This is a genomic window from Lactobacillus sp. PV037 (genome assembly GCF_014522345.1).
Taxonomy (GTDB): domain Bacteria; phylum Bacillota; class Bacilli; order Lactobacillales; family Lactobacillaceae; genus Lactobacillus.
In genome coordinates this window covers 1,153,429-1,211,099 of the sequence record NZ_CP041987.1, presented here as the reverse complement: position 1 = coordinate 1,211,099, position 57,671 = coordinate 1,153,429, and the positions used below count along the sequence as shown (strand labels likewise).

The 57,671-nt window shown below is 34.1% G+C and carries 55 protein-coding genes (2 of these 55 only partly in view); 47 read left to right on the top strand and 8 right to left on the bottom strand.

What is annotated here, in order from left to right; all coding sequences use genetic code 11:
* The 14 genes from dnaX to tsaD all read left to right on the top strand — a co-directional run.
* Positions 1-1,692, top strand: the 3' portion of a protein-coding gene (gene dnaX, locus FP435_RS06505; protein WP_265483404.1) for a DNA polymerase III subunit gamma/tau. It extends 3 nt beyond the left edge of the window; 1,692 of the gene's 1,695 nt are visible here — the last part of the coding sequence; its start codon lies off the left edge, out of view; it ends in the stop codon at positions 1,690-1,692.
* Positions 1,693-1,704: 12 nt separating this feature from the next.
* A complete protein-coding gene (locus tag FP435_RS06500; RefSeq protein ID WP_265483402.1) occupies positions 1,705-2,037 on the top strand; it encodes a YbaB/EbfC family nucleoid-associated protein in 333 nt (110 codons plus the stop codon).
* 2 nt (positions 2,038-2,039) lie between these two features.
* On the top strand, positions 2,040-2,639 hold the full coding sequence (recR, locus tag FP435_RS06495; RefSeq protein WP_265483401.1) for a recombination mediator RecR: 600 nt from the start codon (positions 2,040-2,042) through the stop codon (positions 2,637-2,639).
* Positions 2,636-2,869, top strand: coding sequence for a YaaL family protein (locus FP435_RS06490; RefSeq protein ID WP_265483399.1), 234 nt, complete (start codon positions 2,636-2,638; stop codon positions 2,867-2,869). Before recR ends, FP435_RS06490 begins: the two co-directional genes overlap by 4 nt.
* A gap of 297 nt (positions 2,870-3,166) precedes the next feature.
* A complete protein-coding gene (locus tag FP435_RS06485; RefSeq protein WP_265483397.1) occupies positions 3,167-6,898 on the top strand; it encodes a mucin-binding protein in 3,732 nt (1,243 codons plus the stop codon).
* A gap of 154 nt (positions 6,899-7,052) precedes the next feature.
* A complete protein-coding gene (tmk, locus tag FP435_RS06480) occupies positions 7,053-7,694 on the top strand; it encodes a dTMP kinase (RefSeq protein ID WP_265483395.1) in 642 nt (213 codons plus the stop codon).
* Between the two features lies 1 nt (position 7,695).
* Positions 7,696-8,556: a DNA polymerase III subunit gene (locus FP435_RS06475; RefSeq protein ID WP_265483394.1), complete on the top strand. Its 861-nt coding sequence runs from the start codon at positions 7,696-7,698 to the stop codon at positions 8,554-8,556.
* A gap of 13 nt (positions 8,557-8,569) precedes the next feature.
* Positions 8,570-8,923 (top strand): DNA replication initiation control protein YabA, encoded by a 354-nt coding sequence (gene yabA, locus FP435_RS06470; protein ID WP_265483392.1) that lies wholly within the window; start codon positions 8,570-8,572, stop codon positions 8,921-8,923.
* A 4-nt stretch (positions 8,924-8,927) separates the two neighbouring features.
* Positions 8,928-9,785 (top strand): 16S rRNA (cytidine(1402)-2'-O)-methyltransferase, encoded by an 858-nt coding sequence (rsmI, locus tag FP435_RS06465; protein ID WP_265483391.1) that lies wholly within the window; start codon positions 8,928-8,930, stop codon positions 9,783-9,785.
* Positions 9,786-9,788: 3 nt separating this feature from the next.
* Positions 9,789-10,520, top strand: a complete 732-nt coding sequence (locus FP435_RS06460; RefSeq protein WP_265483390.1) for an acyl-[acyl-carrier-protein] thioesterase — start codon at positions 9,789-9,791, stop codon at positions 10,518-10,520.
* Between the two features lie 15 nt (positions 10,521-10,535).
* Positions 10,536-11,066, top strand: a complete 531-nt coding sequence (locus tag FP435_RS06455; RefSeq protein WP_265483388.1) for a folate family ECF transporter S component — start codon at positions 10,536-10,538, stop codon at positions 11,064-11,066.
* Between the two features lie 10 nt (positions 11,067-11,076).
* Positions 11,077-11,814 carry a tRNA (adenosine(37)-N6)-threonylcarbamoyltransferase complex dimerization subunit type 1 TsaB gene (gene tsaB, locus FP435_RS06450; RefSeq protein WP_265483386.1) on the top strand — a complete coding sequence of 246 codons (738 nt, stop codon included), beginning with the start codon at positions 11,077-11,079 and terminating at the stop codon, positions 11,812-11,814.
* Positions 11,798-12,355 carry a ribosomal protein S18-alanine N-acetyltransferase gene (gene rimI, locus FP435_RS06445; RefSeq protein ID WP_265484648.1) on the top strand — a complete coding sequence of 186 codons (558 nt, stop codon included), beginning with the start codon at positions 11,798-11,800 and terminating at the stop codon, positions 12,353-12,355. Before tsaB ends, rimI begins: the two co-directional genes overlap by 17 nt.
* Positions 12,352-13,398: a tRNA (adenosine(37)-N6)-threonylcarbamoyltransferase complex transferase subunit TsaD gene (tsaD, locus tag FP435_RS06440; RefSeq protein WP_265483385.1), complete on the top strand. Its 1,047-nt coding sequence runs from the start codon at positions 12,352-12,354 to the stop codon at positions 13,396-13,398. Before rimI ends, tsaD begins: the two co-directional genes overlap by 4 nt.
* A 53-nt stretch (positions 13,399-13,451) precedes the next feature.
* On the opposite strand, the gene FP435_RS06435 is transcribed toward tsaD, so the two are convergent.
* Positions 13,452-14,630, bottom strand: a complete 1,179-nt coding sequence (locus FP435_RS06435) for an AEC family transporter (RefSeq protein ID WP_265483383.1) — start codon at positions 14,628-14,630, stop codon at positions 13,452-13,454.
* 179 nt (positions 14,631-14,809) lie between these two features.
* Here FP435_RS06435 and oxc point away from each other — a divergent pair, with 179 nt between their 5' ends.
* The 5 genes from oxc (at position 14,810) to purB (ending at position 21,650) form a co-directional block, all read left to right on the top strand.
* Positions 14,810-16,543: an oxalyl-CoA decarboxylase gene (oxc, locus tag FP435_RS06430; RefSeq protein WP_265483381.1), complete on the top strand. Its 1,734-nt coding sequence runs from the start codon at positions 14,810-14,812 to the stop codon at positions 16,541-16,543.
* Positions 16,536-17,903 carry a formyl-CoA transferase gene (gene frc, locus FP435_RS06425; RefSeq protein ID WP_265483379.1) on the top strand — a complete coding sequence of 456 codons (1,368 nt, stop codon included), beginning with the start codon at positions 16,536-16,538 and terminating at the stop codon, positions 17,901-17,903. The genes oxc and frc overlap by 8 nt, the downstream gene beginning before the upstream one ends.
* A 440-nt stretch (positions 17,904-18,343) precedes the next feature.
* Complete coding sequence (locus FP435_RS06420; protein ID WP_265483378.1) at positions 18,344-18,871, top strand: GNAT family N-acetyltransferase; 528 nt, start codon at positions 18,344-18,346, stop codon at positions 18,869-18,871.
* Positions 18,872-19,061: 190 nt separating this feature from the next.
* Complete coding sequence (locus tag FP435_RS06415) at positions 19,062-20,351, top strand: adenylosuccinate synthase (protein WP_265483377.1); 1,290 nt, start codon at positions 19,062-19,064, stop codon at positions 20,349-20,351.
* Positions 20,352-20,354: 3 nt separating this feature from the next.
* The gene (purB, locus tag FP435_RS06410; RefSeq protein WP_265483376.1) at positions 20,355-21,650 is read left to right on the top strand and encodes an adenylosuccinate lyase; all 1,296 of its coding nucleotides are present in this window, start codon (positions 20,355-20,357) and stop codon (positions 21,648-21,650) included.
* A 36-nt stretch (positions 21,651-21,686) separates the two neighbouring features.
* On the opposite strand, the gene FP435_RS06405 is transcribed toward purB, so the two are convergent.
* The gene (locus FP435_RS06405) at positions 21,687-23,237 is read right to left on the bottom strand and encodes an ABC-F family ATP-binding cassette domain-containing protein (protein ID WP_416209740.1); all 1,551 of its coding nucleotides are present in this window, start codon (positions 23,235-23,237) and stop codon (positions 21,687-21,689) included.
* Positions 23,170-23,613, bottom strand: coding sequence for an ATP-binding cassette domain-containing protein (locus FP435_RS08445; protein ID WP_416209739.1), 444 nt, complete (start codon positions 23,611-23,613; stop codon positions 23,170-23,172). The genes FP435_RS06405 and FP435_RS08445 overlap by 68 nt, the downstream gene beginning before the upstream one ends.
* A 177-nt stretch (positions 23,614-23,790) precedes the next feature.
* On the opposite strand from FP435_RS08445, the gene FP435_RS06400 reads away from it, so the two are divergent.
* The 19 genes from FP435_RS06400 to trxA all read left to right on the top strand — a co-directional run bounded on the left by FP435_RS06400 (position 23,791) and on the right by trxA (position 45,550).
* Positions 23,791-24,426, top strand: a complete 636-nt coding sequence (locus FP435_RS06400; RefSeq protein ID WP_265483375.1) for a redox-sensing transcriptional repressor Rex — start codon at positions 23,791-23,793, stop codon at positions 24,424-24,426.
* A gap of 125 nt (positions 24,427-24,551) precedes the next feature.
* Positions 24,552-24,836 carry a co-chaperone GroES gene (gene groES / locus FP435_RS06395; protein WP_265483374.1) on the top strand — a complete coding sequence of 95 codons (285 nt, stop codon included), beginning with the start codon at positions 24,552-24,554 and terminating at the stop codon, positions 24,834-24,836.
* 28 nt (positions 24,837-24,864) lie between these two features.
* Positions 24,865-26,493 carry a chaperonin GroEL gene (gene groL, locus FP435_RS06390; RefSeq protein WP_265483373.1) on the top strand — a complete coding sequence of 543 codons (1,629 nt, stop codon included), beginning with the start codon at positions 24,865-24,867 and terminating at the stop codon, positions 26,491-26,493.
* A gap of 149 nt (positions 26,494-26,642) precedes the next feature.
* The gene (gene mutS / locus FP435_RS06385; RefSeq protein ID WP_265483371.1) at positions 26,643-29,216 is read left to right on the top strand and encodes a DNA mismatch repair protein MutS; all 2,574 of its coding nucleotides are present in this window, start codon (positions 26,643-26,645) and stop codon (positions 29,214-29,216) included.
* A gap of 2 nt (positions 29,217-29,218) precedes the next feature.
* Positions 29,219-31,087 carry a DNA mismatch repair endonuclease MutL gene (gene mutL / locus FP435_RS06380; protein WP_265483369.1) on the top strand — a complete coding sequence of 623 codons (1,869 nt, stop codon included), beginning with the start codon at positions 29,219-29,221 and terminating at the stop codon, positions 31,085-31,087.
* 8 nt (positions 31,088-31,095) lie between these two features.
* On the top strand, positions 31,096-31,674 hold the full coding sequence (ruvA, locus tag FP435_RS06375) for a Holliday junction branch migration protein RuvA (protein ID WP_265483368.1): 579 nt from the start codon (positions 31,096-31,098) through the stop codon (positions 31,672-31,674).
* Positions 31,675-31,709: 35 nt separating this feature from the next.
* Positions 31,710-32,711 (top strand): Holliday junction branch migration DNA helicase RuvB, encoded by a 1,002-nt coding sequence (gene ruvB, locus FP435_RS06370; RefSeq protein WP_416202976.1) that lies wholly within the window; start codon positions 31,710-31,712, stop codon positions 32,709-32,711.
* Positions 32,712-32,779: 68 nt separating this feature from the next.
* A complete protein-coding gene (yajC, locus tag FP435_RS06365; protein WP_265483367.1) occupies positions 32,780-33,193 on the top strand; it encodes a preprotein translocase subunit YajC in 414 nt (137 codons plus the stop codon).
* Positions 33,194-33,280: 87 nt separating this feature from the next.
* A complete protein-coding gene (gene zwf / locus FP435_RS06360; protein ID WP_265483366.1) occupies positions 33,281-34,729 on the top strand; it encodes a glucose-6-phosphate dehydrogenase in 1,449 nt (482 codons plus the stop codon).
* Positions 34,729-35,835 (top strand): DNA polymerase IV, encoded by a 1,107-nt coding sequence (gene dinB, locus FP435_RS06355; protein ID WP_265483365.1) that lies wholly within the window; start codon positions 34,729-34,731, stop codon positions 35,833-35,835. Before zwf ends, dinB begins: the two co-directional genes overlap by 1 nt.
* 53 nt (positions 35,836-35,888) lie before the next feature.
* Complete coding sequence (locus FP435_RS06350) at positions 35,889-36,851, top strand: DHH family phosphoesterase (RefSeq protein WP_265483363.1); 963 nt, start codon at positions 35,889-35,891, stop codon at positions 36,849-36,851.
* The gene (locus FP435_RS06345; RefSeq protein ID WP_265483361.1) at positions 36,829-38,220 is read left to right on the top strand and encodes a DEAD/DEAH box helicase; all 1,392 of its coding nucleotides are present in this window, start codon (positions 36,829-36,831) and stop codon (positions 38,218-38,220) included. The genes FP435_RS06350 and FP435_RS06345 overlap by 23 nt, the downstream gene beginning before the upstream one ends.
* 232 nt (positions 38,221-38,452) lie before the next feature.
* Positions 38,453-41,101, top strand: coding sequence for an alanine--tRNA ligase (gene alaS / locus FP435_RS06340; RefSeq protein WP_265483359.1), 2,649 nt, complete (start codon positions 38,453-38,455; stop codon positions 41,099-41,101).
* 52 nt (positions 41,102-41,153) lie between these two features.
* The gene (locus FP435_RS06335) at positions 41,154-41,411 is read left to right on the top strand and encodes an IreB family regulatory phosphoprotein (RefSeq protein WP_265483358.1); all 258 of its coding nucleotides are present in this window, start codon (positions 41,154-41,156) and stop codon (positions 41,409-41,411) included.
* Positions 41,411-41,839 carry a Holliday junction resolvase RuvX gene (gene ruvX, locus FP435_RS06330; protein ID WP_265483357.1) on the top strand — a complete coding sequence of 143 codons (429 nt, stop codon included), beginning with the start codon at positions 41,411-41,413 and terminating at the stop codon, positions 41,837-41,839. Before FP435_RS06335 ends, ruvX begins: the two co-directional genes overlap by 1 nt.
* A gap of 1 nt (position 41,840) precedes the next feature.
* On the top strand, positions 41,841-42,152 hold the full coding sequence (locus FP435_RS06325; RefSeq protein ID WP_265483356.1) for a DUF1292 domain-containing protein: 312 nt from the start codon (positions 41,841-41,843) through the stop codon (positions 42,150-42,152).
* A 52-nt stretch (positions 42,153-42,204) separates the two neighbouring features.
* A complete protein-coding gene (locus FP435_RS06320) occupies positions 42,205-42,747 on the top strand; it encodes a CvpA family protein (RefSeq protein ID WP_265483354.1) in 543 nt (180 codons plus the stop codon).
* Positions 42,748-42,790: 43 nt separating this feature from the next.
* Positions 42,791-45,154, top strand: coding sequence for an endonuclease MutS2 (locus FP435_RS06315; RefSeq protein ID WP_265483352.1), 2,364 nt, complete (start codon positions 42,791-42,793; stop codon positions 45,152-45,154).
* Positions 45,155-45,238: 84 nt separating this feature from the next.
* Entirely contained in the window at positions 45,239-45,550 is a 312-nt protein-coding gene (trxA, locus tag FP435_RS06310) for a thioredoxin (RefSeq protein ID WP_265483351.1), read from the top strand.
* Between the two features lie 38 nt (positions 45,551-45,588).
* On the opposite strand, the gene FP435_RS06305 is transcribed toward trxA, so the two are convergent.
* The gene (locus tag FP435_RS06305; protein ID WP_265483350.1) at positions 45,589-45,990 is read right to left on the bottom strand and encodes a YslB family protein; all 402 of its coding nucleotides are present in this window, start codon (positions 45,988-45,990) and stop codon (positions 45,589-45,591) included.
* A gap of 99 nt (positions 45,991-46,089) precedes the next feature.
* Here FP435_RS06305 and murI point away from each other — a divergent pair, with 99 nt between their 5' ends.
* Genes murI through FP435_RS06290 form a run of 3 tightly spaced genes read left to right on the top strand, consistent with a single transcriptional unit; the run spans position 46,090 to position 48,077 of the window.
* A complete protein-coding gene (gene murI, locus FP435_RS06300) occupies positions 46,090-46,881 on the top strand; it encodes a glutamate racemase (RefSeq protein WP_265483349.1) in 792 nt (263 codons plus the stop codon).
* 7 nt (positions 46,882-46,888) lie between these two features.
* Positions 46,889-47,521, top strand: coding sequence for an XTP/dITP diphosphatase (locus FP435_RS06295; protein ID WP_265483347.1), 633 nt, complete (start codon positions 46,889-46,891; stop codon positions 47,519-47,521).
* A 13-nt stretch (positions 47,522-47,534) separates the two neighbouring features.
* Complete coding sequence (locus tag FP435_RS06290; RefSeq protein WP_416209738.1) at positions 47,535-48,077, top strand: hypothetical protein; 543 nt, start codon at positions 47,535-47,537, stop codon at positions 48,075-48,077.
* Positions 48,078-48,157: 80 nt separating this feature from the next.
* On the opposite strand, the gene FP435_RS06285 is transcribed toward FP435_RS06290, so the two are convergent.
* Positions 48,158-49,009: a mechanosensitive ion channel family protein gene (locus FP435_RS06285; RefSeq protein ID WP_265483346.1), complete on the bottom strand. Its 852-nt coding sequence runs from the start codon at positions 49,007-49,009 to the stop codon at positions 48,158-48,160.
* A 122-nt stretch (positions 49,010-49,131) separates the two neighbouring features.
* Here FP435_RS06285 and FP435_RS06280 point away from each other — a divergent pair, with 122 nt between their 5' ends.
* The 3 genes from FP435_RS06280 to FP435_RS06270 all read left to right on the top strand — a co-directional run bounded on the left by FP435_RS06280 (position 49,132) and on the right by FP435_RS06270 (position 50,295).
* A complete protein-coding gene (locus FP435_RS06280; RefSeq protein WP_265483344.1) occupies positions 49,132-49,563 on the top strand; it encodes a DUF948 domain-containing protein in 432 nt (143 codons plus the stop codon).
* Between the two features lie 20 nt (positions 49,564-49,583).
* Positions 49,584-49,931, top strand: coding sequence for a DUF1269 domain-containing family protein (locus tag FP435_RS06275; RefSeq protein ID WP_265483342.1), 348 nt, complete (start codon positions 49,584-49,586; stop codon positions 49,929-49,931).
* 88 nt (positions 49,932-50,019) lie between these two features.
* Entirely contained in the window at positions 50,020-50,295 is a 276-nt protein-coding gene (locus FP435_RS06270; protein WP_265483340.1) for a hypothetical protein, read from the top strand.
* 22 nt (positions 50,296-50,317) lie between these two features.
* Here the strand turns inward: FP435_RS06270 and FP435_RS06265 are convergent, their stop codons facing one another.
* Entirely contained in the window at positions 50,318-51,424 is a 1,107-nt protein-coding gene (locus tag FP435_RS06265; protein WP_265483339.1) for an aminopeptidase P family protein, read from the bottom strand.
* A gap of 129 nt (positions 51,425-51,553) precedes the next feature.
* Between FP435_RS06265 and FP435_RS06260 the strand changes: the two genes are divergently transcribed.
* Positions 51,554-52,552, top strand: a complete 999-nt coding sequence (locus FP435_RS06260) for a substrate-binding domain-containing protein (RefSeq protein ID WP_265483338.1) — start codon at positions 51,554-51,556, stop codon at positions 52,550-52,552.
* A 28-nt stretch (positions 52,553-52,580) separates the two neighbouring features.
* On the opposite strand, the gene FP435_RS06255 is transcribed toward FP435_RS06260, so the two are convergent.
* Entirely contained in the window at positions 52,581-55,217 is a 2,637-nt protein-coding gene (locus FP435_RS06255) for a transglycosylase domain-containing protein (RefSeq protein ID WP_265483336.1), read from the bottom strand.
* Between the two features lie 92 nt (positions 55,218-55,309).
* Positions 55,310-56,707 carry a dipeptidase PepV gene (gene pepV, locus FP435_RS06250; protein WP_265483335.1) on the bottom strand — a complete coding sequence of 466 codons (1,398 nt, stop codon included), beginning with the start codon at positions 56,705-56,707 and terminating at the stop codon, positions 55,310-55,312.
* A gap of 160 nt (positions 56,708-56,867) precedes the next feature.
* Between pepV and FP435_RS06245 the strand changes: the two genes are divergently transcribed.
* Together FP435_RS06245 and FP435_RS06240 are read left to right on the top strand one after the other, a co-directional pair.
* Positions 56,868-57,200: a hypothetical protein gene (locus FP435_RS06245; protein WP_265483334.1), complete on the top strand. Its 333-nt coding sequence runs from the start codon at positions 56,868-56,870 to the stop codon at positions 57,198-57,200.
* A gap of 8 nt (positions 57,201-57,208) precedes the next feature.
* On the top strand, positions 57,209-57,671 hold the 5' portion of the coding sequence (locus FP435_RS06240) for a bifunctional metallophosphatase/5'-nucleotidase (RefSeq protein ID WP_265483332.1). It continues 932 nt past the right edge of the window; 463 of the gene's 1,395 nt are visible here — the first part of the coding sequence; it begins with the start codon at positions 57,209-57,211; its stop codon lies beyond the right edge, outside the window.

Below are 57,671 nucleotides of genomic sequence, written 5' to 3'. Positions count from 1 at the left end.
GCTTATCAAGCGCTTTATCGTAAGTGGCGACCACGTTTATTTGATGATGTAGTAGGCCAAGAAGCGATAACTGATACATTAAAAAATGCAATCAAGCGTGGCAAAGTGTCGCATGCCTTTTTATTTGGCGGTCCGCGAGGAACAGGAAAAACATCTTGTGCGAAAATTTTTGCAAAAGCTCTTAATTGTACGAATTTACAAGACGGAGAACCTTGTAATGAATGCGCTAATTGTATAGCAGCTGATCAAGGAGCAATGAATGATATTATTGAAATCGATGCTGCTTCGAATAATGGAGTAGATGAAATTCGTGATATTAGAGATAAAGTAAAGTATGCTCCAACGCAAGGAAAGTATAAAGTTTACATCATTGATGAGGTTCACATGTTGTCCATGGGTGCATTTAATGCCCTTTTAAAAACTTTGGAAGAACCTCCTGAGCATGTAGTCTTTATTTTAGCAACAACAGAATTGCAAAAAGTTCCCGCAACAATTATTTCAAGAACGCAGCGTTACAACTTTAAACGTATTTCGCAAATGGACTTAATTGCCCGAATGAAAGTAATTTTAAAAGCAGAAAATGTTTCTTATGATGAAAAGGCACTAAAAGTAATTGCACAAGTTGCAGATGGTGGAATGCGGGATAGTTTGAGTATTTTAGATCAAATTTTGTCCTATGACCAAGATCAAATTAAATATGAAGATACTTTAAAAATTACTGGCTTTGCAGCTCAAGAAAAGATTGAAACATTATTCTTACAGTTGATGCAGACGCACACAGAGGATTCCTTAAGCTTGATTAAAGAATTGCTTGCCAGCGGAGCAAGTAGTAAAAATATTTTAAATGAATTGATCGAATTGAGTGTGCAAGCTCTATTAACCAAAAAGGGTGATAAAAGTCATACTTATTTTTTAAATGATTTTGCTAGCTCACTAACTGAGATTCCAGAAGAAAAGTTTTTTAAATTAACAAAGTTAGCAAATGAAGCTTTGAATGATTTAAAGTATACTAATCAGCAAGCAATTCCACTTGATGTTTTTTCAGTTAAAATGACACATCAAGTAAAAGATTCTCCTCAACCTGGTGGAGAGGTTCCTAGTGAAGAATTAAGTGAGTTGCAAAATCAAATAAATAGTTTAACTAGACAAGTACAAAGCTTACTTCATAAATCTGCATTGAATCAAACAAAAAATAAAGATGAAGCTCCTAGGAGTGAAAAAACTGTTATGCCTCAGACAAATGGTGTAGCATATGATAATAAAGAAAAAATTTACCACGTTTTGATGAATGCAACAAAAAATGATTTGGTTAATATAAAGGAAAGCTGGAGTGATGTTCTTTCGACTTTCCCTAATAATAAACAAGCAATGGTAAAAATTCTTGAACCAGTAGCAGCAAGTAATCAAGAAGTAGTTTTGTCATGCAAATATGAATTATGGTTTAAATACACTAATAATGATGTAGAATTATTAGGAGAGCTGGAAGCCCAATTAGCTAAAATGACACAGCACAATTACAAGATTGTGTTAGTGGCTGCTAGGGATTGGCAAAAGGTAAGAGCTGACTTTTTGAGTAAGCACAAAGCTGAATTATTAAATAAGAATAACTCAGAACGACAAACGCCAAAAAGTAATCCAGTTGTAGATAAGGCACAAGAATTATTTGGTGACTTGGTTAATATTAAAGATTAAAGGAGATTTAAAATGGGAAAAAGACCTAATTTTGGTGGAATGGGAAACATGGGAAACATGCAAAACCTAATTAAACAAGCCAAAAAAATGCAAAAGCAAATGGCTGAAGAACAAGCAAATTTATCTACTCAAGAATTTGTGGGTAAATCAGCTGATGATATGGTAGTGGCCACTTTTAGTGGGGATCGTAAGTTAAAAGATATCAAGATTGAAGCTGAAGCAATTGATCCTGAAGATCCAGATATGTTACAAGATTTAATTATTGATGCTGTGAATAAAGGTATTCAAGCAGTAGAAGATGCTACTCAAGCTTCAATGGGAAAATATACTAAAGGACTGATGTAGGAATGCAATATCCTTTGCCAATTACACGTTTAATTGAAAACTATATGAAATTACCAGGAATTGGTGAAAAGACAGCAACTAGACTTGCTTTTTATACATTAGATATGAATAAAAAAGATGTAGAAGATTTTTCTAAATCTTTGGAAGCTGTAAAAAAAGAAATTCATTCATGTTCAATTTGTGGCAATATTACGCAACAAGATCCTTGTGAAATTTGTACAAATGCTAATCGAGATCAATCAACAATTATGGTTGTAGAACAACCTAAAGATGTGATGGCTTTTGAAGAAATGGGCGAATATAGTGGGTTGTACCATGTTCTTCATGGGGTGCTTTCACCAATGGATGGAGTAGGACCAGAAGAAATTAATATCAAGTCTTTAATAAAGAGATTACAAAAAAATGATCAAGTTAAAGAAGTAATTTTGGCGCTCAATTCTACTCCTGAAGGTGAAGCAACTAGTATGTATATTGGAAAATTATTAAAGCCAGCAGGCATTAAAATTACTCGCTTAGCAGCAGGGTTAGCGGTAGGAAGCGATATTGAATATGCAAACTCAATAACACTAAAAAGAGCGGTTCAGGGGAGAACTATCCTATGAGAGAAAAAATTGATATCAAAAAAGTTGGGGATGGTCGATTAATTGCAACAGTTACTAGATTGCAACGACAAATTGCAATGCAAAAAACATTTGAACCGACAACCTTAGATTTGTCTACCGACAACCGGATTGCAGACAAGATTTTACATGCAAAGTATAATTTTTTATATAATGAAGCTAGAAGAAGACATACAGCTTCAAGTAATTCAGATAGTGTAATTACTCAGTAATTAGTTTTATTTAGAGAAAAATTTATACCTAGAGATGAATTGATGAGATAAACCTTAAAAGTTAGCTACTTTTGAGGTTTTTTTCATAACAAAAATTACAATATTGGAATATTATTTGTTGTCTTTTTTAATAAAAAGACAAAAATGTAAAAATTAGTGTAACTAAAAAGTCCATATTTACGGGATATAATCGAACTTTATATATTAAGTTTGTGCTAGAAGGGGTAAAAATAACAAAAAGTGATATAATAAAATAAAAAATAATGGAAAGTAGAAAAAAGAAGGAAAGTTTGGATTATGAAGCACAAGCAAGATGCTAATTTTAAAAATAAACTAAATGGGAAGCAAGAAAGTTTCAGTTTGCGTAAGTATACAGTTGGATTATGCAGCGTATTACTTGGAACCACTTTTTTTGTAATGGGGAATGGAAATATAGTTCATGCGGAAACAGTAGCACCAGATTCGTCTACTGCAGTTGTAGAAAGTAATGCAAAGCCGGTTTCTAAAGAAAGTACTAAAGAAGATCAAGATACTTCTTTAAATAGTGAAGAAACTACTTCTCAAGAAACAAATTTGAAAAGTACCGGCGAAACTAATGAAAAAGTAAATCAAGTTGCTACGCAAGAAAAAGGTGAAGAGGTTACTGAACAAAATAATCAATCTAAGACTGAAACTGGCTTGACTAGTTCACCTTTATACACTGAACAAAATCAAGTACCTGAGTTAAACCTGAATGAGTTATTTACGCAAGAACAATTAGCTCAGTATGGTGATGATGCAAGTATAGCTTGGACAGAAAAGCCGGATGTTTCTAAGATTGGGAATACAAATGGTACAGCTAAGTTAACCTATGAAGATATGGATGCTGATACTCCCATGGCTAAGGATGTCATGGTAGACGTTCCAGTTTTAGTAAGAAAAGCAGAACAAGAAGTTAAAGAAAATCAAGTAAAAAATAGTCTAAATATTATCAACACCGATAATAATTCATTAGTTGCGCATTATGAATGGGTTGGTGATAAGGCTAAGAACGAAGATGAAGAGGAATCTCTTGCAAATAGGGATGCTGTTGAAAGCAATTTTAACACTACGATTGAAGGATTAGGATTTGAGTTGGATGATGAGTCAGAGTTTCCAGAAGACTTAATGAGCTTTGGTACTGCAAACAAAGTTGCAACAGTATTCGTTCATCCAATTAGTGAAACTCCAATTATTAGTGACGCTCCCTACTTTGAAAATGGAGAGGGCGATAGCACTATTGATAATATAGATACCATCCCCAGTGCATCCAGTTATATTGGTAATTTAGGCGCTTTGCCTGTAGGTACGACCATTGAATGGAAAGTTGCTCCAACATATGATTACACCAAAGATGAAGATGGCGATTATGTCAATCCTGAACCGACAAATGATCCAAGTATTAAGGTTACTATTCCAGGCAAAGATCCAATTATTTTAGATAGTAACTTATATGGTGATTCTTTAAAAGAAATTGCAACTTTACCAGCTGATGGCAATGATACCTTACTATTAAAGTCAGATAATGAATTAAAGCTTGGTGCAAGTGTAGACAATGATCCAAGTACTTATGTGACTAATTTAGATTCATTTATTAAAAATTACCTTGAAAATTCGGGTGAAGAAGTAAACGCTGATAATATTCAAAACTTTAAAGATTCATTTAAGTGGACTATTTTACCTAACACTGAGCAAGCTGGTTATACTTTTGGTGTCTTCGATTATAATGATGGTAATGTTGGAAATTTGATTTTATTCAAAGTAAATCCAAATAAAGTGGAGAATTCTAAGAATATCACTAGAACGATTACTTTTGAAGGATTACCAAAAGATATTACTCCAAAGAGTGAATCCCAAATTGTAACTTTTACTCAAGATGGTAATCAAACTTATGTTGATGAACCTATTGCGTATAAGAGTAATAATCCTGTTTGGGAAGAATATTCTGTGCCAGAAGTAAAAGGCTATACACCAGATAAAGTTAAAGTTCCATTGAAAGCAGTAAAATTTAACGATAAAAATGATAATGTCGTTATTACCTACACTGCGAATGAACATACTAGAAAGATTAACTTTGTAGATCCAACTGATAAGACAGTTGGAACTCAAACTGTAAGTGGTAAAACAGGTACAAGTGTAACTCTTGGAAACAATAGTGGTGATACTCCATTGAATATTCCAAGTGGTTACGAAATTGTACCAAATACTGAAGTACCAACTAACGTTCCATTTAACGCAGATAATAAAGATAATGGTGATATTACTGTTCACGTACAAGCAAAGGTTGATACAGTAGATGGACGTCATGATAAGAGTAATAGTGATTACCGTCAAGTAACAAGAACTATTACTGTAAATATAGAAGGTCAAAAGCCACAAGTAGTAACGCAAACGCTTGACTTCTACAGAACTAAGTCAACTAATGAAGTAACCGGTGAAGTGACATACACTGACTGGACTTCAAATATGACTGATAATTCAATCAGTTTCCCAGAAGTAGAAATTCCAAGTGCTGGTGGATACACTAGAACCATCACTGGTGGTGAAATCACTACTAAGGATGGTAAAGACTACGTAGCTTCAGCTAATGGTTTATCTGATGGAAGTCCAGTGAATAACGTTGTAGTTACTGTCAACTACACTAAGGCAGAACAAACAGCTACAATCAAGTTTGTCAACAACGCTGATCATAATGATGTTGTAAGTACCCAAAAAGTACCAGGAGAAATTGGTGAAACTATCCCAGTAACACTTCAAGTACCAGCTAACTGGCAAGTAGTTGGTGGACAACAAGTACCAAGTTCATTCACATTTGGATCAACCCCACTTAAGGACACGATTGTTTACGTAGAACATGCAACTAAGGATCCAAGTCAAGCAGATAAAGTGAACAAGACTGTAACTAGAACTATTAATTATGTGAATCCAGTAACTAATAAGATAGAAACTTACAAGATTGAATCAGTAACACTTCATAGAACTGCTACTGAAGACTTAGTAACAGGAGAAGTAACTTACAGTGCTTGGAACACAAAAGATGCTAAGTTTGATGCAGTAACAGCCCCAGAAATTGCAGGTTACACAGTAACTAATCCAGATGCGGCTTCAGAAGTAGCAGTAACAGGAAATACTAGTGATTCAACAGTAACCTTTACTTACACTGCCAATGACCATACTCAAGTAATTAATTACGTCGATCCAGCTGGTAAGATAATTAAGACTTACAAGGTGAATGGTAAGACGAATGAGACTGTTCTTACTAATATCCAAAGTAATGTACCAGAAGGATGGGTGATTACGAATAAGACAGTTCCAGATAAAATTACATTTGGTTCAAATAATCCAGCACCAATTATTATTTACGTGGAAAAAGAGGTAAAACCGACTATAGATTCTGGTAAGAATATTCCAGCGCCTGAAGTTAACCCAGATACCTCAACTCCAGCGACTAAAGATAGTGGAAATCCAGTAACCCCACAAATTCCTCAAACTAGTCAACCAACTATTTCCACTAAACCAGTTCCTAATCCAATTGTTGTTCCTACTGGGAAACTTCCAGAAGCTTCTACTGGAATTAAGAATAAAACTGATTTTCCCAAGGGTACTAAGTACACTTGGAAGAAGACCCCAGAGACTGCCGAAGCTGGAAAAATAACAGGAACAGTGGTAGTAACTTATCCAAATGGTGAAACTCTTGAAGTGCCAGTTATTATTACTGTTGCGCCCCATGCTAAAGACACCAAAGGAGAATCAAAAGTTCATAGAACACCTGCTAAATTACGTAAAACTTATACCACCCGTCGGGAAACTTCTCGCTATCTTGGTAATTCTCTTTCTGTAAAAGAAAAGAAACGATTTGATCAGAGAAATCTTTCTAAAGGAAAAAATAACCAGGCTAAAGTTTTACCACAAACTGGTAATCAAGCAAATAAAGCAAGTGTTTTAGGGTTAATGATTGCTAGTGTAGGTGCAATTTTAGGACTAGCTGTAAGTAAGAAACAAAGAAAATAAAACTTACTGGATATAATTAAGTTCATAATATTAATGAAATTTGCTCGAAAATTTAAATTTTTTGGGCTTTTTCTTTTCTTCTTAAACTTAGTTAAAACAAACACTGTCATTAATTTAGATTTTCCAGTACAATGCAAAGTGGAGGAAATTATTCATGCAAGGATACTTAATTACAGTTGAAGGCCCTGATGGTGCCGGTAAGACTACTGTCTTAAACGAAATTATTAAAAGAATTTCGCCCAAATTAAAATACCCATATTTAGTTACAAGAGAACCAGGTGGATCTCAAATCTCAGAAAACATACGTAAAATCATTTTGGATCCTCATAATAATGAAATGGATGCAACTACCGAAGCACTTTTATATGCGGCTTCGCGTAGTCAACATGTTCACGAGGTGCTATTACCAGCTTTAAAGAAAGGAAAAATTATTTTTTCTGATCGTTTTGTAGATAGTTCTTTAGCTTATCAAGGAATGGGAAGAAAACTAGGAATTGATGAAGTGAAATTAATTAATGATTTTGCTACAGAACATTTAGAACCACAGCTAACATTATTTTTAGATATTAAGCCAGAAGATGGCTTGGCTAGGATAAAGAAAGAACGACCTGATCAAGAAGACCGATTGGAACAAGAAAAATTAAGTTTTCATGAGCAAGTGTACCAAGGTTATCAAGAGGTACTTAAAAAGTATCCGGCAAGAATGCATCGCATTGATGCCAACCAAAAGCTTGATGATGTAGTACAAAATAGCATTGAAGTAATTCAAAATAACTTACCAGAAATTTTTAAATAAAATGATTAATTTAAAAAATATTGGAAAACAAGAAGCAGAGTTTTTAAAAAAAGCTTTTGAACATAATAAGGTTGCCCATGCTTATCTTTTTGAAGATACAATTCAAACGCAAGCTCTTGAAACAGCTTATTGGTTCGCATGCTTGTTTAATTGTGAAGCCGTCCAAAAACCAGATGGAACTTGTGATGAATGTCGAAGAATTTTAACAGAAAACAATCCTGATATTTTTCGTGTTAAACTAGAAGGTGGAAAACAATCAATTTCTATTGATCAAATAAGACCTTTAAAAGAAGAACTGGCAAAAAGTTCTCGTAAAGGAAAGATGAGATTTTTCATAATTGAAAATGCAGAAAAAATGACTTTGGCTGCTAATAATGCTTTACTTAACTTGTTAGAAGAACCAGGTGCACCAGTAGTTACAATTTTAATAACTAATAATGCCAATGCAATTTTACCAACAGTACGTTCAAGAACCCAGATCATTAAATTTAATGATGAACAAGGTGATAGTATTCAAGCAAAGTTGCTGGAGTATGGTTTAACTAAAGAGGAAATCGAAGAAGCTGGAGATTGGAGTAAAGTAGCACAAGAAGTAAAATATTTGTATCAAGAGTTAATGGAAAAAAATGATTTGGCTTTTGTAAGGGCACAGAGACTTAGTTCTGGTGCATCTAAGATAAGCATTCAAAAAATTATTCTCTATCAATTAAAGCAATTAGCAATTGATAATTTAGAAAAATCTGTTAATCTAGTTAAAAATGCTGAATTATTAGATGCATTAGTAGAAATTGATAAAATGAGAGCAAGTAATGTTAGTTTTACAAATGCTCTTAGTTATTTGGCAATAAAGTTTGAAGCATAGGGGTACGAAAAAATTGGATCCTTTTTCACAATTATCACAATTACATGACAAGTTAGATGAAATGTCTGAGACTGTTACTGGTTTAAAGGGTGATATCCTAGATATTTTAAAAGAAAATACAGAGTTAAGAGTTGAGAACCAACTTTTAAGAGAAAAATTAGATAAGTTAAATAAAAATAAACCTGAACCAGCTGAAGTCCATTCTCAAGAAGGACTAGCAGCAGTGCGCAATATTTATAAATCTGGTTATCATATTTGTAATACATACTATGGATTACATCATGATGAAAATGAAGATTGTATGCTTTGTCTAAGTATCTTAGATGGCGGTAGCGGGACTAGTAACTCAAAGACGCAGAAAGGATAGTTAGATGCAAAAGCAAAGTAGCTTTAAAAACAATAAAGTGGGTACCTTATTCTTAGTACCGACTCCAATTGGTAACCTAGAAGATATTACTTTACGTGCTAAAAGAATTCTTGCAGAAAGTGATTACATAGCTGCTGAAGACACAAGAACAAGCGGAATTTTGCTTGAAAAGATTGGTGTTCATAATCATATGATTTCTTTTCATAAGTTTAATTCCAAAAGTCGAGCACCTGAATTAATTGCGTTGCTTAAAGAAGGAAAAAATATTGCAGAAATTTCAGATGCAGGAATGCCGGTAATTTCTGATCCTGGATATTATTTGGTGCAAGAATGTATCAAGAATGATATCCCAGTTGTTTCATTACCTGGCCCATCTGCATTTGCGACTGCTTTAATTGCTTCTGGTTTTGATGCTCAACCATTTACCTATTGGGGGTTTATGCCACGCAAGGCTAGTGAACAAGTACCATTTTTTGAAAAAATGAAGGAGTTCAGAGGGACTTCAATTTTTTATGAAGCTCCACACAGACTTAAGAAGACCTTAAAAACTTTAGCAACTGTCTTAGAACCAAGTAGAGAAATTGCTTTAGCGCGTGAATTAACTAAAATTCATGAAGAATATCTTCGCGGAACTATTCAAGAGATTAATGAATACTTTGAAGAAAATGATCCTCGGGGTGAGTATGTAGTACTTGTTTCTCCGAATTCTGAAAAAGAAGAGACATTGTCATGGGATGAGTTAATTCAGAAGGTTAAAGATTTAGTAGCTGATAGTATTTCTAAAAAAGATGCTATTAAGCAAGTGGCTAAACAGTACCATGTTTCAAAAAATGAATTGTATGACAAATATCATCAAGGATAACTTATGGATACATTTGATTTAGAAAAGACGATTAGTTTTAGTAATTGTGATGAGCAAGGTCGCTTAAAATTAACGGCCTTGGTAGATTATATGATGGAAACTTCTAACACCCAATTAAATTTAAAAAGAGCTGGTGTAGAAGACTTAGGAGAAAAAGGCCTAGGTTGGGTAGTATTAGATTATGATTTTAATATTAAATCTTTGCCCAAAGCTGATGAAAAAGTGATCTTTTCAACACAAGCAAGTGGATATAACCGCTTCTTTGTTTACCGTGACTTTAGTGTCAAAAACATGAAGGGTGAAACTTTGCTTAATGTTAAAAGTCAGTGGATAATGTTTGATTTAAAGAAAAGAAAAATGGTTCCACCTGACAAAGATATTATTGATCGTTTTGATGGCTTAGAAGAAAAGACTGTCCGTTTCAAAAGAGCTCGTTCTCTAAAAGAAGTTAGCACTAAGGACACTTATCAAGTAAAATACTATGATCTTGATACCAATCATCATGTAACAAATAGTAAGTATTTTGAGTGGTTGATTGATAGTTTAGAAAGAGATTTTTTAAATACTCACTTACCAAGTCACTTAAATATTACTTTTAAAAGAGAAATTTATGATGATGAAGTAGTAGAGATAGAGAAATTTATTGATCGCGAAAAATTAGAGACACATCATGAAATTAAAGTTGGCGATGAAGTGGCAGCCTTAGCCAAAATAAGCTGGAAGAATTTAAAATAATTTAAAAGGAATGTGATGCCTGTGAAAATAAAAAATAAAAAGATTAATTTACAATCTTTAGTATTTTTAGCATTATTAGTAGCAATCAATATCGTCTTACAAAAAATTTCTTTTGGACCAGCTACCTTAAAGGTAGGATTAGGGTTTATTGGAAATATAATGCTAGGATACTATTTTGGGCCAATTTGGGGCGGCTTTGGTGCTTTGATAAGTGATTTACTTTCATCTGCTATTTTTGGAGTTGAAGGTGGCTTTTTTCCAGGGTTCACTTTATCGGCAGTTTTAGCAGTGGTGATTTATGGGTTATTTTTATACCATCAGCCTGTTAAATTATGGCGAATTGCAATTGCCACCATTTTAGTAACCATCATTGTAAATATTTTGTTAAACACATATTGGCTCCATCTTTTATATGGAATTAATTTGAAACTAGCATTTTTGCAACGAATTGCGAAGGAATTAATCGTCCCTTGGCTTCAGATTGCAATTGGATATATTATTTTACAAGCATTACAACGAGTAAAAATTAATAGATACTTTAAATAAGGAAAACTTAATGAAAATTTTGAGTATAACTACTGCTACTAATCATTTAAGTGTTGCATTAGTGGTAGATGGAAAATTAATAGCTGAAAAAAATGAAGAAGATAATCGAAATCATAGTGAACATTTGGATCCGTTAATTTCTGAATTATTAAAAGAAAATAACCTTTCATTAAAAGATATTGATCGGTTTGCAGTTGCTCAAGGCCCAGGCTCATATACTGGTCTTAGGATTGGAATTACAACTGCGAAGATGTTTGCGACAATTTTAAATAAAGAACTTGTAGGGGTTTCAACTTTAGCAGCTTTGGCTAACGGAATTGATGAAGAAAATGTGATTATTGTTCCTGAAATAGATGCGCGAAATAATAATTTCTTTGCAGGTGCTTATCTAAAAAGTGGAGGGACATTAAAGAATGTTGTTCCAGATGGACATTATTCTTTAGAGGATTTAATAAAACAGCTTAAGAAGCTGAAGTTGACTAAGAAAGTTATTTTTGTGGGCAGTAATATTGAGACCTATTTAGATAAAATAATGCAAGTCTGGAAAGAAATTGAACCAGTTCAATTAGCTGGAGATTTAAATCAAGTTCATGCAGCTCAAGTGGGTTTTCTTGGACAAACAGCTAGTCTTGTTGATCCAGATAAGATGATTCCCAAGTATTTAAGAAGAACTCAAGCTGAAATGCAATGGCATGAGAAAACTGGACAAGATTATGGGTTAGATAGTGATTATGTGGAAGAAGTTTAATAAGTTTTTTCATGCTCCAACTTTGGATTTATCATTTGCCCCCTTTGCTTTTACTTGTAATCAAAAGGTAATGCAAGTAATGCCAGCAAAATTAACTGATATTTCAGAATTAATTAAATTAGAAAAAGAAATTTACACCGGAAAAACTCCGTGGAATAAAGAGTCGTTTGAGTCAGAGTTAAAAAAAGAGACAAATACTTTATATATTGTTGTTTATTATCAGGCAATGTTAGTTGCTTTTATCGGGATGCGTCTGCAAGGGCAAGAAGGGCACATTACAAATATTGGAGTTAAGCCGGCTTTTCAAAGGTTAGGAATTGGTAGTTTATTATTACGAGTAATGACACAAATTGCTTGTAAAAATCATGCTGTTCAAATGACTTTGGAAGTGCGGACAGATAATTTAAAAGCTCAGCAAATGTATCGTAGATTTGGATTTGTACCAAATTTTATTAGAAAAAATTATTATCTCCAAGAGAAAAAAGATGCGTTGAGCATGATAAAGCAATTGAGAATACAAGAACAGGAAAAAGTAAATTGACAAAAAAAGATGTACGAATTTTAGCTTTTGAAAGTTCATGTGATGAAACTTCAACAGCAGTAATAAAAAATGGACGTGAAATTGAAAGTTTAGTAACTGCTACTCAGATTAAGAGTCATCAGCGTTTTGGGGGAGTAGTTCCTGAAGTGGCAAGTCGCCATCATATTGAAGTAATTACCCAGATTACTAAAGAAGCCATGCAAAAGGCTAATGCTGACTGGAAAGATATTGATGCAATTGCTGTAACATATGGCCCAGGATTAGTAGGAGCTTTATTAATTGGGGTTAGCGCTGCAAAGGCAACCTCAATGGCTACAGGAATTCCTCTAATTGGAGTTGACCACATTATGGGCCACATTATGGCTGCACAGCTAAAGGATGAAATAGAATATCCTGCTTTAGCACTCCAAGTATCAGGTGGTCATACAGAATTGGTTTTAATGAAAAGTCCAACTGACTTCGAAATAATTGGTGATACACGTGATGATGCAGCTGGAGAAGCTTATGATAAAATTGGTCGTGTTTTAGGAGTAAATTATCCAGCAGGTAAAACAATTGATAAATGGGCACATCAAGGAAAAGATACATTTAATTTTCCGCGTGCCATGATGGAAGAAGATAATTATGATTTTTCTTTTTCTGGGTTAAAGAGTGCCTTTATTAATACGACTCACCATGCAGAACAAATTGGCCAAGAATTAGATAAATATGATTTGGCTGCAAGTTTTCAAGCAGCAGTGGTTGATGTATTAACAGCTAAGACAATTAGAGCGATTAAGGAATACCAACCAAAGACATTTATTTTAGGTGGTGGAGTAGCTGCCAATCAGGGGTTACGTGAACGCTTAGAGAAAGAAATTGCAAAATTTTCAGAAAAGCAAAGACCTAAAGTAATTATGCCAGATTTAAAATTATGCGGTGATAATGCGGCTATGATTGGAGCAGCTGCTTATAATTTATATCAAAATAATAAATTTAGCGATGAAACTTTAAATGCTAATCCATCACTTGAGCTACCTTATGCAAGTGAAATGTTAAATTAAAAGAGGGTTCGAAGATTAATTCTTCAAACCCTCTTTTTATACTTAAATAATTATTAATGGATTAAATGAGCAATAATTGGTAAAATCCAAATCCAAAAAATCGAACTCACTGCAAAAACTACAGTTGAAACTGCGACGGAGCTAGCACCTTCTTTAACGTAAATATTATAACGACTAGAAATAATAATTCCAGAAAATGCAGGTGGAAGTCCAGTAGCTAAGGCTAACATAGAAATTTTATTAGGTTCAAATCCCATTCCAATGATATAAGCAAAAGCTACGATGATTGCAGGTGTTAAAAACAGACGAAAGAAAGTATTCCAAATAACTTCTTTGTTAACTGAAAATTTAACCGTAGATAAGGCTAATCCAGCTGCTAAAACAGCAACTCCCGCATTAGCCTTAGCAATCAAATCGAAAGTCGGAGCCCAAGAGTCCGGAATCCGGATACCAATTAAGACTAAGATAACAGCAAGTAGTGGTGCAGCAGCAACTGGCTTTTTTACTGCATTGATGACAGCTCTAAGAGTTGGATTTAAAGAGTGCTTTTCAGGCTTTTTACTATTGCTATCAGCTTTTGCAATATCAATTTCGTGTTCATTTGCTTTGGGGCCAAGAGCTTTTGCTTCAGCTGGAGTAATTGGAGCATCTTTAGCAATTGTTCTTATTTCTTCTTTGTAAGTAGTATTTTTTCCTTTTCCAATTGGAACCTTAATTTTAACAGTTGTTGCGGGCGTATTTTCGGTCTTGATTTTCTTTTTGGTTAAAGCTTGCCCTTTGTTAATTAAAGCAAGTCCTAAAGGAATGGTAACGGCATTAACTACAATTGAAACAATTCCAATTACTAAGTTAGTAGTTACATCATTTCCATAAATAGGATCAAGTACGGCAAATCCTAAAAAACCAATTGTTGGTGAGCCTGCAATTAGAGCACAAACAGCAGCTTGTTGAATGGTGCGGTGAAAAAGTAAGCGATCTAGATAATAACTGAGCATGAATAACCCAACTACGCCAACAATTGAGACAATTGTTAAACGAATATCTTGAACGAACATTGAGCGGGTAGCTTTTACAATTGAAATAAATAAGGCAGCAGGTAAAGCAATATCTAAGACTAATTTGTTTAACCCTTGTCGTTGGTCATTATCAAAAAAGTAAAATTTTCCGCAAATATACCCTAAAATCATAATAATTAGAATAGGTACAATATCATCAATTAAGATTTTTGTCATAATATAACCTCTACAATTAAACTACTTCTAAAACTAAGAATAAAATTTTAAAAAATCAAGTTCAAATAAAAAGAATTATTTTAGAAAAATTAAAATTTGAAGTTTTATTATTTGAAAAAATTTTTGAAAAAAATTATAACATAATTAAACTAGATAGATTGCAGTATGGAGGTAAAGAGATGACTGAGAGTTCTCTTAATAGGACTGGTGCCAATATTTTAGTAAAAGCACTTCAAGCTAATGGCATAAACAATGTTTATGGAATTGTTGGGATTCCAGTAACAGATTTGGCTCGTTTAATGGAATTACGAGGAATGAAGTACTTTGGCTTTAGACGTGAAGATTCTGCAGTTGATGCCGCAGCGGCAGCTGGTTTTTTAACTAAAAAACCTGGCGTAGCTTTAACAGTATCTGCTCCTGGATTCTTAAATGGTTTGACGGCTTTAGCTCAAGCAACTAAGAACTGTTTTCCATTAATTATGATTTCAGGATCTTCTGAAAGACATATTATTGATTTATCTCAAGGAGATTATGAAGGATTAGATCAATATAATGCCGCTAAACCATTTTGTAAAAAGGCATACCGAGTAGATCGTGCGCAAGATGTTGGTTTAGCCGTTGCTCGTGCAGTTCGAACAGCCGTATCCGGTCGCCCTGGTGGTGTTTATTTAGATTTACCTGCTGACACTATTACTCAATTAAATAATGCTCCAGATCAAGTAGACATGGGGATTTTTACTCCAGTTGATCCCGCTCCCTTGCAAGAACCAAGTGATGCTGCCGTGCAAAGAGCAGTAGATTTAATTAAATCTGCTAAAAGGCCATTAATGATTATTGGTAAGGGTGCTGCTTATGATCGGGCTGAAAAGCAATTGCAAGAATTAGTAGCTGCAACTGATATTCCATTTTTGCCAATGTCAATGGCAAAAGGTGTAATTCCAGATGATAGTAAGCATTCAGCTGCCGCAGCTCGTTCACTTTCATTAAAGAACGCTGATGTAGTTATCTTAGTAGGTGCACGTTTGAATTGGATGCTTTCATATGGTGATGCACCAGAATTTAATCCAGATGCTAAGTTTATTCAGTTGGATATTGATGCAACTCAATTTGATTCATCGCAAAAAATTGATGCCCCATTGCAAGGGGATATTCAGTCAATTTTAAATAAGTTAGTACCAGCAGTTAAAGCAACCAACTATAAGGTGGATTCAGCTTGGCTTGATGCTATTGCAGCCGATACTGCTAAAAATGATAAAAAGTTTGCTACTCGAATTGCTAATGGTAAGGTAAAACCAGAATTTGGTTATTATGCTGCCATTGATCCAATTAAAGAATATTTTGAGGCGCATCCCGATACTTATCTTGTAAGTGAAGGTGCCAATACTTTAGATATAGGTCGTGACATGATTGGCATGCAACTTCCTCGTCACCGTTTAGATACTGGTACTTGGGGTGTAATGGGCGTTGGTATGGGTTATGCTATTGCCGCTGCAATTGAAACTGGAAAGCCAGTCGTCGCTCTTGAAGGTGATAGTGCTTTTGGTTTTGATGGTATGGAAATAGAAACGATTTGTCGTTATAAGCTCCCAATTACTGTCGTCATTCTTAATAATGGGGGGATATATAATGGGATTGGTCAAGTTGTACCAAATCAATTAGGTCCAACTACTCTTGATCCCAAAGGTAGATATGACTTATTAGCAAAGGCTTTTGGCGGAGATAACTACTTTGTAGAAAACTATCAACAAATGAAAGATACTTTTGCTAAAGCAGTCGAATCAGGGAAACCAAATATTATTAATGCCCAACTTGATCCAGCGATGGGTAAAGAATCTGGCCATATTGGTAATTTAAATCCTAAGTTAGATTTAGCTCCACTTGAAGCAGCAGAAAAGGAGAAGGAAAATGACTAACGAACCAAATAACAAAAATATTGAAAATGAAACTAATGAATATGCACCCTTAAAAGGAATTAAAGTTGTTGATTGGACACAAGTTCAATCAGGTCCTTCATGTACACAATTATTGGCCTGGCTTGGTGCAGAAGTTATTAAGATTGAACGTACTAATACTGGTGATCCAACTAGAAATGAATTGCTAGACATTGCGGATTCTTGGAGTGTTTACTTCTTACAATTAAATGCTAATAAGAAGTCATTAACTTTGGATATTAAAGCACCAGAAGGAAAGAAGATTATGTATGATCTTTTAAAGGATGCTGATATCTTTGTTGAAAATATTAAACCAGGTGCTGCTGAAAAAGCGGGTTATGGTTGGGAAAAGCTTCATAAATTGAATCCAAGATTAATTTATGCTTCCTTGAAAGGTTTTAATCAAGGTTCACGTTTTGCTAATGTAAAAGCTTTTGAACCTGTTGCTCAATCTGCTGGTGGTTCAGCTACTTCAACTGGTTGGAATACTGGTAAATATAATGTTCCTACTCAATCAGCCGCTGCTCTCGGGGACTCAAACTCAGGGATGCATTTAACAATTGGTATTTTGGCAGCCTTACTTCAAAGAGAACATACTGGTGAAGGTACCTTTGTTTACCAATCAATGCAAGATGCAGTTTTGAATTTGACTCGGATTAAGTTACGTGATCAAATTATGCTTGATAATTTAGGTGCGCTTCCTCACTACGCTGTTTATCCAAATTGGAAGTGGGGAAAGGCTATTCCTCGTTCTGAAAATACTGAAGGTGGACAGGTTATCGGTTGGACTTATAAAGCTAAAGGTTGGGAAACTGATCCAAATGCTTATGTTTACATCGTGGTTCAAAATAGCAATAAGAGTTGGGAAACTATCGCAAAGACCATGGGACACCCAGAATGGATTACTGACCCAAGATTCAGTGATTGGGAGCATCGACAATTACACAAGCAAGAATTGTATCCATTAATTGAATCTTACACTAAGAATTATGATAAATTTGAATTAACCAAGAAATTGGGTGAAGTTGGTATTCCTGTTGGTCCTGTCCTTGATTGGTATGAACTTGAAAATGATCCTGACTTAAATTCAGATGGTACTATTGTAACGATTGATCAAGGTGGTAACCGTGGTAAGTTTAAGACGATTGGGATGCCATTTACCTTATCAAATTACAAGCCAGTTTATAGTGCCGCACCAAATTTAGGTGAAAATAATAAAGAAATTTTATCTTCACTTGGTTATGATCCTGACCAAATTGAAGAATTAGTAGAAAAGGGAGTAATTTCTAAAGAAAAAGCTCCATCCAACCCAAGAACTCAAGTTATTAAAGGTGAAGAATAAAATAAGTACTATGCTTGGAAAACTTATACTTATAGGAATTCCTCTAGACGACATTTAGAAGTCTATAAAATGGAGTATAAAAAATTTTATGAAAAAAAGTAGTATAAAAGTATTCTTAAGTAGTATTTTTGTTTTTTCATGTTTCTTTTTTACTAGTTGGGCAAGCTGTATGGTTATGATAGAAATTAAATCACATCTTTCAGTAACTAATCATATAATTCTAGGAATTTTTAGTTTAATTTGGGGGATAATAGGTCTCTATAAGCTTATAAAAGAAAATTAAGGATGGAAGTAATTTGTTCTATCTAAAGACTCAAGTTATTAAAAGTGAAGAATAAAAAGGATAGTTATATGCTAATAAATAGACTTAAACTTTTGTTTGAGTCTATTTATTTTGTTACGCTAAGAGAATTAAGCAAGATAAAAGGAGGACTTAGAAAATGAAAAAGAATTATGAAGTAAGAAGGGTAAATACTAAAGATCTTAAAGATTTACAAAAAATCTCTCGTTTAACTTTTGCGCAAACTTTTGGCGCAGATAATAGTGAAGCAGACTTAAATAAGTACTTGGATGAAGCATATGCATCAGAAAAATTAACCCATGAACTTGAAAATCCTAATAACAAATTTTATTTCATCGTAGTTAGTAATGAAGTGGCAGGATATTTAAAGGTTAATGAGTTTGATGCTCAAACAGAAGACGTAGATGCAAATGCTTTGGAAGTTGAAAGAATATATTTAGATAATAAGTTTCAACACCAGGGCTTAGGTTTAGCATTAATTCAACTAGCTGAAAAAATTGCCTATGATAAAAAGAAAAATAAGATGTGGCTTGGTGTTTGGGAAAAGAACTACAATGCTCAAAAATTTTATGAAAAGGATGGATTTGAGAGATTTAGCCAACATACTTTTGTGGTAGGGGATGATAAACAAACCGATTACATTTTAGTAAAAAACTTAAATAGCTGATTTTTGCTAATTTGGAGATTATTAATAATTTATATTTTTTAGAGGCTAAATATAAGTTAAATTAATAAAATATTGTTATAAACCATAACATTTTAAACTTAAGCTTTTTATATTGTTCGGAATTCGCTTGACGACTATTCTATAAATTGTTAAACTTAAAACAGTTTGTAAATTAGTGAGGAGAAATTCAATGACATCAGTTGCAGTTGTAGGAAGTCAATGGGGAGACGAAGGTAAAGGTAAGATTACTGACTTTTTGAGTAAAGAAGCTACGATGGCAGTTCGTTCAAATGGTGGTAACAATGCCGGTCATACAATCGAAATCGATGGTAAAGACTTTAAAATGCGTTTAATTCCTTCAGGAATTTTTGCGGCAAGTAAGGGTGCTGTGATTGGTAATGGTACTGTTATCAATCCTGAAGTTATGTTTGAAGAATTGGACAATCTTGAAAAAAACGGTATTGATACCAGTAAGTTAAGAATTTCAAATCGTGCTCACATTATTATGCCTTACCATATCAAGCAAGATGAATATCAAGAAGAAGCTAAAGGTGCAAATAAGATTGGTACTACTAAGAATGGAATTGGACCAGCTTATATGGATAAAGCTTCTCGGATTGGTATTCGAGTTTGTGATCTTTTAGAAAAAGATACTTTTGAAGAAAAATTACGTACTAATTTAAAAGAAAAGAACCAATTATTTACTAAGGTGTATGGTAAACCTGCACTTAAATTCGAAGATATTTTTGAAAAATATTTAGAATACGGGCAAAGAATGAAGAAGTATGTAACTGATACTTCTGTGTTAGTAAATGATGCTTTAGACAATAATGAAAAAGTCCTTTTTGAAGGTGCACAAGGAATTATGCTTGATATTGATGAAGGAACATATCCATTTGTTACTTCTTCAAATACAATTTCTGGAGGAATTGCTGCTGGAATTGGGGTAGGAGCTAATCGGATTGATCATGTAATTGGTGTATGTAAGGCTTATACTACACGAGTTGGTGCTGGTCCATTTCCAACTGAATTAACTAATGCAACTGGTGATAAAATTCGTGATATTGCACATGAATATGGTACAGTTACTGGCCGTCCACGTCGTGTGGGTTGGTTTGACTCAGTTGCTTTACGTCATGCTAAACGGGTGTCTGGTTTAAATGCTTTAAGTTTAAACTTACTTGATGTCTTTTCTGGTTTTGACACTGTTAAAATTTGTACTGCTTATGAACTAGATGGAGAAGAAATTGATTACTATCCTGCTAGTTTGAAAGAATTAGATCGTTGTAAGCCGGTTTATGAGGAATTACCTGCTTGGCAAGAAGATATTACGCAAGTAAAGAATTATGAAGATCTTCCTGAAAATGCTAAGAAGTTCTTGAAGCGTATTGAAGAAGTTACTGGTTTACCATTAGTGACTGTGTCAGTAGGACCAGATCGTGAACAAACTATTGTTATTAAGAATCCATGGGAAATGTAATAAATGCTTGAACGTTATACTCGCCCGGAAATGGGCAAAGTTTGGACAGATGAAAATCGCTACAATGCCTGGTTAAAGGTTGAAATTGCTGCAACGAATGCTTGGGCAGAATTAGGGGAAGTACCTGTTGAAGATGCCAAAAAAATTGCCGAAAAGGCTAGCTTCACTGCTGAAAGAGTAGCTGAATTAGAAGCAGTTACCCACCATGATGTAGTTGCTTTTACGCGTACTGTTTCTGAAAGTCTAGGTGCAGAAAAGAAATGGGTTCATTTTGGCTTAACTTCAACTGATGTTGTTGACACAGCACAAGGTGTTCTTTTAAAAGAAGCAGACGAAATTATTCGTCAGGATTTAGTAAAACTAAAAGAAACAATTGCGCAGAAAGCTCGAAAATATAAATATACTGTAATGATGGGTAGAACCCACGGAGTTCAAGCAGAACCTACTACTTTTGGATTAAAGCTTGCCCGCTGGTATGCAGAAATTGTTCGTGATATTGAACGCTTCGAACATGCAGCTAAAGGTGTAGAATCTGGTAAAATTTCAGGAGCTGTCGGAACTTTTGCTAATGTTCCACCTGCAGTAGAAACTAGTGTCTTAAAACAACTGGGTTTAACACAACAGCCAGTTACTTCTCAGGTTTTACCAAGAGATTTACATGCTGAATATATTGCAATGTTGGGCTTAATTGCAACGAGTATTGAAAACTGGGCTACAGAAATAAGATCTTTACAAAGGTCAGAAATTCATGAAGTTGAAGAACACTTTAGAGCAGGACAAAAGGGCTCTTCTGCAATGCCACATAAGCGTAATCCAATTGGTTCAGAAAACTTATCAGGGATGGCACGGGTAGTTCGTGGACATGTAATCACTGCTTACGAAGATGTAACTTTGTGGCATGAACGAGATATTTCTCATTCAAGTGCTGAAAGAGTGATTTTACCGGATACCACTATTGCAATTGATTATATGTTAAATCGTTTTAATCGGATTTTAACTAATTTAGATGTCTTTCCAGAAACAATGTTAAAAAATATGGATCGTACTTATGGCTTAATTTATTCACAACGAGTTCTACTAAAACTAATTGATGAAGCTGGACTTTCACGTGAAAAGGCCTATGATATGGTGCAAAAATTGACTGCAAAATCATGGAATGAACAAAAGCAATTCCGTCCATTAGTAGAAAATAGTGAAATTATGAATTATCTTTCTCCAGAAGATATTGCTGATGCCTTTGATTATCATTATCATTTACGGCATGTTGATGAAATTTTTGAAAAATGTGGGTTAAATTAAATAAGGTTCGTATCGAAAGTGATACGAACCTTATTTTTATTCAAATTTATCCAAAGCTTCAATTGCCTTTTCCCAGTCATTATTAGCTTGCTCAAGTTTTCCTTGGACTTCAGTTAGCTCTTCTTGCAAAGGACCTAACTTTTCAAAGGAAGCAGCAATTTCTGGATTAGCCATCTCAGTTTGAATTTCCTCTTCTCGATTTTCTAGTTCTTCGATTTGCTTTTCTGCATCTTTAATTGCACGCTCTAATTTTCTCTTTTGTGAATCACGCGCTTTTTGTTCTTGGTAAGAAAGCTTTGTCTTACTTTCAGAAGCAGGAGCAGAAGATGGAGAGGAGCTAGAGATACTTGTTTGAGCAGCAAGTTTCTCTTTTTCTCTTTCAGCAAGATAGTAAGAATAATTCCCCTCATAAAGTTTTGCATGACCATCACGTACAGAAATAATTTTATTAGCTAATTCGTTAATAAAGTAGCGGTCGTGAGAAACAAATAATAGTGTACCATCGTAATTGTTTAATGCAGATTCTAAAACTTCTTTAGCTTCAATATCTAAGTGGTTAGTTGGCTCGTCCATTAGCAAGAAATTATCATGTTCAAGTGATAATACAGTTAAAGTTAATCGAGCTTTTTGTCCTCCAGATAATTGTCCAACAGTTTTGTCAATATCTTTAGCAGTAAAAAGAAAACTAGCTAAAATAGAACGCACATCTTTTTCTGGCATTGTTTTGTGTCGATCCCAAATTGTGTCTAGCACTGTTTTAGAAGGGTCAAGTGTTTGTAATTCCTGATCGTAGTAACCCATATCTAAACTGGCTCCTAATTTAATTGAACCAGCTTTAGGCGTTAATTTGGCCACAACAGTTTTTAATAAAGTAGATTTACCAATCCCATTTGGCCCAATGATTGCTACCCGATCATTTTTATTAACTTGAAAATCAATATTTTCAACCATCGTTTTATCTGGATAGCCAATTGATAGATCTTTAGCAATTAAAACTTCTTTTCCAGATGGACGCTCACTTGAAAAATGAATTTTAACTTTATTTTTATGTTTAGGAGGAGTAATTCGTTCTAGTTTTTCTAGTTGTTTACGTCTACTTTGGGCGCGCTTAGTAGTAGAGGCTCTAACTAAATTCTTCTGGATAAACTCTTCTTCTTTTTTGATATGCTCTTGTTGTTTTTCATAAGCTGCTTCTTGCTGGGAATCCATCAATTCGCGCTCTTTAGTATATTGAGTATAGTTTCCCTTAAAAGTAGTAAGCCTGCCAAAATTTAATTCAAAAATTTCGTTGGTTAAATTATCTAAAAAGTATTGATCGTGAGATACAGTGACAATTGCACCTTGATAATTTTTTAGGAAACTTTCTAACCAATCTAGAGTGTCTAAATCCAAGTGGTTAGTTGGTTCGTCTAAAAGCAATAGAGGTGGTTTTTGTAATAGAAGTTTCACAAATGCTAATCTAGTTTTTTCACCACCAGATAAAGTCCCAATTACTTTTTCCCAGCTATTTTCTTTGAAGTTAAAACCGTTTAAAAACACTTTTAATTTCTGCTTGGTAAGTAAATCCGCCTTCTTGTTCAAAGTCATAAGCTAGTTGATCATAGCGTTTCAAAAGTTCTTGGTCTTCAGGGTGCTCAGCAATTTGAATTTGCATTTGGGTAATTTGCTTATTTTTTTGAATTAAATTTGCAAAAACAGATTCCATTTCATCCCAAATTGTATTTTTTTCGTTTAAGGCATTTTCCTGAGCAATATAACCAACTTTAATACCCTTGTTAATAGTGAAATTGCCACTGCTAGCCTCTTGCTGGCCAGTTAAAATTTTAAGTAGGGTAGTTTTTCCAGCTCCGTTAGGGCCGACAAGTCCAATCCGAGCGTTGTCAGGAATAGAAAAACTAACATTTGAAAAAATTGTATTTGCCCCAAAGCGTTGTTCGAGGTTTTGTGCTTGTCCAATAATCATATTTATCTCACTTCCTAATCAAATATTCTATCATAGTAATTCTAGAGGATTCTAGGTTTATAATCAGTAAAAATAATGCTTGTGAAAAAATCACTTGATTTTTAATTGATAAAGTGAGTATTATTAAGAAAATTAGTGAAAAATTCACATATTTTAACTGATTGAGAGGTTTATAAAATGGGAGAAATACCAAAAATTCCAAAAGCTACAGCTAGACGTTTACCACTCTATTATCGTTACTTAGTGTTTTTAGATGATGAAGGGAAAGAAAAAATTTCTTCAACTGAACTAGCTCAGGCTGTTCAAGTTGATAGTGCATCAATTCGTAGAGACTTTTCCTATTTTGGTGCACTTGGGAAAAGAGGATATGGCTATGATGTAAAAAGCTTATTGAAGTTTTTCAAGAAAATATTGAATCAAGATACGTTAACTAATGTAGCTTTGGTAGGTGTAGGTAATATGGGACATGCGCTTTTAAATTATAATTTTAAAAGAACTAATAATATCCGTATTTCTGCCGCTTTTGATATTAATCCAGAAATTACAGGTACGATCATGAGTGGGGTACCAGTTTACGATGTTAAAGAAATGAAGAAGCAACTTCGAGATCAGCAAATTGATATTGCAATTTTAGCAGTACCGCAAAATACTGCTCAAAAAACTACTGATGAGTTGGTAGAAGCTGGTATAAAAGGAATTATGAATTTTACTCCTATTCGACTTTCAGCTCCTGAAAGTGTTCGCATTCAGAATGTGGATTTAGCTACTGAGTTGCAGACCTTAATTTATTTTCTAGATGCTGAAAAAAATTAGCTTAAACATTTGGATCACATTATTTGCAATCAATTTCTAAAGAAGGTATTATTATAAATGTAAGTTAGCACTTAAGCTTTTTAAGTGCCAAAATATGATTTTTTATATAGCAGGAGGTAACTACCATGTTACAACCAATCGGTGATCGTGTAATTGTTAAAGTAAAAGAAGAAGCTGAAGAAAAAGTCGGAAAAATTGTGCTAGCTTCTAATGCAAAGCAAAAACCTCAAGAAGGTGAAGTTATTGCAGTTGGTGAAGGTAGACGTAATAGCAACGGTGATTTAATTCCAATGGAAGTTGCTAAAGGCGAAACTGTATTTTTTGATAATTATGCTGGCACTAAGTTGACTTATGATGGTGAAGAATACTTAGTACTTCACGAAGGCGACATTTTAGCAGTTATTAGATAAAAAATTAAATTAAAAGGTGGCATTTAAAATGGCAAAAGATATTAAATTTTCTGAAAAAGCAAGACGTTCACTTTTAAACGGTGTTGATAAATTAGCTGATACTGTTAAAACAACTTTAGGACCTAAGGGTAGAAATGTTGTTTTACAAAAGAGTTATGGTGCTCCAGAAATTACCAATGATGGTGTTACTATTGCTAAAAATATCGAATTAGAAAATAACTTTGAAAATATGGGTGCACAATTAGTTGCTGAAGCTGCCCAAAAGACTAATGATATTGCTGGTGATGGTACTACTACTGCAACTGTTTTAACACAAGCAATTGCTCAAGAAGGTATGAAGAATGTTACTGCAGGTGCAAACCCAGTTGGAATTAGACATGGTATTGAAATTGCTACTAAAGCTGCAGTTGATGAATTACACAAGATTAGTCACAAAGTAAGTTCAAAGGCTGAAATTGCTCAAGTTGCTTCTGTTTCTTCAGCTTCAAAAGAAGTTGGTAAGCTTATTGCTGATGCAATGGAAAAAGTTGGTAATGATGGTGTTATTACTATTGAAGAATCAAAGGGTATCAACACTGAATTATCAGTAGTTGAAGGGATGCAATTTGATCGTGGTTACTTATCACAATACATGGTAACTGATAACGATAAAATGGAAGCTGACTTAGATAACCCTTATATCTTAATTACTGATAAGAAGATTTCTAACATTCAAGACATCTTGCCATTATTACAAGAAATTGTACAACAAGGTAAGAGTTTGTTAATTATTGCAGATGATGTTGATGGGGAAGCTTTGCCAACTCTTGTTTTAAACAAGATTCGTGGTACTTTCAATGTTGTAGCAGTTAAAGCACCTGGCTTTGGTGACCGTCGTAAAGCTATGCTTGAAGATATTGCAATTTTAACTGGTGGTACTGTAATTTCTTCAGATCTTGGTCTTGAATTAAAAGATACTAAGATTGATCAATTAGGTACTGCAGGTAAAGTTACTGTTACTAAGGATACTACCACTATTGTTGAAGGTGGCGGTTCTAAGCAAGCTATCGAAGAACGTGTTGAACAAATCAAGAAGCAAATTGCTGATACAACTTCTGACTTTGATCGTGAAAAATTACAAGAACGTCTTGCAAAACTTGCTGGTGGTGTTGCAGTAATTAAAGTTGGTGCAGCTACTGAAACTGAATTGAAGGAAAAGAAATACAGAATCGAAGATGCCTTAAACGCAACCCGTGCCGCTGTTGAAGAAGGTTATGTTGCAGGTGGTGGTACTGCATTAGTTGATGTCAAGAAAGCCATCCAAGACAGTGTAAAGGGCGACAGCGAAGATGCCGAAACAGGTGTAAAGATTGTAATGCGTGCTTTAGGTGCCCCTGTTCGTCAAATTGCTGAAAACGCAGGTAAAGACGGTGCTGTTATCTTAGATCACTTAGAACATGAAAAACCAGAAATTGGTTACAATGCAGCTACTGATAAGTGGGAAAACATGGTAGAAGCTGGAATTATTGACCCAACTAAGGTTACACGTTCAGCACTCCAAAATGCTGCTTCAATCGCCGCATTAATGTTAACTACTGAAGCTGTTGTAGCTGATCTTCCAAAGAAAGATGATGATGCTCCAGCTGCTCCAGCAAACCCAGGTATGGGCATGATGTAATAAAATTTAATCAATTAAAGTTTTAAAAGAAGATCCAAAAGGGATCTTCTTTTTTAGTGTAAAATAGAGTTAGAACTACTCAAGTTTAAATTTTGGAGATTTTTCGTTATAATAGAACATAGTTTCGCTTAAAGGAAAGGCTAAAATTCATGGTCAAAAAAAGTACAACTCCAATGATGGAACAATATTATCAAATAAAAAATCAGTATCCAGACGCTTTTTTATTTTATCGTGTTGGAGATTTTTATGAACTTTTTGAAGAAGATGCAGTAAAAGGAGCACAATTATTAGAGTTGACTTTAACTCATCGTTCCAATAAAACAGAAAATCCAATTCCTATGGCTGGAGTTCCGCATATGGCAGTTGATACTTATGTTAATACTTTGGTAGAAAAAGGCTATAAAGTAGCAATTTGTGAACAATTAGAAGATCCTAAATCATCTAAAGGGACAGTAAAAAGAGGAATTATCCAATTAGTGACGCCGGGAACAATGATGGATTCGCGTCCAGATCAGGCTAAAGAAAATAATTATCTAACTTCTTTAGTTTCAACGAATTCTGGCTTTGGACTAGCCTATAGTGATTTGTCGACCGGGGAAACTTTTGCGACAAAATTAAATACTTGGGAGGAAATTGCTAACGAACTTTTATCATTACAAACTAAAGAATTAGTTTATGGTGGATCATTAACTGAAAATCAAAAAGATTTTTTGAAAAAAGCTAATATAACTATTTCACAGCCTGTAGAATTACAAGAAAACCATGCTGAAGTTTCTTATGTATTGCAGAAGTTAGAGGATGAGACAGAAATACTAGCAGTAAGGCAGCTGGTAGGATATTTATTGGCAACTCAAAAAAGAAGCCTAGCTCACTTACAAATTGCTCAAAGTTATCAACCAAATCAGTATTTACAAATGTCTCATACTGTTCAAACAAATTTAGAACTGATTAAATCTGCTAAAACAGGGAAAAAAATGGGATCTTTGTTTTGGTTATTAGATAAAACCAATACAGCAATGGGTGGTAGACTCTTAAAAACATGGATTGAACGTCCACTTTTATCAAGATCCAAAATTTTAGAGCGTCAAAATTTAGTTCAAGCACTTTTAGATAATTACTTTGCTCGGGAAGCCGTAGTAGAAGAATTAAAAGGTGTTTACGATTTAGAAAGATTAACTGGAAAAATAGCCTTTGGCTCAGTTAATGCCCGAGAAATGCTTCAACTTTCGAACTCTTTGGCAGCTGTTCCCAAAATTTTAGATGTTTTGAAAGAAACTGGTGATGAAGCATTAGAGAAATTCGCCAGTCAAGTAGATGATTTAGAGGCAGTTCAAGATTTGATCAAAAAGACGATTGTTGATACACCACCTTTATCTACGACTGAAGGTGGAATTATTCGTGCCGGCGTATCCAGCCAATTAGACCGCTATCGTGATGCAATGATCAATGGAAAAAAATGGATTGCAGATATGCAAGAACACGAGCGAGAAGTAACGGGGATTAGTAAATTAAAAGTAGGCTACAACAAGGTTTTTGGTTATTATTTAGAAGTGACAAATTCTAATAAAGATAAAGTACCAACAGATCGTTACACGCGTAAACAAACTTTAACAAATGCAGAACGCTATATTACACCAGAGCTAAAGGAACATGAAAGTTTAATATTAGAAGCAGAGGCTAAGTCAACAGATTTAGAGTATGAATTATTTGTTCACTTGCGTGATACTGTTAAAAAATATATTCCAGCTTTACAAAAACTAGCTAAGCAATTGGCAAGTTTGGATATTTTTACTGCTTTTGCAATTGTAAGTGAACAAAATAATTACGTGCGTCCATCGCTGACGCAGACAACTGATATTAAAGTAAAGGCAGGGCGACATCCCGTAGTTGAAAAGGTATTAAGTGCAGGAAGTTATATTCCTAATGATATAATTATGGATCATGAAACTAACATCTTTTTAATTACTGGCCCTAACATGTCTGGTAAGTCTACGTATATGCGACAAATGGCGTTAATTGCAATTATGGCTCAAATTGGTTGCTTTGTTCCAGCTGATGAAGCGACTTTACCAATTTTTGACCAAATATTCACAAGAATTGGAGCAGCCGATGACTTGATTTCAGGTCAAAGTACTTTTATGGTAGAGATGAGTGAAGCTAATGATGCATTACAACATGCCAGTGCTAGATCATTAGTCTTATTTGATGAAATTGGACGCGGAACGGCAACTTATGATGGAATGGCGCTTGCAGGTGCAATTGTTAAATATCTTCATGATATGGTTGGCGCAAAGACTCTTTTTGCGACTCACTACCATGAATTAACATCTTTAGAACAAAGCTTATCCCATTTAAAGAATATTCATGTAGGAGCAAGTGAAGAAAATGGTAAATTAATTTTTCTTCACAAAATTTTGTCAGGACCTGCTGATCAATCCTATGGAATTCACGTAGCTCAACTAGCAGGACTGCCAGCAGGAGTATTAAAGCAGGCAACTGTAATGCTCCGAAAACTGGAAACTCAAAGTAAGAATGAAGATTTTTCCGAAAATAATACGCAATTAGACCTGTTTGAAAAAGAGCCTGAAAATTCTCAATTAACTTCAGAAGAGCAAGAGCTTTTGGATGAGATTAAGAATACTTACTTAGCTGATAAAACTCCTCTTGAAGTAATGCAATTAGTAGCCCAATGGCAAAAAGAACTCAATAAAAAGAAGGACTAAATATGAGTATCCAAGAACTTCCACAAGAACTTACTAATCAAATTGCTGCTGGAGAAGTAATCGAGCGTCCAGCGAGTATTGTAAAAGAATTGGTAGAAAATTCATTAGATGCTGGAAGTAAAAAAGTAAGAATTGAATTTGAAAATGCAGGCTTAAAGAAAATCAGTGTGCAGGATGATGGTGTAGGAATTGCTAAAGATGAAATAGATTTAGCTTTTAAGCGTCATGCCACTAGTAAAATTAAGACAGAAAGGGACCTCTTTAATATCTCTACCTTAGGATTTCGTGGAGAAGCATTAGCTTCAATGGCTGCGGTGGCAAAAGTTGAAATTGAAACAAGCTTGAAAGATCAACCAGGTGTGAAAGCTTTATTTCAAGGCGGAAAAAAAATTAATCAGGAAACTTTTCCACCAATTTCAGGTACTAAAATCTCTGTTAAAGATCTTTTTTATAATACGCCAGCCCGCTTAAAATATTTAAAGTCAGAAAAAACTGAAGTTTTGAAAATAGTAGACATTGTCAATCGCTTAGCTTTGGGGCATCCTGAAATTAGTTTTACATTAGTTAATAATGGCAAAGTTTTATTGGCGACTTTTGGTAAAAATAATTTGCGTCAGGATGTAGCAAAGATTTACAGTCGTAATATTGCAGAAAAAATGTATGAAGTTAAAGCGCAAAGTCCAGATTTTGAAATAAGAGGCTTAGTATCGGATCCGGATCATACTAGGTCAAATCGAAGTTTTATTACTCTTTTATTAAATGGGCGTTATATTAGAAACTATCAATTAACACAAGCTATCTTAGAAGGATATAAAAATAAACTGCAAGCTGGTAGGTTTCCGATTGCAATTATTGATATTAAACTAGACCCACTTTTAGTCGATGTTAATGTTCATCCTACTAAACAAGAAGTTAGACTTTCAAAAGAACAGGAGCTAGAGCATTTAATTACTAAAGCAATTGCTAAAAAGATCACTGGTTCAAAGCAAGAAAGTTTAGGAGTAGAAAAATTATATCGTAAATCTACTCAAACTAATGTAGATCAGTTGAAAATGAACATTGGTAGGGATATTGTTAACACTGTACGACCAACACCTGTAAAGTTAGATGTAGCTAGTGAAGAGCTACAGGTGAGTGATCAACATAGTAAATTTGTTACATTAAATCAGATTCGTAATGATGATAAATATGTAGTAACTTCTAGCTGGGATGAAAATGTTATGATTCAACAAACATTATCGCCTTTTAAGCAGGAAGAAAAAGAAGCTATAGTTGTAACAGATGAAGAGGAAGTTTTAAAGCAAAACTTACCAGAGTTAAAATTTATTGGGCAAACTAAGAGTTATCTTTTAGCTAGTCAAGAAGACGATTTATATTTAATTGAGCCTTTAAATGCTTTGAGACGTTTAAGTTACGATGAAATATACCAACAATTTAAAGATAAAAAGATTAATCAACAAAGTTTATTAAAACCGGCAGTTTTAGAATTTTCAAATCTTGATTATTTAAAGATTAAGGAAAATTTGGCGAGCTTAAAAGAGTTAGGGATTGAGTTAGAAGACTTTGGGCAGAATTCTTTTTTGCTGGCCGCTTACCCAGTTTGGATTGGGGATGACTTTGAAAAACATGTTCGGACAATGATTAATATATATTTTGATTATTCTGAAAATACGACAAAGTTGTTTACGGAATTAACTTCGATGATCACAAAAGAAAAAGTTAAAAGAAGAAAAAAGCTTACTGATAGTGAAGCCAAAGAATTAGTGGACAGATTAGCTAAGAGTACTGATCCTTATCATGATGGAGATGGCGAAGTTATTATTGTCAAATTGACAAAAAATGATCTAAATAAGATGTTTAAAAGTAGGTAATTAAAAGAATGTATGAATTTTTAGAAGGAATAATTGCGCAAGTTAATCCCGCTTATATTGTGATTAATGTAAATGGAGTAGGATATAAAGTTTTTTCGCCAACGCCTTTTAATTATGAAGAAGGGGAAAAAACAAGAGTTTTTATTGAACAGATTGTAAGAGAAAATTCAATTTTGCTTTATGGATTTGCGACTGTAGCAGATAAAGATCTGTTTTTAAAATTGCTTTCAGTTTCTGGAATTGGTCCTAAATCAGCTTTAGCAATTATGGCTGCGGAAGATAGTGAATCACTGGCAAGTGCGATTGAAGATGGAGAAGTCAAATATCTAACTCGTTTTCCTGGAGTGGGGAAGAAGACGGCTTCCCAGATTGTTTTGGATCTTAAAGGTAAATTAGGCTCACACGTTAAAAAGAGTTTGCCAGCCAAAAATTTATCTCCAGAATTACAAGATGCATTGTTGGCTTTTGTAGCTTTAGGATATACTCAAAAAGAAGTAGATCGAATTACTCCAAAGCTAGCACAATTTGCTGAAAAAAGTGCGGATGAATATATCAAGAAAGGCTTAAGCTTACTTTTGAAAAAATAGATTAAATAATTAAGTGAAATAAGGAAGTGATAATTGTGCAAGATGATAGAATAATTGAACCAGAAAGTAGTTATGAAGATGATGAAGTAGAGTTATCTTTACGGCCAAAGTTTTTGCGTCAATATATTGGTCAGGAAAAGGTAAAACAAGAATTGACTGTATATATTAAAGCTGCTCAAAAGAGGGATGAAGCGTTAGATCATGTGCTTTTATACGGACCACCAGGTTTAGGTAAAACAACTTTAGCGTTTGTAATTGCTAATGAGATGGGGGTTAATTTAAAAAGTACTTCAGGACCTGCAATTGAAAAGGCAGGTGACTTAGTTGCTTTGTTATCAGAGTTGGAGCCCGGAGATGTTCTATTTATTGATGAAATTCACCGTTTAGCTAAGCAAGTTGAAGAAGTTTTGTATTCGGCTATGGAAGATTACTATGTAGATATTGTAGTTGGTGAGGGCCAAACAAGTCACCCTGTTCATATTCCTCTGCCACCTTTTACTTTAATTGGGGCTACAACCCGGGCGGGGCAGTTATCTGCACCCCTACGTGATCGTTTTGGAATTGTGGAACATATGCAGTACTACGATGTAGAAGATTTAGACCAAATTATTAGACGTTCTAGTCAAGTTTTCAATACGCACATAGATCCTGAAGCAGCAGTTGAGTTAGCAAGAAGGTCGCGGGGAACCCCTCGAATAGCTAATCGGTTACTGAAACGTGTGCGAGATTTTGCTGAAGTCAAAGAAGAAGAAAGTATTAGTTTTTCCACTACGCAACATGCTTTACTTCAACTAGAAGTTGATGATGAAGGGTTAGATCAAACTGACCGAAAAATTTTGAGTGTAATGATTAATAACTATGATGGTGGACCAGTCGGAATCAAGACCTTGGCTGCTAATATTGGAGAAGATCGGGACACAATTGAAGAAGTTTATGAACCTTATCTTTTGCAAAAAGGCTTTTTGATTAGAACACCACGGGGACGGGCAGTAACCGAAAAAGCCTATTTACAACTAGGTCTGAAACCTAGAGACTAATACTAATATTTTTTGTAATAGTAAGGTATAATAAACTATATAATTATTATTTTATGAGGTGAATTATTTTGGATACACTTTTTTTAGCACAAAAAGCTGCTGGTGGTAATAATATTTTCATGATTGTTATTTTCATCGTGTTTATTGCATTCTTTTACTTTGCCATGCTTCGTCCACAAAAGAAGCAACAACAAAAAAGAATGGAAATGATGTCAGAATTGAAAAAAGGCGATCGTGTTATTTTAGTAGATGGTCTTCATGCAAAAATTGACTCTATTAACAAGCAAGATAATACAATTGTTGTTGATGCGGATGGTATTTTGTTGACTTTTAGTAGAATGGCTATTCGTCAAGTTATGCCAAATGAGGAACAACCTGTTGATGTGGAAAAACAAGAAGCAGAAGATTCTTCCTCTTCAAATGACGATAAAGAGACTACTAAGAAATCTGATTCAAAACAAGAAGAAAAAGATGAAGATTAATAAAAAGCGTCGTTTGACGCTTTTTTTACTACTCTTTAGTGCGGTAAAATTAAAGATAAAGTAATGAATGTGGAAGGAGTTACACCGATGAAAGAAGTTTCAACTATTGTAATTTTATTTGGTGGATCAGGTGATTTAGCTCATCGAAAATTATATCCTGCTTTATATAGCTTATATCAACAAGGTTTAATAAAAAATCATTTTGCTGTAATTGGGACAGCACGGCGCCCTTGGTCTCATGAATATTTTCAAAATCAAGTGGTAAAGGCAGTTAAAGAAGCAAACGGAAATGTTGAAGAAAAAGAAGTTAAAGAATTTGCTTCCCATTTTTACTACCAATCTCATGATGTAACTGACGTAGAGCATTATATTGCTTTAAAAGAATTAGCAAGTGAACTAGATAAAAAGTATCAGGCACAAGGTAATCGTATTTTTTATATGGCAATGGCCCCTCACTTTTTTGAAACAATTGCTTCTCACATTAAGGATCAGCAATTACTTGGCAGTGGTTTTAATCGCTTAGTGATTGAAAAACCATTTGGTCATGATTTAGCAACTGCTGAAAAGTTGAATCAAGCAATTTCTGCATCCTTTCCAGAAGATACAGTTTATCGAATTGATCACTATTTAGGAAAAGAAATGGTTCAAAATATTATGCCATTTCGTTTTTCAAATTCTTTGATTGAAAAAATTTGGAATAAAAATACCATTAACAATATTCAAGTAACTTTAGCAGAAAGTCTTGGAGTTGGTACTAGAGGTGGATATTATGATGGAGCCGGGGCTTTAAGAGATATGGTTCAAAATCATATTTTCCAAATTATTACCTTACTTGCGATGGGTAGACCTTCTGACCTAACTTCAGAAGCTATTCACCAGAAAAAGCAAGAGTTACTTGCAAGTCTAGTAATCCCAACTCCAGCAGAGATAAAAAAATCTTTTGTAAGGGGTCAATATTTGGCTGGTAGCAATCATCCTGATTATCGACATGAAGATCAAGTTGATGAAAACTCAATGACAGAGACTTTTGTAGCAGGGAAAGTTCAGTTTGCGGCAGGCCCAGTGGCTCAAATTCCAATTTATTTTAGAACTGGAAAAGATATGAAAGAAAAACTTTCTCGTATTGATATAGTTTTAAATAAAGAGCAACCACTCTATGGAGAAGCCAAAGAAGATGTGATTTCAATTATTATTGATCCAGTAGCCGCAATTTCAATGATGATTAATGGAAAAAAGATTACTGGTTCGGCATTAAGATTAGAAAATATAAACTATGAATTTTCAAGCAAGGAAATGGATGAAGTGCCAGATGGTTATGTTCGCCTACTCAGAGATGTCTTTTTAGCGGATCGTACTAATTTTACTCATTGGCAAGAATTAAAACAGTATTGGAAATTCGTCGATGCGGTTGAAGAAACTTGGCAAATAGAAAATGAGTCTGGAGCAGAAATGGACTTTTATCATCCTGGTGAAATGGGGCCAAAGAAAGCAGATGATATTTTTGAAAGTTCTGATCAACACTGGATTTTTAATTAATGAAAGAATTTTTACCCCAAAATAATACTTCTCGTAAAATAATACATTTAGATATGGATGCATTCTATGCTGCAGTTGAGATGCAAGAAAACCCAACTTTAAAGAAAAAAGCATTAGTTGTCGGGCATGATCCCCGGAAGTATCATGGACATGGAGTAGTGGCTACTGCTAATTATGAAGCAAGAAAGTATGGGGTTCATTCGGCAATGCCTACAGCAAAAGCTTTAAAGCTAGTTCCTAAGGAAAAGCTAGTTTTTGTTTCTCCTAACTTTACAAAATATCGAGCTATTTCAAAACAGATTCATGCCTTAATGTATCAGGTAACTGATCAAGTTGAATCCATAGCTTTAGATGAGGCATATTTAGATGTAACAGAAAACAAATTAAAGAAACCTGCCTTGCAAGTGGCAAGTTGGCTCCAACAAAAAATCTATCAAGAAACAGGACTTACATCTTCTTTTGGTGTTACGTATAATAAATTTTTGGCAAAAATGGCTTCGGAATATGCCAAACCTTTTGGAAGAACAGTAATTTTGCCCGAAGATGCGCTTGAATTTTTAGAGCAGCAGCCAATTGAAAAATTTCCCGGAATTGGGAAAAAGACTCAGCAGCAACTTCATGATTTAAATATTTATACCGGAAAAGATTTACAGAATGCTTCAGTTTTATTTTTAATGGAAAAGTTTAAAAAGCTTGGTTATGCAATGGCCTTACATGCCCATGGCATTGATTTAACACCTGTAAAAAAAGATAGGTTAAGAAAGTCACTTGGGACTGAACGTACTTTTGATCCAATTATTTATGATAAAAATCAAGCATTAACGATTTTACGTGGATTTTGTGAAAACCTTTCAGAAAAACTTGTGGCACAAAATTTACAAGCCCAGGTAGTGGTTTTAAAAATTAGAAATAATGATTTTGAAACTCTTACCAAAAGAAGGCAACTAGCTAAACCAAGTAATAATGGAATTGAATTTTATCAAACAGTTAAAAGTTTGCTTGATAAAACTGATAATTTCTTTACTAATGGGGTTCGTTTACTAGGAGTAACCGCAGGGACCTTAGTTAATAAGAAATTTGAAGAAGTTAAATTAGATCTTTTCTAAAAAAATTGGACTTAAGTTAAAATTAAAGTAAGGAAATTAAGGAGGAATTTCAATTGAATACTTTTGATGAAATTTACGAAAAGATAAAAGAATATCCAACAATAATTATTCACCGTCATACTAGTCCTGACCCAGATGCATTAGGTTCTCAAGCTGGATTAGCGAGATCTTTAAAACTTGCTTTTCCTGATAAAAAGATTTTATGTGCTGGAGAAGAAGTAGGAGATTTGGATTGGATTAACGCTATGGATGAGGTAACAGATGCAGATTATCAAGGAGCATTGGTAATTACAGTGGATACTGCCAATACTCCAAGAGTTTCTGATCAACGTTATGATCAAGGTGATTTATTAATAAAAATAGATCACCATCCAGATGTAGATCCATATGCAGATATGAGCTATGTAGATCCAGAAAAACCAGCAGCTGCAGAGATCGTATATGACTTCTTAAAAGCTGAAAAACTTCCGCTTCCTAAGGAGGTAGCTTATCCTTTATATGCAGGAATTGTTGGGGATACTGGGAGATTCATGTACTCTGAAACAAGTCCCCATACTTTTGAAGTTGCAGCTGAATTAGCAAACACTGGAATTAATATTAATGAAATTGCTCGTAATATTTCTGATGTGTCTTTAGCACAGGCTAAACTACAAAATTCAGTAATTGATTTGATGAAAGTTGATCCAAGTGGTGCTGCATATGCGATTATTACCCAAGAACAATTAAAGAAATTAGGAATGACTTTTGAACAAGCTTCAGTTACTGTGTCTACTCCTGGAAGAATCAAAGAAATTATGGCATGGAATGTTTTTGTAGAAAATCCTGATGGAACTTACCGAGTTCATTATCGCTCTAAAGGCCCCATTATTAATCAATTAGCTGCAAAGCATGATGGAGGTGGACATGCATTAGCTAGTGGTGCTAAAGCAAAAGATCTCGATGAAGTAAAACAAGTATTTGAAGAATTAGTAGAAGTTGTGAGAGATTATAACAATGAACACAGAACAAACAAGTAATCTTTTTCAAGATGAAAAAATTAGGCCAGAATTAAGAACAGGTCTTAAAAAAATTGATTTTAAAAATCCTACGGAAGTACAAGCAGCAGTTATCCCTAAGCTTTTAATAGGTGATAATGTTGTAGTGCAAGCAGCAACAGGATCTGGAAAAACTCATGCTTATTTAATTCCAATTTTGAATATGATCGATGAGCAAGCTCCAGTAACGCAAGCTGTAGTAACTGCACCAAGTAGAGAACTAGCAAACCAACTTTATAAGGTTGCCCGTCAGCTTAGGGATGCAGCTGGTCTAGATATTTCTATTGAATATTTAGGAGGGGGTAATGACCGCTCACGTCAAATAGCTAAAGCTGAAAATAGAGCTCCTCAATTGATAATTGCTACTCCAGGACGATTACATGACTTTGTTTCTAAGAAAGTGATTAGTTTAGAAAAGGTAAAAGCCTTTGTAATAGATGAAGCAGATATGACGCTTGATATGGGCTTTTTACAAAATATGGATGAAGTAATGAGTAAATTGCCAAAAGATGCAATTTTAAGTGCATTTTCTGCTACTATTCCAGTTAAATTAGAGAACTTTTTAAGAAAGTATATGACTAAGCTGGAATTTATAGTGATTGATAATCCAGCAGTCATTGCTCCAACTATTCAAAATGATTTAATTGATGTTGGTTCTAAAGATAAAAAAGAGTTGTTGTACAAATTACTAACGATGGGTCAGCCATATTTGGCACTTGTTTTTGCTAATACTAAAAAAACAGTTGATGAATTGGCAGCCTATCTGGAAAACCAAGGTCTCAAAGTTGCTAAGATCCATGGTGGAATTACTGAAAGAGAAAGAAAAAGAATTATCCGCCAGGTGCGTGAAGGCCAGTATCAATATGTGGTAGCTAGTGATTTAGCTGCTAGAGGAATTGATGTACCTGGGGTAAGTTTGGTAATAAATTATGAAATTCCTAAAGAACTTGAATTTGTAATTCACCGGATAGGAAGAACTGGCCGTAATAATTTACCAGGTCATGCGATTACGTTAATTTATGATGATGAAATGGCTGATGTAGAAGATTTAGAAAAGCTTGGTATCCATTTTGATTTTAAAGAATTAAAAAATGGTGAATTAGTGGAGAGAACTCACCACCATCGTCGTGAAAATCGCCGTGTAAGAAATCACAAACTTGATAACCGAATGGTTGGAATGGTTAAAAAGGCTAAAAAGAAGCGTAAACCAGGCTATAAGAAGAAAATTCAAGAAGCAATAAAAAAAGATCGTCAGCAAAAGCGAAAATTAGAAGAAAGACACTTAGTTCGAAAAGCTAAGAGAAAGCGTAAGCGTGAGCGTGAACAAGCTAGAAACAACTTTGAAAACTAAGTGAATTGTAGTAAAATAAAGCATAAATAGGATATATTTTTAGAAAAGTATTTAAAAGAGAGGACTAGTTGGTGGAAATTGTCTAAATTACTTTCTAAAAATGCTCCCTAGTAATTTTGAATTTATTTTTAATAAAAGAGGTAACAAACACTGTTGCAAACAAGGTGGTACCGCGCAAGTAGATTGCGTCCTTGAAGAAGCAATGGTGTTTTTATTTATAGGAGAAATTAATATGAAGAAATTGACTAGTGCACAAGTACGTCAAATGTTCTTAGACTTTTTTAAAGAAAAGGGTCATATGGTAATGCAAAGCGCATCCCTTATTCCTCAAGATGACCCAACTTTACTCTGGATTAATTCTGGAGTTGCAACAATGAAGAAATACTTTGATGGTTCAGTTGTACCAAAGAATCATCGAATTACTTCTTCTCAAAAATCAATTAGAACAAATGATATCGAAAATGTCGGTAAAACTGCTCGTCACCAAACCTTCTTTGAAATGCTTGGTAACTTTTCAGTTGGTGATTACTTTAAAAAAGAAGTTATTCCTTGGGCATGGGAATTCTTAACTAGTCCTAAATGGTTAGGATTAGATCCAAATAAGTTATATGTTACAATTTATCCAAAAGATACCGACGCTTACCACATGTGGCATGATGTAGTAGGTTTACCAGATGACCATATTGTTAAATTAGAAGAAAATTTCTGGGATATTGGTGAAGGCCCTTGTGGTCCTGATTCAGAAATTTTTTATGACCGCGGTCAAGAAAATAATGATGTGGCTGAAGATGATCCAGAAAACTTCCCAGGTGGAGAAAATGCGCGTTACTTGGAAATCTGGAATATTGTTTTCTCACAATACAACCACTTGCCAAATGGTGAATATATAGATCAACCTCATAAAAACATTGATACCGGTATGGGATTAGAACGTGTGGTATCAATTATTCAAGATGCTCCAACTAACTTTGAAACTGACTTATTTATGCCTTTGATTCATGCCACTGAGAAGTTAAGTGATGATAAAAAATATGCTACTAATGCTGAAGATGATGTAGCATTTAAGATTATTGCCGATCATGTTCGTGCAGTAAGTTTTGCTATTGGAGATGGGGCTCTTCCATCTAACTCAGGCCGTGGTTATGTTTTACGTCGCTTAATTAGACGTGCAGATTTAAATGGTCAACGATTAGGAATTAAAGGTGCCTTTTTATATAAATTGGTTCCTGTAGTTGGCGAAATCATGAAGAGCCATTATCCAGAAATTGTTGATCAGCAAGAATTTATTCAAAAGGTAATTAAGAACGAAGAAGAGAGATTCCAAGAAACTTTATCTTCAGGATTGAACTTATTAGATAATTTAATTGCAAAAGCTAAAGCAGATGGCTCAAATAAGATCAGTGGTAAAGATGCCTTTAAGTTATTTGATACTTATGGCTTCCCATATGAATTAACTTTTGAAGCTGCTCAAGATGCAGGTTTGGAAGTAGATAAAGATGGTTTTGATAAGGAAATGCAAGCCCAAAAAGATCGTGCGCGCAATGCACGTGGTAACTTGCAATCTATGGGATCACAAGATGAGACTTTGATGAACATCAAAGATAAGAGTGAATTTGAGTATGGAACTTTACAAGAGGACCATGCTAAGTTGATCGATATTATCGTTGATGACCAATTAGTAGATAGTGCTGATGGAGATCATGCAACATTAATTTTTGATAAAACTCCATTCTATGCAGAACGTGGTGGTCAAGTTGCAGATCATGGTGAAATTTTAAATCAAAAGGGCGAATTAGTTGCTAAAGTAACTGATGTACAACATGCACCAAATGATCAAAACTTACATTTTGTTGATGTTGTTTTACCTTTAAAGAAAAATGAAGAATATATTTTAAAGGTTGATCAAAAACGTCGTCGCGGCTTAAAGCATAACCATACTGCAACTCACTTATTGCATGCTGCTTTGCGTGAAGTTTTAGGAGAACATACTCACCAAGCAGGATCTTTAGTTGAACCAGATTATTTGAGATTTGACTTTACTAGTCTAGAACCAATGACTAAAGCAGAGCTAGCTAATGTTGAAAAATTGGTGAATGAAAAGATTTGGGAAGAAATTCCGGTTCAAACAACAGTTACTGATCCAGAAACAGGACTTAAAATGGGAGCTCTTGCCTTATTTGGTGAAAAATATGGTGACAGTGTTCGCGTAGTGAAAATTGATGACTTTTCAACTGAATTTTGTGGTGGTACTCACTCCGAAAATACTGCTCAAATTGGCATGCTTAAGATTGTTTCAGAATCAGCAGTTGGTGCAGGAGTTAGAAGAATTATTGCAGTAACTGGACCAGAAGCCTATAATTATGTGACTGAACATGATGAGATCTTAAAGAAAGTCCAAGATCAAGTAAAGGCTCCAAAGGTTGAAGAAGTTCAAGCTAAAGTAACAAACTTGGAAGATGATTTAAAGGCTTCTCAAAAAGAAGTTGCTCAATTAAAGGCTAAGATTAACCAAGCAAAAGCAGGTGATATCTTTAATAATGTGAGAGAAGTTAAAGATTTGAGTATCATTGCTGAGATTGTTGATGTTGAAGGCATGGGTGATTTAAGAAACCTAGCCGATAATTGGAAAAGTTCAAATAAGTCAGATATTTTAGTTTTAGCAGCTGATGTAAATGGAAAAGCTAATATGGTAATTAGCTTAGATGATAAAGCATTGAAGGCTGGTCTAAAAGCAGGAGATTTGATTAAAGCAGCTGCTCCATTATTTGGTGGTGGCGGTGGTGGTCGCCCTAATATGGCTCAAGCAGGTGGAAAGAATCCAGCTGGGTTAAAAGATGCTATCGAAAAAGTGATTAGTGAAGTTGAAAGTAAACAAAATTAATTGAGTTCAATTAATAATTCAAGTAAAATTAAAGATGATAGGAGGAATGATTATGAGCTCGCTTGATAAGACAATGCATTTTGACTTTAGTCAAAATAAAGGCAAGAACATTTATGATACTTTGCAAGATGTTTATGGTGCTTTGGAAGAGAAGGGATATAGTCCTATCAACCAAATTGTAGGATATTTACTTTCCGGCGATCCGGCATATATTCCTCGTCATAATGATGCACGTAATTTAATTTTGAAGCATGAACGTGATGAAATTATTGAAGAATTAGTGAAAAGCTATCTAAGGAAAGATAAGTAATGCGTTTGCTAGGACTTGATATTGGGAGTAAAACCGTAGGAGTTGCTGTAAGTGATCCCTTAGGAATAACTGCCCAAGAAGTAGAAACTATTCCAATTGATGAAACTAAATTTAATTTTGGAATGCGTTCTATAAGAAAACTAGTTAGAAAATATGAAGTAGATGGTTTTGTATTAGGGTTGCCAAAAAATATGGATGGTTCAGCTGGAAAATCTGTTGAACGCAGTCAGGCATATGGAAAGCGTCTGAAAGAAAAATTTGATTTACCGATTCACTATGTTGACGAAAGATTAACAACAGTGCAGGCAAAGAGAATTTTAATTGAAGAAGCAGGCATGCATGACAGAATTGATCAAAAAAAGATTGTTGATCAAATGGCAGCCGTAATAATTTTACAAACATATTTAGAAAAGATGAGAAAGGATTAAAATGAGCGAAAAGATGAGTGCTGATCAAAGCGATCGTCAAATTACCTTAATTGATGAAAATGGTAATGAAGAATTATTTGATATTCTTTTTACCTTCACTTCAGATGATTATGGAAAATCTTACGTACTTTTATATCCAGATGCAGTCGGTGAAGACGAAGATGTAGAAGTGCAAGCATTTAGCTATGATGCAGATGAAGATGGAGAAGTAAGTAGTTCAGATTTACATGAAATTGTAGATGATGACGAATGGAATATGGTTCAAGGTGTCTTGAATACCTTTTTGTCAGATGATCGCTTAAGCGGTGAGTAAACCTTTAAAAGGGACTGACTTAGTCAGTCCCTTTTTCTGTAAAGGATGAGTTATGTTTTCTTTTTTCTTATTATTAATTTTCATTTACTGTTGCTATGTTGGTTATCGGCGTGGACTTATTTATGAAGGTGTGATGGCAGGAGGCTATTTAATCAGTTTTATACTTGCGTGTCTGCTATATCGGCCTTTTAGCAATTTTTTAACAATGTGGGTCCCATATCCTTCAGCGAATGATAATAGTACTTTTGCTTTTTTTGATAAAACCACAGGGTTAACCTTAGATAAATCATTTTACGCTTCATTGGCATTTATAATTATTTTATTAGTTTTTTATGCTATTTGGCGTTTGATAATGATAAGTTTTAAAAAGTTAGAATACATCGATATTACCCCTGCGATTAATACATGGGGAAGTATATTAATAGCGTTGGTTTTGACTTTAAGTACAGTATGTGTGTTACTTTTTATTTTGGCAACTATTCCGGGAGAAGGATTGCAAAAAATGCTCCAACATTCTTTGTTGGTAAATAGTATTTTGCGTTATACTCCAGGGTTATCAAGTTTGTACACACATTTATTTATTACAGCACTATAAAATTTCTCCTGTATGGGAGAAATTTTTTGCTAGGGAGAGAAAAATGAATCCAAAAATTATTGATAAATTAGAATATAGAATAATTACAGAAAAATTAAGTAACTTTGCCATAACTAAACCAGCAAAAAAGAAGGCTAGAGAACTATTACCAAGTAGTGACTTTAATGAGGTTAAGCAAGCTTTAGATCAAACAGAAGTATTAGCAAATATTCTTCGAGTAAAAGGTCCGTTGCCTTTAGTGGACTTTGAAGATGTAGTTCCAAGTGTGAAAAGACTAAAAATTAAGGCAGAATTAAACGGTAAGGAATTGGGGAATATCTTTTTAGTACTTTCACTAGCAAAAGATATCCAAAAATTTGCTGAAGATGTAGCTGAAAGAGAAATTGATGTTGAGCCAATTTCTATCTTATTAGATCAGTTAGAAGTAGTTCCTGATCTATTTAATAAATTAGCGAATACCATTGAATTCGATGGCTCAGTTTTAGATTCTGCTTCGCCAAAATTACAGACAATCAGACGAGCTTTACATACAAATGAAGCTGAAATTAAGAAGCAAATGGAAGGGTATGTAAAAGGGTCAAGTAATCAGTATCTTTCAGAGAATATTATTACAATTCGTGATGGTCGCTATGTAATTCCTGTTAAGCAAGAGTACAAGAACAAATTTGGTGGCGTAGTTCATGATCAAAGTGCTAGTGGCCAAACTTTATTTATAGAGCCAAAATCGGTGTTGACCTTAAATAACCAGCAACAAAATTTAGTAGCTCAAGAGCATCAAGAGGTTAGAAGAATTTTAAAGGAAGTATCTGAATTAGCAGCTCTTTATCAAAATGAAATTTTACAAAATGCTACTTCATTAACGAAATTAGATTTCTTAAGTGCAAAAAGTAAACTGGCTAAAGCTATGAAAGCTACCCATCCTCACTTAAGTAAAGACAATCAAGTTAATTTACTAAAAGCACGTCATCCGCTAATTAGTGAGGAAAAAGTTGTACCTAATGATATTAGTTTAGGAACAGAATTTGATACCATGTTGATTACTGGGCCTAACACGGGTGGTAAGACCATTAGTTTAAAAACAATTGGATTATTACAACTGATGGCGCAGTCTGGACTCTTTATTACAGCTCAAGAGGGAAGCCAAGTAGGAGTATTTAGAGAAATTTTTGCAGATATTGGTGATGAACAATCAATTGAACAATCTTTGAGTACTTTTTCATCCCATATGGACCAAATTATTAAAATTATGAACTTGGTTAATGGGAGAGACTTAGTTTTGTTGGACGAATTGGGAGCAGGAACAGATCCGGAAGAAGGAGCAAGTTTAGCAATTGCAATTTTGGATTATTTACAAAGCAAAGATCCGAAGATTATGGTAACTACCCACTACCCTGAATTAAAATTATATGGCTACAATCGCTTTCGGACCACTAATGCATCCATGGAATTTGATGTAAAGACTTTGAGTCCAACTTATAAATTAAGAATTGGAATTCCAGGACAGAGTAATGCTTTTGCAATTGTAAGGCAGCTAGGGATGCCACAAGAGGTCGTAGTCAGTGCGCAAGGGTTAGTTAAAGATGAAAATAGTGATCTCAATAAAATGATCAAACGACTAACTGAACAGACTAAAGAAGCAGAAACTTTGCGTGAAAAGATGCAACATAATCTTGTTCAAAGTGAAAAATTAAAAAGAAAACTTCAAGATGGTCTAGATTGGTATAACCAGCAAGTTGAAAAGCAATTAAAATTAGCTCAAGAAAAAAATGAAGAAATGTTAGCTAAAAAACGTGAAAAAGCGAATAAGATAATTGCTAATTTGGAAGAGCAACAGCGCGCTGGTGGGGTAGTAAGAACGAATAAGGTGATTGAAGCTAAAGGAGAATTAAACGCCTTAGAACGTGAAAATAATAATTTAGCCCGTAATAAAGTCTTACAAAGAGAAAAGCGAAGACATAATGTCAGTGTAGGCGATTCAGTTAAGGTGATTTCTTATGGACAAATGGGGACAGTAACCAAGAAACTGGGTGAGCATGATTATGAAGTTCAAATTGGGATTTTAAAGGTTAAAGTTTCAGATCGTGACATTGAAAAAACTACAGTTAAAAAAGAGAAAACAAAGAAAGTTTCTGTGCGTACAACTCGACCAATGCGTTCAGGAAATGTAAGAAGTGAGCTAGACTTAAGAGGTCAGCGTTATGAAGAAGCATTAACAAATTTGGATCGCTATCTTGATTCTTCTTTACTCGCAGGCTTAGGGACAGTGACGATTATCCATGGAATTGGAACTGGAGCAATTAGAAATGGTGTGCAGCAGTATCTGAAACGTAACAAACATGTCAAGGACTTCAGCTATGCGCCCGCAAATGAAGGTGGAACTGGAGCAACAATTGTACATTTTAAATAAGTTATTTTACTTGCAAAAAGTAAGTGAAGAGATTAAAATATGAGTATAAATATTAAAGAAATATTTTTAGTGAGGTAATGACTTATGATTGAAAATGTTACTGATCAAAATTTTGAAAAAGAAACAAGCGAAGGTGTAACTTTAACTGACTTTTGGGCAACTTGGTGTGGACCATGTAGAATGCAATCACCTGTAGTTGAACAATTAGCAGAAGAAATGGATGATGTTAAATTCACTAAGATGGATGTTGACGAAAACCAAGAAACTGCTAAAGATCTCGGCATTATGGCAATTCCAACTCTTTTAATTAAAAAAGATGGTAAAATTGTAGATCGTTTAACTGGTTTTACTCCAAAAGACAGATTAGAACAAATTTTGGAACAATACACCGATTAAAGTAAAAATAAAAGGGACCTAGTTTGCTAGGTCCTTTTTCATTTCTCAGACTGAGTAGTAATAGTTACAGAATGATCTTTTGGATGAATAGTAGCGGCTGCCTCAGTAACTTTACCAGTTTCTTTTTGAAGGCATTCTGAAATAATGCCACATTCTAAAGAAAATTCAGTACTATCACTATCTAAACGATCAGCTACAGATTGGCCCTTAAGTGAAAGCACAATGGTATTGGATTTCTTTTTTTCAATAGTGAGTTCACCAAAGTTTGCCATTTTGAAGAAGTCTTGTAAATCTTCAAAATTTGAAAGGGCGTATTGGCGACTGATTCGTTTACCTGCCCAATATAAAATGTCGGTTGTATCTTCTCCCAGAATTGTTGGAAAGAGAAAATCGCGATACAATGAGTTTAAAAAATAAATATGTTCTTGTGATTCTGTCATTATCTTTCATTCCTTTTGTCTTCTTTTGTATTTTAACCTAAAATGGGTACAGGAGAAAATATATTTTACTAAAACTATTTATTTTTAAGGAGGATTTTCATGGATAAACGTCCTATTGGAGTTTTAGACTCCGGATTAGGAGGACTAACCGTTTTAAAAAAGGTAGTTGACAAACTACCAAATGAAAATACGATTTTTATTGGGGATCAAAAAAATATGCCTTATGGGGATAAGAGTCGTCAAGAAATAATCGATTTAACGCGTAAAAGTGTGGATTTCTTATTAAGTAAAAATGTTAAAGTGATTATTTTTGGATGTAATACTGCTACAGCTTGGGCAATGGAAGAAATCCAAAAGGAAATTCCAGTACAAATAATTGGTGTAATTCATTCAGGTGCTTTAGCCGCTAGTAAAACAACCGCTGAAAATAAAGTTGTCGTGCTAGCTACCCAAGCTACTGTAAAAAGTGAGGCCTATACTAAGCAATTACATAAAAGAAATAGTCAAATTGAAGTTAAAGAACTAAGTGAACCCCGTTTAGCACCCCTAGTTGAGCAGAATCCTTCTGAAGAAATAAAAAAGCAAGTAGTTAAAGAAAGTTTAGCCCCACTTACAGATATTGATTATGATACCTTAATCTTAGGTTGCACACATTATCCGCTATTAAAGAAAGAGATCGAAGAAGTAGTAGGAGAAAATAAAAAAATAGTTGATCCGGCTGATCAAGTAGCTCAATATACTTATAATGTCCTAAAAAGAGATGAGCTTTTAAATAATGAAGAAAATGCCAAACATGAATATTACACCACAGGGGATGCAGAAAAATTTAAAGAAATTGCAAGGGTTTGGATGGATGATCCAACTCTAGATGCTGATCATATTGAAGATTGAGGGAAAAATGAAATATAACACTCTTTTATTTGCAACAAATAATATAAACAAAGCTAAAGAAGTTCAGGATGCTTTAAAAGCAGCTAATTTTCCACTGAAAGTAATTACAAATAAGGATTTAGTAGATCCCCCTCATGTTTTAGAAACAGGAACAACTTTTTTGGCAAATGCTACTTTAAAAGCAGAGAAATTGGCGACTTTTAGTAATTTACCAACTTTAGCAGATGATTCAGGACTTTGTGTTGATAAATTAAATGGTGCTCCAGGTGTCCATTCGGCTCGTTTTGGTGGTGAGGCCCATAATGATGCGAGAAATAATGCAAAGTTATTGGCTGAATTAGGTGGAGTGCCAGTTAAGGAACGTACTGCTACCTTCCATACAACGATGGTAGTTGCATGGCCAGGACATTTTGAACAAAATTTGGTAACTCAAGGAGAAATTAAAGGAGAAATTTTAAAAACTCTTCGAGGGGATGGAAACTTTGGTTATGATCCACTATTTTATGTTCCTGAAAAAAACAAAACGTTTGCAGAAATGACAGTAGAAGAAAAAAATGCTATTTCTCACCGAGGTCAGGCACTAAGAAAACTATTAAATGAATTGCCAGCCTGGTGGGAAAAGATGGAAAAAGAAAAATAAAAGTGTGTCTTAATTGATGAAGAAAAAGATACTACTAATTTTAGGAGTACTAATAATTATATGCGGGATGGGAGTCATTTATTATAAGATTACAACAAGGGTGCAGAATGAATATCCTATTTTAGAAGCGAAAACAACAATGAATGATTTTACTGCGACATCGTTTGTAAATATCTATAATAATGGAGAAGTTAAAGCAGCAAGCTTTAAAAATAAAAAGTTTGAAAAGGCAGTTAGTGTTGACCCAGATATATTTGTAGATCATACCAATAAAGACAATTCTATATCCAATACTATTAACATTAAAATGTTGAATAAAAATAAAGAATTAAATAGTGATTCGAAGTACATTGAAATTATTAACTATATTGCCAGATATAGTAATCATATGATTTTCGTATTAAATATTTTCAAGGTAAATAATCAGTACTATGTATTTCTAAAGTATAATGCAGGCGTATCGGATGATGGTACACTATATAAATTTAACAGTAGACTAACTAAAATTTGTACGTTAGATTCAAAGGTAATAGTAGGTTTGAGGAAAGCAGGTTAGTTAAAGGCAGCTGATAATAAAAAGGTCGTCAATGTATGATATTGACAACTTTATAATTTAAAACATTTAGAGCTATTTCATTAGGTAAGAGTAATATTTAATTCTTGTAAATTTTTAATATAGGCAGAAAAGTAAGCTGCTTTAATTGCAGTTTGGGAACCAGAGACAACTTGGAAATGAACTTGGTAAGTTAAACTATCGCCATTTTGTTCAATTAATCCTCGAATTTCTGGTCCTTTTTTTATTTGAGAAGGAAATTTATTTTTGAGTTCTTTATTGGCAAGATTAATTGCGTGACGAACAAGTTTAACATCGCTACTACTAGCAATTTGTAAATCGATATTAAATCCTACACCGCCACGCGTAACATTTTCAACAACAGTAATTTGACGATTAGGAATATAAATTATAGTACCGTCAGAATTTTTAAGGCGAGTTGTTCTTAACCCAAAAGCTAGCACAGTTCCTGTATATTGATTAATGTTTACAATGTCACCAACATCAAATTGTCCCTCACTTAAGATTACCAATCCATTAACTAAGTCACTTACGAATCCTTGTGCTCCCATCCCTAGTGCAAGTGAGACAATACCAGCACTAGCAAGTAAGGTACCAACTGGTAGTCCGATAATACTTAATATTTCATATAAATAAAAGAATAGTAAAATATAGCGGAAAATATTCATTGCTAATTGGGTGAAAGTCCTTTTTCGCCCAGTCATCTGTCTTTGAAAGTGTTTATTATGAAGTAAATACTTACTTAGAACTCGTGATCCTACACGCCAAAGAATTAAGAAAATAATGCTTAAGATGACTAATTGAAAGAGTTTGTTGGTTAAATTATGAGTGATATCATTCCAATCGATAGTTTGCAATTTTATTTTTTTACTAGTTGAAGTAATATTTTTAAGAATTGATGTCTGTGTATTCAAATTTTCTACCACCTATAAAACTAATTTAACTATTATAACAAAAATACAGGCACTATTCATTGTTTGAAAAAATAATTAATGCTAGACTTTATATAAGAGAGTAATTAAATGGAGGACAATACATGACTATTTCAATCGGTGCGTTAGCCGGATTAATTGCTGCTATTGCATTTTTAATTTTAGTGTTGTTTACACTACCTGTACTTGTTAATTCAAATAGAACAATGAAAGAGCTCAATAAAACAGTTTCTACAACAAATAAAAGTGTAGAATTATTAACTGAGCAGACAAATGTTTTAATGGATGAAACACAAGAATTACTTGCTAAAACTAATGTATTAATGGAAGATGTAAATGGCAAAGTTGCCGATCTTCAACCAGTTGTGACTGCAGCTGCTGATATTGGAGAAAGCATTTCAGAAATTAATGATTCTTCAAAGAAGATGGCTACACGTTTTGCAACTTTAGGAGCAACAAAAACTGGCTTTGGTATCGTAACATCATTAGCTAGTCGTTTATTTGCAAGACGTAAGCGTCGTAAGGGACAAGATTAATAGAAAAGAGAGTAATTATTATGAGTAAAGCAGGAAGTTTTATTTTTGGTACTGTATTAGGTTTAGGTGCTGGATTAGTTGCTGCATCTTTGTTAATTCCTGAAGATAAGTCAAAGGAATTAAAGCAAAAAGTAGAAGACTTGAAAAATAATGATAAACTTCAAGAATTAAAAACGAAGTACGATAAGGGTACTGAAGCTTTAAAAACACAATTATCATCATTTTCTAATCATGTTGATGACGATTCTGAACTTAAAGATTTTGATGATATCGTAATTGACGATACTAATAATGATTTAGGTTCTAACGAAAAAGAAGATAATGAAACCATTGATAATTTAAAAAATTCAGAAACTGAATTGAATTAATTTTGAAAATGGGCACTAATAAAAATCAAACGAGTTTATCGTTTGATTTTTTGCTTTGTTCTATTAATCAAAATAGGAGAGAATGAGAATGGATCTTAAGATTTTAGGGCAAATTTTACTATTGATAGTCGTAATAATCATAATTATTTCTCCCTCATACCGCAATTATCAACAATATTTAGTAAAAAAATTAGGCTTTTGGGATGTTTTAATTCCGATTGGAATTATTATTTTTTCGAATTTAGTGGGAATTTTACTAGATGGTATCTATATGGTATTTTTCTTAATTCCTTTGGATATTGTCTTTTTATGTTCGGCAATATATACATTTATTAAGGTGAAAAAAGAAAATAAAAGGAAGTAGATTAATCTATTTCCTTTTATTCTTAAGCTTTTGGAGAAATGTATTTTAAATCTTTACCAGTTTTAGTAAATGTTTCAAAACCATTTTTGGTAACTACACCACAGTCTTCGATACGAACACCAGCTACGTTTGGAATATAAATTCCTGGTTCAATTGAGAAACACATTCCTTCTTGTAAAACAATGTCATTACCTTCCATAATTTGAGGCTCTTCATGAACATTTAAACCGATTCCGTGGCCTAGGCGGTGAATAAAGTATTCCCCATAACCTGCTTTAGTGATAATATCTCGAGCAACTGCGTCAAGTTCACTAGCAGTAATACCTGGTTTTGCGGCATCAATAGCTGCTTGTTGTGCTTCACGATCTACTTCATAGATTTCTTTTTCTAAATCAGTTGGTGTTCCATAGGCTACAGTTCGACTTGAATCAGAAGCATATCCTTCATGCATTGTCCCTAAATCAAATAAAACTAATTCATTAGGTTCAATTTTATTCATTGTTGGACCTAGATGAGGGTTAGCAGCATTTTTACCAGCTTGAACAATTGTTTCAAAACTTGTATGCATAACACCCTTTTGAAGTTTTAATTGATAGTCAATTTGACCTGCTACGTAACGTTCAGTAACACCATTTCTTAAAGCATCAAAGCCAATAGTAAAAGCAAAATCTGCTTCTTCACCGGCTTTTTTAAGCTGCTCAATTTCTTTGTCGGTTTTAAAAAGACGACTTTGAGCAATGAAAGGAGATACATTACCGCTGAAGTTAGAATCAGGAAGTGCTCGCTTAAGTTGCTCTAAACGTTCAACAGAAAGATGTTGCTTTTCAAGAGCGATGTTTTGTGGATTAGCTACGCGTTTTTTGATTAGCTCAGCAATTTTAAGCCAAGGATCTTGGTGATCTAAATATCCATAAACTTCACCATTCCAAGCAGAATTTTTTGCTTCTTCAACATTAAGTTCAGGAGCAAAAATAAATGGAGGTTGATCTTTAAATGCGATTAAAGCAAAAATTCTTTCATGTGGTTCCATACTGTAGCCTGTAAAGTAATTAATACTTAGAGGATCAGAAATGTAAGCAACGTCATTATTTGAGTCAATTAACCATTGACTTAACTTATCTAAATTCATAAATTCACCTTTTTCAAGTATAATAATATGTTGTTCGTAAAAAGTATAACATACTTTTCATCGCAAACGCTTGCAATGTTGTAATAATCCTGATAAGTTAAAATAGAAAAAATATAAAGGTGTGATTTGATGGATAAACAAGATATAACAATCTATGATGTAGCTCGTGAGGCCAAAGTATCAATGGCAACGGTGTCTAGAGTAGTAAATGGGAATAATAATGTTAGAAAAGAAACTAGAGAACGAGTACTTGAAGTTATTAAACGCTTAAATTATCAACCAAATGCGGTGGCGCAAGGATTAGCATCTAAGAAGACTACGACAGTTGGACTGGTAGTGCCAGAATTGACTAATTTACATTTTGCAGAATTATCTAAGGGAATCGATGATATTGCTACAATGTATAAATATAATATTATTTTAACAAGTGTAGAAAATAAAATGGTTTCTGATGAAAATGTCATTCAAAATCTCCTTAATAAACAGGTAGATGGGGTAATTTATATGGCTGATGAAATGAGTCCTCAAGCACGAGAAGCATTTTTAAGAACTAATACTCCGATAGTTTTAGCAGGAACTGTAAGTTTAAATGGAGAATTCGATCGAGTTTCAATTGATTATAACGAAGCTGAAAAAGATGCTTTTGAATTACTTTACAAGGATGGCAAAACTAGACTAGGATTAGTAATTTCCAATCCTGAAGTTGCAATTAACAAAAAAAGAATTGCTTCTTATAGAGAAGTATTGGAAGAAAAAGATTGGGATAAAGAGTATATCTACAGTGGATTAACTTCTTATGAAGATGGCTATAATTTAGCAAGTAAATTACTGGCTGATGAAATTAATGGAGTTGTCGTAACCAGTGATTTGGTAGCTGCAGGGATTATTCATGGTGTAATGGATCGTGGTATCAAAGTGCCAGAGGATTTTGAAGTAATTTCAGCAGTTTCGACAAATATCTCTAAGGTCCTACGTCCAACTTTAACTGCAGTTCAGCAACCACTTTATGACATTGGAGCAGTAGCAATGCGGATGTTAACAAAGTTGATGAATAAAGAAGAATTAGATGAAAAGCACGTAACATTGCCTTATAAAATTGATAAGAAAAATTCTACATTGAACAAGTAAAAAAGGAAGATCAGTTGATCTTCCTTTTTTATCTAGTTTGAATATTAGTAGCGGTTTGGGTAGTAGGGGAGGAATTACTTCCACCCTGTTGACTAGTGCGAGCCTCTTGTTCATTAGACTTAACTGTTTGTTCAGAATTTGAATCATCTTGTTCTTGTCGTGCAACACTCTTCTTCTTTTCATTGGCTTCACTTGAATTTTCAGTGTTTTCAATAAAGAGACTACTAATATCATTTGTGGTGGAGATTGTTTTACCAGTGTAGAGCAAGGTATGGCCGTATTTGTTATCTTCACCTTGATAGTGATCGTAGAAGAGTTTGTAATCTTCTGTTGAGCCTCCAATAGCAAATTCAGCACTAGCTTGTGGAGCAGCTGCTAAACTTAAAGCAGTAGTAGTTGCACCAGAAAGATTTATTTGCTCATTGTCAAACATTACAGAACCAGGGAGTGTACCGGTACTTTTTAAAACAGTGTTACGATGTACACTAGCTGGTTGACTAGTAGTGGAATTAAGTTTGAAAATATCTGGATCTTCTTCATATAGAGCATTAGCCATTTTAGCCCAAAGATCCAAGTTAGTAGAATTAGCATCTGAACCTAAATTGTAAGTATGACCATAGAAGTTATCATATCCTAGCCAACTAGTGATGGTTACCCCAGGAGTAGAGCCATTGAACCAGATATCACGATAATCATTACTTGTCCCAGTTTTACCAATTAAGTTATTAGTATCAAAGTTTACTGAATTACTCAATGAGGAAGCAGTTCCACCGTCTTTTACAACCTGATGTAACATGTGTTGCATGATATAAGAGGTGCCTGATGAAAATACCTTATGAGTTTTTGTCTTATGCTTGTAGATTACTCGTCCAGATGGGTCTTTAATTTCATCAATGTAATAACTTTCGCTGCGATTACCGTCATTGTAAAAGTTAGAAAATGCACTTGCATTTTGAGCTACAGAGAATCCATCACTTGTTCCTCCTAGAGCAATTCCTAAATCGTGGTACTCTTTCTTAGTTAATGAAAGGCCCAAATTATTCATGGGTGATTTGAGGTCTACATTTTTGTTCTTTAAAGTATTGTAAAGGTTAACCGCCGGTAAGTTATAGGAGTGGGCGAGGGCACTTTGAGCATTAATAAACTTGTTTTGAACAGTAGAGTTATAGTCTGTAGGGATGTACTTACCAAATTTAGTTGGGAAGTCAGCAATTGCGGTTTGAGAAGAAATAATCTTATTTTCAATTGCAGGACCATAAACGAGATATGGCTTAATTGACGAACCAGGTGAACGATAAGTATTGAAAGCATGATTAATTTGAGAATCTTCAAAGTTGATTCCACCGCTAAATGCTAGAATAGCACCTGTTTTGTTGTCGAGCATAATGCTACCATTTTGAACATGTTCGGTAGTTCTTACCCATTTATTAGTTGCGGTATCATAATCAGTACTTTCTTTGTCTTCACCTAAGTTAGCATCCTTAACTACACTATTCATTGTAGTATACAATGATTTTTTAATAGTAGTATGAATTTGGTATCCCTTTTGCTGTAAAAGAGTATTAGCAGTGGTTAGATATTGATTGTAACGATTGGTGTCTTTTTTGACACTTTCTACTTGAAGACCATCATTCTTAATTAGGCTTTCAGCGATTAATTCAACACCTTTATTTGCAACTAAATTGTAAAGATAACTGTTTTTTTTCTTAACTTCAGGAGCTTCTTTTTGTTTTAGGAAGTCTTTTTTGAGGTCATAATTCATGGCTGCTTTATATTGTTCTTTAGTAATGTCACCATTACGATACATTCTGAAAAGTACAATATCCTTTCGGCGGAAGGCTAATTTTAGGTCTTTTTGCACATAGCCCTTTGAATCATAAGGTGTGTAGTAAGAAGGACTTTGAGGTAAACCTGCTAGAAAGGCTACTTGAGCTAAGTTAAGATCTTTAATAGATTTACCAAAAATTCCTTGAGCGGCTGTGTTAATTCCTACGATATTTTGACCACTATTATTTTTACCGTAAGGGGCAGCGTTTAAATAGGCTGTTAAAATTTCATTTTTTGAAAAATGCTTTTCAATTTTTTTGGCATAGAGCATTTCTGTTATTTTTCGCCGCCAAGTTGTTTGACTAGTTAAAAATTGCATTTTAACTAATTGTTGGGTCAAAGTAGACCCACCAGTTTGAACACCAACCCCGGTCAATTCTGAAAGAACCGCACGTACGATTGATTTTGGTAAAACGCCGCGGTGTTCATAAAAATTTTCGTCTTCAGTTGCAGTAACTGCTTTTTTAACCAGAGGCGTAATTTGAGAACTTGAAGCTTTGATAACTTTTGTATCGGGATTTACAGTAGCAATTTTTTCACCATCAGCATAATAAAAACTACTTGAACTTTTCGAATGATTTATTTGCTGAGAAAGCTCTTTAACTGTAGGAACATCTTGCTGGTGAATGATACCTAAGGCGTATCCACCACTAAATCCTACTAAAGCAAAAATGATGAATAAGATACCTATTATTGCATAGCGGATAAGGCGATGAATAGTAAGGTAAATGGTACTGCTGTAAAAAGATAGGCGACTTTCTTTTGCCTCTTGTTCTAAGTCAGAAATCTTAGGACCAGAGAAGAAGAATTCATAAAATTTTTTCTTTAAATTTTGCACAAATCCAGATCCTTTAGCTATATAAATTACTTATCCTAATTATAGCAGAAAAAAAGAGCAATCAAAGATTGCTCTTATTACGATTTTATTAATTATTTACTTAATTCATAAATTGCTTCAGCATAAATTGCAATAGAATTAATTAAATCTTCAACTGTCATGTATTCATTTGGTTGATGCATTACAAGAGGAGCACCCTCGGCTTGAGCACCAAAAGCAACCCCATGATCGAACAAGCGCCCGTAGGTTCCACCACCAATAATTACTTCATGGCCTTTTTTACCAGTTTGTTTTTCGTAAACGCCTAAAAGAGTTTTAACAATCGGATCATCACCAGGTACGTAGTGAGGATCTTCTTGACGGCCTTGAATATGAGCAGTTAAAATATCACCAAACTTATCATTAATTTGGTTTACCATGGTTTCACCGTCTGTTCCTTTAGGGAAGCGAACATTGTTTAGAATATAGGCATTTTGAGCATCAAGTTTGAAGACAGATGGAGAACTTACTAGATCGCCCATTAAATCATCATGATGGGCAATGCCTAATTTTTTGCCATCAAAATCTTCATGTTCGATGTTAGCAATAAAGTGAATAAAGTTTTTGACTTGACCATCAAGATTTAAACTATCTAAGAAGAGTGCTAAGAAAGTAGCCGCATTTTTTCCAGTTGCTGGTGCAGAAGCATGAGCACCATGACCAATTAAAGTTAATTCAGCTTGACCACTGTGAAGTTCAAAATTTCCATCAAGTTGGTGCTGTTTTAAGAACTCTTCATATTTTTGTTTAATTGAGTTTAAATCATCACTTTCAATTAAAGCATGAGCAGTATGAGGAATAACATTGGCAGCTGTGCCAGAATTGAAGGCCCAAACTTTGACGTCTCCTTCATTAAAGTCATCTTTAAAATCTAATTTTAAAGTTACAATTCCTTGTTCACCATTGATAATTGGAAATTCTGCGTCAGGTGAAAAGGCTACGTCAGGAGCTGGTTGGTGTTTTAAGTAGTAATCAATTCCTACCCAATTAGTTTCTTCATTAGTTCCTAAAACAAAGTCAATTTTTTTAGAAGGTTTGAAACCGTGTTCCTTTAAAATTAACATTCCATAGTAGGCAGCTAAAGCAGGACCTTTGTCATCTGCACTACCACGACCATAAATCTTTCCATCTTTAATGGTCATTTTAAATGGATCAGTCTTCCAGCCATCACCTGCAGGGACGACATCAACGTGTCCGATAACTCCAACACGTTCTTTACCATCTCCCATGTTGATACGACCAGCGTAGTTATCGAAGTTTTCTGTATCAAAACCATCACGTTTAGCAAAATGTAAGAATTTTTCTAATGCCTTAGCTGGACCAGGTCCTAAGGGATATTTTTCACTTTTATGAGCTAAATCTTCGGAAGAATCGATAGCAATCAATTCTTGTAAGTCATGTAAAATATCTTCTTTCTTTTCTTGGGCTAATTTTTTGTAATCTAATTCCATGTTAATTAACTCCTTTAATATAATGTCTCTGATTAAATATTACAGCATTTAGAAGAAGATAAGTAATTTTTTATCTTTTTTATTGAAAAAGTGCTAAAAATATCTTTTGGTTCACTATGGTACAATTTTAATGAATTAAAAAAATACAGGTGATTTAATAATGGCACGACAATATCAAGAATTAACGTTAATTGAAGAAATAATTCGCAAAGATGGTAGCAAGTATTATGAAATTTCAAATATAGATCAAAATGGAATTGCAGAATTAGCAGTTGATAGAGGAGAATTAAGAAATGTGAAGATACTACAATTAAATCTTCCCAAGACCAAAGCTTTGCAAACTTATGAAGAGTATATTAATGAAAATTATGAACTAGAAACGTTGACAAACGAGGAAGATTGGAAAAATCCAAAATGGGTTGAATGGGAAAAACCGAAGGGAAAAGTTTTGGATGCTTACCAAAATATTTTAAAAGCTAATCGAATTGGATAGAGGGAAAAATGGAAAAATTACGTATCTTACATACAAATGATTTACACTCTCATTTTGAACAATTTCCTAAAATTGGACGCTATTTAAAACAGGCACAAGCAGATACAACAGTTGATCAAGTGTTAACTTTTGATGCAGGTGATTTTATGGATCGCTCTCATCCCTTATCTGATGCTACTGAAGGGCAAGCTAATATTGCTTTGATGAATGAATTTAATTATGATGCAATTACAATTGGAAATAATGAAGGAATAGCAAATTCACATGAGGTACTGGAAAATCTTTTTGAAGATGCAAATTTTCCAGTAATACTTGCAAATTTACGTGAAGCAGATGAGAAGTTACCTAAATGGGCAAATGAGTATCAAATAATAACTACTTCCAAAAATACTAGAATTGGTTTGATCGGTTTAACAGCACCGTATCCAATGACATATGAGCCTAATGGATGGCATGTAAAATTTATCTCTC

Bases quoted from the DNA above. Each gene is read 5' to 3' on its own strand.
- FP435_RS06415 (WP_265483377.1), top strand. From the start codon at position 19,062: ATGACATCAGTTGCAGTTGTAGGAAGTCAATGGGGAGACGAAGGTAAA.
- ruvX (WP_265483357.1), top strand. From the start codon at position 41,411: ATGCGTTTGCTAGGACTTGATATTGGGAGTAAAACCGTAGGAGTTGCT.
- groL (WP_265483373.1), top strand. From the start codon at position 24,865: ATGGCAAAAGATATTAAATTTTCTGAAAAAGCAAGACGTTCACTTTTA.
- FP435_RS06260 (WP_265483338.1), top strand. From the start codon at position 51,554: ATGGATAAACAAGATATAACAATCTATGATGTAGCTCGTGAGGCCAAA.
- purB (WP_265483376.1), top strand. From the start codon at position 20,355: ATGCTTGAACGTTATACTCGCCCGGAAATGGGCAAAGTTTGGACAGAT.
- alaS (WP_265483359.1), top strand. From the start codon at position 38,453: ATGAAGAAATTGACTAGTGCACAAGTACGTCAAATGTTCTTAGACTTT.
- FP435_RS06295 (WP_265483347.1), top strand. From the start codon at position 46,889: ATGAAATATAACACTCTTTTATTTGCAACAAATAATATAAACAAAGCT.
- groES (WP_265483374.1), top strand. From the start codon at position 24,552: ATGTTACAACCAATCGGTGATCGTGTAATTGTTAAAGTAAAAGAAGAA.
- FP435_RS06270 (WP_265483340.1), top strand. From the start codon at position 50,020: ATGGATCTTAAGATTTTAGGGCAAATTTTACTATTGATAGTCGTAATA.
- ruvA (WP_265483368.1), top strand. From the start codon at position 31,096: ATGTATGAATTTTTAGAAGGAATAATTGCGCAAGTTAATCCCGCTTAT.
- FP435_RS06305 (WP_265483350.1), bottom strand. From the start codon at position 45,990: ATGACAGAATCACAAGAACATATTTATTTTTTAAACTCATTGTATCGC.
- FP435_RS06400 (WP_265483375.1), top strand. From the start codon at position 23,791: ATGGGAGAAATACCAAAAATTCCAAAAGCTACAGCTAGACGTTTACCA.
- FP435_RS06405 (WP_416209740.1), bottom strand. From the start codon at position 23,237: ATGACTTTGAACAAGAAGGCGGATTTACTTACCAAGCAGAAATTAAAA.
- zwf (WP_265483366.1), top strand. From the start codon at position 33,281: ATGAAAGAAGTTTCAACTATTGTAATTTTATTTGGTGGATCAGGTGAT.
- oxc (WP_265483381.1), top strand. From the start codon at position 14,810: ATGACTGAGAGTTCTCTTAATAGGACTGGTGCCAATATTTTAGTAAAA.
- mutL (WP_265483369.1), top strand. From the start codon at position 29,219: ATGAGTATCCAAGAACTTCCACAAGAACTTACTAATCAAATTGCTGCT.
- FP435_RS06500 (WP_265483402.1), top strand. From the start codon at position 1,705: ATGGGAAAAAGACCTAATTTTGGTGGAATGGGAAACATGGGAAACATG.
- FP435_RS06315 (WP_265483352.1), top strand. From the start codon at position 42,791: ATGAATCCAAAAATTATTGATAAATTAGAATATAGAATAATTACAGAA.
- FP435_RS06275 (WP_265483342.1), top strand. From the start codon at position 49,584: ATGAGTAAAGCAGGAAGTTTTATTTTTGGTACTGTATTAGGTTTAGGT.
- FP435_RS06345 (WP_265483361.1), top strand. From the start codon at position 36,829: ATGAACACAGAACAAACAAGTAATCTTTTTCAAGATGAAAAAATTAGG.
- mutS (WP_265483371.1), top strand. From the start codon at position 26,643: ATGGTCAAAAAAAGTACAACTCCAATGATGGAACAATATTATCAAATA.
- FP435_RS06335 (WP_265483358.1), top strand. From the start codon at position 41,154: ATGAGCTCGCTTGATAAGACAATGCATTTTGACTTTAGTCAAAATAAA.
- FP435_RS06420 (WP_265483378.1), top strand. From the start codon at position 18,344: ATGAAAAAGAATTATGAAGTAAGAAGGGTAAATACTAAAGATCTTAAA.
- FP435_RS06245 (WP_265483334.1), top strand. From the start codon at position 56,868: ATGGCACGACAATATCAAGAATTAACGTTAATTGAAGAAATAATTCGC.
- rimI (WP_265484648.1), top strand. From the start codon at position 11,798: ATGTGGAAGAAGTTTAATAAGTTTTTTCATGCTCCAACTTTGGATTTA.
- dinB (WP_265483365.1), top strand. From the start codon at position 34,729: ATGAAAGAATTTTTACCCCAAAATAATACTTCTCGTAAAATAATACAT.
- FP435_RS06435 (WP_265483383.1), bottom strand. From the start codon at position 14,630: ATGACAAAAATCTTAATTGATGATATTGTACCTATTCTAATTATTATG.
- rsmI (WP_265483391.1), top strand. From the start codon at position 8,928: ATGCAAAAGCAAAGTAGCTTTAAAAACAATAAAGTGGGTACCTTATTC.
- FP435_RS06485 (WP_265483397.1), top strand. From the start codon at position 3,167: ATGAAGCACAAGCAAGATGCTAATTTTAAAAATAAACTAAATGGGAAG.
- FP435_RS06265 (WP_265483339.1), bottom strand. From the start codon at position 51,424: ATGAATTTAGATAAGTTAAGTCAATGGTTAATTGACTCAAATAATGAC.
- FP435_RS06460 (WP_265483390.1), top strand. From the start codon at position 9,789: ATGGATACATTTGATTTAGAAAAGACGATTAGTTTTAGTAATTGTGAT.
- recR (WP_265483401.1), top strand. From the start codon at position 2,040: ATGCAATATCCTTTGCCAATTACACGTTTAATTGAAAACTATATGAAA.
- FP435_RS08445 (WP_416209739.1), bottom strand. From the start codon at position 23,613: ATGATTATTGGACAAGCACAAAACCTCGAACAACGCTTTGGGGCAAAT.
- tsaB (WP_265483386.1), top strand. From the start codon at position 11,077: ATGAAAATTTTGAGTATAACTACTGCTACTAATCATTTAAGTGTTGCA.
- murI (WP_265483349.1), top strand. From the start codon at position 46,090: ATGGATAAACGTCCTATTGGAGTTTTAGACTCCGGATTAGGAGGACTA.
- FP435_RS06320 (WP_265483354.1), top strand. From the start codon at position 42,205: ATGTTTTCTTTTTTCTTATTATTAATTTTCATTTACTGTTGCTATGTT.
- frc (WP_265483379.1), top strand. From the start codon at position 16,536: ATGACTAACGAACCAAATAACAAAAATATTGAAAATGAAACTAATGAA.
- trxA (WP_265483351.1), top strand. From the start codon at position 45,239: ATGATTGAAAATGTTACTGATCAAAATTTTGAAAAAGAAACAAGCGAA.
- pepV (WP_265483335.1), bottom strand. From the start codon at position 56,707: ATGGAATTAGATTACAAAAAATTAGCCCAAGAAAAGAAAGAAGATATT.
- FP435_RS06280 (WP_265483344.1), top strand. From the start codon at position 49,132: ATGACTATTTCAATCGGTGCGTTAGCCGGATTAATTGCTGCTATTGCA.
- FP435_RS06475 (WP_265483394.1), top strand. From the start codon at position 7,696: ATGATTAATTTAAAAAATATTGGAAAACAAGAAGCAGAGTTTTTAAAA.
- FP435_RS06490 (WP_265483399.1), top strand. From the start codon at position 2,636: ATGAGAGAAAAAATTGATATCAAAAAAGTTGGGGATGGTCGATTAATT.
- tmk (WP_265483395.1), top strand. From the start codon at position 7,053: ATGCAAGGATACTTAATTACAGTTGAAGGCCCTGATGGTGCCGGTAAG.
- FP435_RS06455 (WP_265483388.1), top strand. From the start codon at position 10,536: ATGCCTGTGAAAATAAAAAATAAAAAGATTAATTTACAATCTTTAGTA.
- FP435_RS06325 (WP_265483356.1), top strand. From the start codon at position 41,841: ATGAGCGAAAAGATGAGTGCTGATCAAAGCGATCGTCAAATTACCTTA.